The sequence below is a fragment of the Lautropia dentalis genome (assembly GCF_003892345.1).
GTDB lineage: Bacteria > Pseudomonadota > Gammaproteobacteria > Burkholderiales > Burkholderiaceae_E > Lautropia > Lautropia dentalis.
Genome location: NZ_RRUE01000002.1, coordinates 1,608,976 through 1,666,646, shown reverse-complemented (window position 1 = coordinate 1,666,646; position 57,671 = coordinate 1,608,976). Strand labels below are relative to the sequence as shown.

Sequence of the window (57,671 nt, the reverse complement as noted above, 5' to 3'; positions counted from 1 at the left end):
GCGCCGCCGCCCCCGACAGCCCCATCCCGGCTCCGGTCCGGGCAGCAGCACCAGCCATCCACCCCAGGCCAGTCCCGGTTCACCCCCTCGGCCCGGCCTGCCCCGCAGCCTTGCCAGACGAGTTTATCGTCGCCGGTATCGCCCCGCCCCACGCACCAGCCACGACCAGAACTTCAAGGACCTGATCCTCGACTACCCGCAGGCCGCCCTTGCCTTCTTCGCCGCCGAGGAAGGCATCACACTGTACGACGAAATCGACATCACCTTCATCCGGCAGGAGCCGCCCCGGCGCCGGCTGCGCGACCGCGCCCTGATCCTCGACACGCCGATGCGCGTACACTGGCGCAACGGCGAACGCGAAGATGCCATCTTCCTCTTCGAGGAAGAGTCCGTCACCCGGCACTTCAACATCGCACGCATGAACCGCTACACGGCCACGGTCATCCACACCCAGAAGACCTGCCATGTCTACCCTGTCGGAATCTTCCTGCGCCGTGGCACAATCGAAGAACGGCTCATCGTCGAAGGCCGGCACCGCCGCTACCAGGACTTCACCTTCCTGCCCTGCCGGCTGGCCGAGATGCAGGCAGCCGACTTCGCCGACAGCCCCAACATCGTGGCCCGCATCACCTCGGTCTGCATGGCCCGGCCGGCAGACAGCCCGTCCCGGGTCCGCGTCTACGGCCAGGCCGTGAAAGGGCTGCTGACGCTGGAGCGCAATCCCGACCTGCGGCAGAAATACCTGGACTTCATCGAAACCTACCTCACACTGACCGCCGAAGAGTGGCGGCTCTACGAACAGCTCTACCCCACGGAGAACAGAAAGATGGGCGCATTCACGCAACGCTGGCTGGAACAGGGCCGGCAGGAAGGCATTCGGCAAGGAGTCCAGCAGGGTATCCTGCAGGGCAGGGAGAGTGGTCTGAAAGAAGGCCGCGAGGAAGGTATTCAGCTGGGTGCCGAGCATACCCAACGCAGGGTGCTGACCAAGCTGCTGGTCAGCCGCTTCGGCCCTCTGGATACAGCCACTGAACGGCGACTGCAACAGGCCAGCCTGGAACAGATGGACCACTGGACCGATCAGGCGCTCACGGTGCAGACACTGAACGAGGTCTTCCGCCTGCAATAGCGCCCCACCTTCGCCACCGGCACGACAGGCGTTACCATCACGCCATCCCGAACCGGTGACCCGTGCCGGGCAAATCATGGCCGGGCCGTACAGACCCGCACCGGAGAACTTGCGCGCGCCATGCCCGGGCACGCCGGACATGATCCCGCGGCGTCCGTACAACGCACGAACCATGCCACCGGCCCCCTCCCTCAACGGGCATCCGCTTCGGGTGCCCTTTCTTTTTACGCAGGACTGCATCTCTCATGGCTGCTGAAGCTTCTTCGTCCGACCTGATCCAGGTCGTTTCCCTGCTGGGGGCCGCAGTGGTGGCCGTTCCGCTCTTCAAGCGGCTGGGGCTGGGCTCGGTACTGGGCTATCTGGCAGCCGGGCTGGCCATCGGGCCCTACGGGCTGGGGCTGGTCACGGACTCCCATTCGATCATCCACATAGCCGAGTTCGGGGTGGTGATGTTCCTGTTCGTGATCGGGCTGGAAATGAAGCCCTCGCACCTCTGGGGGCTGCGGCGGCAGATCTTCGGACTGGGCAGCATGCAGGTGGTGATCTGCTCGATCCTGCTGACCTTCGTGGGCATGGCCTTCGGGGCACCCTGGCAAGTGGCATTCGTCTGCGCCACGGGCTTCGTGCTGACCTCGACGGCCATCGTGATGCAGGTGCTGGGCGAGCGGCAGGAGCTGGCCTCGCGACGTGGGCAGCAGATCGTGTCGATCCTGCTGTTCGAGGATCTGCTGATCGTGCCGCTGCTGGCCATCGTGTCGTTCCTGGCGCCGACGGTGCCGGGGGCCGATGAGGCGGCGGCGCATGGGTCTTCGGTCTGGAAGAGCATCGGCGTGGCGCTGGGCAGCCTGGGTGCGCTGGTGGCGGCTGGTCTGTGGCTGCTGAACCCGCTTTTCCGGGTACTGGCAGCCAGCAAGGCCCGTGAGGTGATGACGGCCGCGGCGCTGCTGGTGGTACTGGGCGCGGGGCTGCTGATGGAGATGGGTGGGCTGTCGATGGCCATGGGTGCCTTCGTGGCCGGGGTGCTGCTGTCCGAATCCAGCTTCCGGCACCAGCTGGAAGCCGACATCGAGCCGTTCCGCGGACTGCTGCTGGGGCTCTTCTTCCTCGGCGTGGGCATGGCGCTGGACCTGAAGGTGGTGGCCGAAAGCTGGGGGGTGATCCTGGCCGGCGTGGTGGCGCTGATGGTGGTGAAGGCGCTGTGCGTCTACGGCGTGGCCCGTCTGGCCCGCAGCAGCCACGCCGATGCCATGGACCGTGCACTCCTGATGGCCCAGGGTGGCGAGTTTGCATTCGTGCTGTATTCGGCAGCGGCCAGTGCCGGTGTGATCGATGCCCGCACCAATGCCAACATGACGGCCATCGTGGTGCTGTCGATGGCCATCACACCACTGCTGCTGATCCTGTACCAGCGCTTCGGCAAACCGGCCGCAGCCGAACCACGCGAGGCCGATCCCATCGAGGAACAGCACCCCATTCTGGTGATCGGCATGGGCCGGATGGGGCAGATCATCAACACGATGCTGCAGATGTGCGGCCACACCTCCACCGTGATCGACCTGGACCCGGAGGCCGTGGAAGGCGTGACCCGCTACGGAACCAAGACCCACTTCGGCGACGCCACACGCCCGGAACTGCTGCTGACGGCCGGCATCGAAAAAGCCTGCCTGCTGGTGGTGGCGGTGGATGACAGAAAGGCAGCGCTCTCCATCGTGCGCTTCGCACGGGAGGTCAATCTCGACATCCAGATCGTGGCCCGTTCCTTCGACCGGCTGCACACCTTCGACATGTACAGTGCGGGAGCCGACGAGATCGTCCGCGAGACCTTCGATGCGGCGCTGCGGATGGGCAAGCGTTCGCTGGAGAAGCTGGGCATGCCGCATGAGACGGCCGAAGAGGTGGGCAAACTGTTCTACCGGCACGACCGTCACGGCATGATCGAACAGGCCCGGCTGTACGACCCGTCGCTGGGCACCTACCGCAACGACGCGATGGTGGAACGGGTGCTGGCCACGCGCGAGGAAACCCGCCAGGCCATCGAGGCGCTGCTGCGCGGCGAGAAGGAAGAATGGGCGTATGGAGACGACTGAGCCGACCCGCGCCAACCGGTCCGTCACACCCCGAAGGGTATGCAGGCCCCACCGGTTCATGAAATGCCGCCTCGGCATGGTCCCTGCCGCCTGAACCGCCATGTCCCGCACCGAACGCCTGCTGGCCCTGATGCAGCAGCTGCGAACCGGCCGGCGGCCCCGGCAGGCCCACGAGCTGGCGCAGGCGCTGGGCGTGAGCCTGCGCACGCTGTATCGCGACATCGATCTGCTGCGCGCCCAGGGGGCCGATATCCGCGGCGAGGCAGGCGTGGGCTATGTGCTGAAAAAGGGCGCCCCCACCCTGCCCCCACTGATGTTCGCCGAAGGCGAGATCGAGGCGCTGGTGCTCGGACTGCGCTGGGTGGTGCAGCAGCCGGACCCGGCACTGGTCGCCAGTGCCCGCTCGGTACTGGCCAAGGTGGAGGCCGTCCTGCCGGCACAGCTGGTGCCAATGATGGAAGATCAGGCACTGTATCCGGTCCGTGGCCGCGTGTCCGGCGAGCCCTCTGCCTCTGTCCCTGATGCTGCTTCTGCCTCTGACACTGCCCTGGCCCCTGACGCAGCCTCTGCGTCTGCTGCCGCATCCGTCCCTGTCCCTTGTTCTGCCCCTGCATCTGCCTCCACCCCTGCGCCTGATTCTGTCCCTGCACCTGCCTCTACTCTTGCGTCTGACTCTGTCCCTGCACCTGCATCCGTCCCCGTCCCGGCTTGTGCTCCGGTCTCCGTCGCTGCCTCTGTTTCGTGCGCTATCCCGGTCCCCGTCCCTGCTGCGCCCGCATCCGCTACCGTAGCCGATACGTCACCCGCGCCTTGCGGAAACGTACGGTCGCCAGCCCGCACAGCATGGGAAAGCCACGAGGAAATCATCCTGCCCCTGATACGGCAGGCGCTGCGCGAGAACCGCCAGCTGCAGATGGACTATGCCGATGCCCAGGGACAGGACACGCGACGCACGATCTGGCCGGTTGCACTGGGCTACCTCCAGTCAACACGCCTGCTGGCCGCCTGGTGCACCCTGCGGGCCGATTTCCGGCATTTCCGTACCGACCGGATCCGGCACGCATGGCTGGGGGATCCGTGTCCCAGGCCGCGCCGGCAGCTGGAGGCAGCGTGGCTGCAGGCCACCGGCATCCGTCTGGACCAGTTCCACGACCGGGACTGACACGGGGCATGGCCTGATCCATCTGTCTGTGCGGACCGCATGTCCGGGAAACCAGCATCGAGGAGCCGGGCGACACAATCAACTACCCTGTGCGGACCGCATGCACGGAGAACCGGCTTGCCCGACGGCCCATGAACAGCCAGTCAGGCTGTTCGCCCCATGCACACGGAAAACGGGTTAATGGTGACTTCGTACGACGTGGCGCGCACCTGTTCGCCCCGTGCACACGGAAAACGGTTGCGCATGACCCAGCATGCAGCCTGCGACGGCACAGCCTCCGCCCGGACACGCTGCTGACAGAAACTGTCAGTGGTGCAGCGTACAGTTCTCCGCATCCCGTTTCACGCAACCACCACAGGAGTGCTGCCATGTCTGCCCCGTACACGTTCTATACCAACCCCCAGTCCCGCGGCAAGTGGATCCGCTGGGTGCTGGAGGAATGCGGTGCCACCTATGACGTCGTGCCCGTTGCCTACGCCGACCCGCAGGTGCCAGCCGGAACGCTGACCACCCGTTCGGCAGAATTTCTGGCCATCAACCCGATGGGCAAGCTGCCGGCCCTGAAGGCAGGCGACACGGTACTGACCGAGACGCTGGCCATCGGCGTCTGGCTCGCCGAGCAGTTCCCGGAAAAACACCTGACTCCGGCCGCCGGTTCGCCGGAACGCGGCGAGTTCTACCGCTGGATGTGCTTCTCGCTGCATCTGGAGTACGCCATTTTTGACCGCGTAGCCGAGGTGCCATCCAGCGAGGCCCGCCGCAAGGGGATCGGCTACGGCGATTTCGACACGGCCTTCAACACACTGCGCGCGCACCTGAAAGACCGCGAATACATGGTGGGCAACCAGCTGACGATTCTGGACCTCTATTACGCCATGCTGCTGGCACGGTTCACGAAGTTTCAGCCGGTGCTGCCCGCCGATGATCCGGTGCTGGTGCCCTACATGGAGCGCTTCATGGCCCTGCCCTCGTTCGCCCGTGCGATGCAGCTCGACGAGGTGCTGGCGCAGCAGATGGGGGCATAATCCGCAGGATGAATACGTCCAGCGCCTCTGCCCCCAGCTTCTCCCTGCGCCCCCTCCTGTTTGCCTACATGTGCGGCACCATGGCAATGATGGCCTTCGTGGCCGTCATCGGCCCGCTGTCGCGGCATCTGGGGCTGCTGCCCTGGCAGGCCGGTCTGGCGGTGACGGCAGGGGGCCTTCTGTGGATGGTGGCTGCCCCCATCTGGGGGCGGCTCAGCGACCAGCACGGTCGCCGGCGCATCCTGGTGACCGGGTTTGCAGGCTTTTTCATCAGTTACCTGGGCATGGGTATCGGGCTGATCGCAGCCATGCACGTACCCATGGCCAGCTGGCTGGTCTTTGCCGGACTGGTGGCCACACGGGGCGCAGTGGGCGGTTTCTACGCCGCCGCCCCCACGGCCAGCCAGGCACTGATCGCCGACAACCTGCCGCCCGAGCGCCGCGTGAACGCCTTGGCCTCGCTCGGCATGGCCAACGGCGTGGGCCTGGTGCTGGGACCGGCACTGGCTGGCCAGCTGGCCTGGTTCGGACTGGAAGCCCCACTCTATCTCACCACGCTGCTGCCCCTGCTGGGGCTGGTCGCGCTGTGGAAGTACCTGCCCGATGCACCGCCGCCGGCCGGCGGACGCCGGGGAGGCCGCAGCCTGCTGACCGACCCACGTCTGCGCCGCCCCATGCTCACGGCCTTCACGGCCCTGTTCACCGTATCGGCCAGCCAGATCGCCGTGGGATTTTTCGTGATCGACCAGCTGGGCATGAGCCCGGAGGCTGGCGCCCGAACCGCCGGCAATGCGCTGGGCATGGTCGGCATTGCGCTGATCCTGAGCCAGCTGGTGGTGCGCAGGCTGACACTCAGGCCCATCCCCATGATCCGCATCGGCATGGGCGTGGCTGGTCTGGGCTTCGTGTCGGTCATGCTGGTCACACAGAGCTGGATGCTGATGGCCAGCTACTTCGTGGCGGCATCCGGCATGGGCTTCGTGTTCCCGGCCTTCTCGGCACTGGCCGCCAATTCGGTGCAGCCCAATGAACAGGGCGCCGCAGCAGGCGCGGTGGGAGCCGCACAGGGACTGGGCACGGTACTCGGACCGCTGGCCGGCGCGATGCTGCTGCAGCTCACGCCGGGCCTGCCCTATGCGGTCTCGGGCGTGCTGCTGGCGATGGTGGCGATCTGGGTGGGGCTGGGGCACCCGACGGACAACGGGCAGCGCCCGGACAGAGCGCCCGGCCCGGACAGCGCTTCGAACTGACGCCGCACCTGGCCGGAACATCAGGCCCCACTGGGCTGCAGGCTGCACCAGGCATACAGCCGAACCTGCAGGCCCTGTCCGCAATCACAGTACACCATAACTTGCACATTCACCGGCAAAGGCGAAGAATGAAGGGACAAAGCCTTGCAAAACCGAGAGGTCGGCGCCTCTCTTCCGGGAAGTTATGTGCAGGCATGCAGCCCCCTGTCCCGCCCTGCGCGTGAAGGCTGCGCTGTCTGCCCATGACAGCCATGTCTCCGGAGGGAGCGCCAAGCCCTCCTTCAGGAGACATCCATGCTCGCCTCCCTGCGCAACCGGGAAAGCTACCCGTTCTGGTTCGAGATCGCGCCGCTGATGCTGACCACCATCATCCTGATGGTGCAGTTCTTCATCTTCAGCGATTACACGCCCCACATCCCGCTGGTGATCGGCATCTGCATCACCGGGGCCTTCATGTCGCTCAAGGGCCGCAAATGGATCGACATGGAACACAACATGTACCGGGTGATGAAGGTGGCCCTGCCCACCATGATCATCATCATGTGCGTGGGCATGGTGATTGCCAGCTGGATTGCCTCCGGCACGGTGCCCACCATCCTGGATGCCGGCCTGGGCATCATGAGCCCGCGGATCTTCCTGCCCGCCGCCTGCATTCTGGCCACGGTGGTGTCGCTGGCCACCGGAACCTCCTGGGGAACGGTGGGGACGGTCGGTCTGGCCATCATGGGGATCGGCCAGGCCCTGGGCGTGCCGGAATACTGGACGGCCGGCGCCGTGGTGTCGGGGGCATTCTTCGGCGACAAGATGTCACCACTCTCGGACACCACCAACCTGACACCGGCCGTGGTGGAGACCGACCTGTGGAGCCACATCCGCTCGATGCTCTCCAACACCATTCCGGCCTACGCGCTGACGCTAATCATCTACACACTGGTGGGCTGGAACTACGCCGATGGTGACCCCGAAAGCCTGCAGCTGCGCGAGTCGCTGCAGAGCACCGTGCAGGCCAGCTTCCAGCTGGGCTGGATCACGCTGATTCCGCCGGTGGTGGTGATCTACATGGGCTTTCGCAACTACTCGGTGATGGGTACCCTGTGCACGGGCGTATTTCTGGGCGCGCTGATCGCCGTGTTCTACCAGGGCAACGCCCTCAGCCAGATGTCGGGCATCCTGATGAATGGCTACACCGCCCACACCGGCGTGGAATACGTGGACAAGCTGCTGACCAAGGGCGGCATCCTGAACATGGGCTGGGTGATCAGCATGATGTTCCTGTCGCTGGCCTTCGTGGGGGCGCTGGAAGCCTATGGCACCTTCCGGGCGCTGCTGCTCAAGATCAATACCATCGTCAGCTCGCGCTTCTCTCTGGTTGCAACCTCGGCCCTGTCGGTGCTGACGGTGGGCATGGTGGCCGGCGAGATCTACACCTCGCTGGTGCTGCCCGGCCGGCTGATGAAGGGCAAGTATGCCGAAATGGGCTATGACCGCTCGATCCTGTCGCGCACCATCGAGGACTGGGGCACGCTGGTCTCACCGCTCATTCCGTGGAACAACGGTGGCGCCTTCGTGACCAGCACGCTGGGCATCAGTACCTTCATCTACGCGCCCTTTGCGGTGTTCTGCTGGCTGTCGCCGCTGATCGGGCTGATCTATGCGGCGCTGGGCTGGTTCACCCCGCTGGACCCGAAAGGCCCGCAGAAGGTGCCCGACGAGGAGATGGAAGAGATCGCCGACGACGTGGGCGAATACATGGTCTGAGCCTCCCCACTCTGCCAGCGGCAACGCCCGGCCATGCCCCTTTTCCAGGTGGCGAGGCCGGGCGTCGTGCCGTTCCGGGGTGTGCTGCAGGCTGGCGTCATCACGGCCCGGGGAGCATGGCACCATGCATCCGGAACCGACCAGACATCCCGCAGCGGGCATGAGGGGCCCATCCGTACCCCTCATGCCCCGTCACCACCGGCGTCACTCGGTGAACGTCGGTGTGTAGAACACGCGGCCGTAGCGATGCCAGTTGCCGGAGGTGCCGAAACGGTTGCCGGTGGCATAGCCCAGGTACCAGCCGCCATTGATGCGGTAGAACTCGTTCACCGCCTGCGAGCGCCAGGTGGGATAGCGCAGCACGTGGAACACCACGTGTTCCCGTGTCCAGCCATTGCCCACTTGGGGGTTGATGCTGAACAGGTAGCGGGCCACGCCCTGGGCATCGCGGGCCCGGTAGCGATAGACCGGCACGGTATTGCGGCCCGCCTTCGCATAGGCGTAGAAAGCCAGCTCCTGCCTGGTCCACTCACCGCTGACCGAGGCGTCGGCGCTGTACACATAGCGCAGGTCGCCATCACCGCCGGGGGCCACATAGCGGTACACCCGCACCAGGCCAGCTGCCGCCAGTTTCGCATCACGCGCATCCTGCTCGTTCTGCAGCGTCACCTGCACACGGGCCGATACGGCCGAGGCGTTGCCGGCCCCATCGACGGCTTCCACCGTGTACGAGTAACTGCCCGGTTTCAGGCCCTTGTCGGTGAAGCTTTCGGTGGTCAGCAGGTTCGGCGTGATGTCCATGCCATCACGGCGCACGCGGTAACCGGCCAGGCCCGAGCCACCCGCATCGGACGACTTGCCCCACGACAGCTGCACGGTGTCCTGGCCCTGTGCCAGGGCGTTCACGCCGGCCGGCACGGTGGGCGTCTCGGTATCCCGCACGGCCCCGGGCTGGGCCTGGGCACGGCTGGTGGGCACGTAGAAGCTGGTGGCATCGGTGAATTCCCAGGCGCCGCCGGGGTTGTTGCCGGTGAGCGCGTAGTTCACGTACCAGCCACCCGCCACCTGCTTGTACTCCTGCACGCCAATGCGCCCTTCACCCTGCTGGTTGAAGGCATAGAAGGCAATGCCGTCCCGGGTCCAGCCCAGCGTGGGCAGGCGGCCCGAGCCATCGGTGGTGAACTTGTAGCGCACCTTGCCATCGCTGGTGGCCGAGTAGCGGTAGACCGGCACCGTGTTGTTCTTCTGGGTGGCGTAGGCATAGAAGGCCTCGCCCTTGAGCTGCCATTCGCCACCCAGCGTGCCGTCGGTGCTCAGGCGGACGCGCCGGCCGGTGCCGTCGTTGGCCACGTAGCGGTAGACGGGCACGATGTCCGGGTCCACCGTGACCTCGCCAGCCACGTTGACGCGCACGATCTTCGCGATCGACGGCGTGCCGGCCTCGTTCAGGATGAACACCATGTAGTAACCCGGCGGCGTGTCATGCACGTTGGCGGGCAGGCTGGCCACCAGCCGGTTGCCTTCACGATGGAAGGACAGTTCGATGAAGCGCTGGTTCATGTTGAACGAGTGCGTCACCGAGCCGGTGGCCACCAGGGTGATGCGGCGGATGCTGCTGGCCTGCTGCGATTCGAGCACCAGGCTGCCGGCCGGCTGTACCACCATCGGCACCCTGTCGATGGTCGGGCGGTCGGCCGGGGTGCCGTCGGCGTTGTACAGGTACGGCGGATAGTAGACCTCCGAGTTCAGGTTGGTCTCGGGGCCATAGGCACCCCCACCCCCGGTGAACAGCGAGCCATCGGGCAGCAGCGTGGCGGTGGAGTGGTAGAGGCGCATGCGCTTCTGCGACGGCCCCCTGGTGAAGGTGCCCGTTTTCGGGTTCCACAGGGTCACGTCGTAGATGGGGTTGCGGGCCGTGGCCTTCTGGAAGTCGAAGTATTCGGCGCCCCCGGTGATGGCGACGGTACCGTCGGCCAGCACGGTGCTGTTGTGCCACATGCGCGGCGTGTCGGCGAAGGTGCCGGCATCGGTCACCACCGGTTTGTCACCGCGGATGTCGATGATGGCCGCACGGTTGCCGGTGGCCTCGGTGAACAGGATGCGTCCCGGCTGGAACATGACGGCCGAGCCCTCCCAGTCGGACTTGTAGTCCAGCTTGCCGAGGTCGGTACGGCTGCCCTCGCCGTCCAGCTTCATGCGGTACATCTGCTGGCGCGAGAAGCCGAAGATGTTGCCGTCCGGTGCCACCCAGTTGCGCGGATAGTCCTCGCGCAGGTCGGACGTGGTGATGCCCGACAGCAGGGCGTTGCTGCCGTCGGTGCGGCGGATCTCGGGATGGTCGTTGCCGCCCTTGCCGCCCTGCACGAACACTTCACCATTGGGCAGCGTGGTGGCCGTGGCGTACCAGCGCTTGCGCTGCAGTTTGGGACCGCTCTCGAGCAGGTTGCTGCCCGGGCGGAACACGGTGGTGTCGTTGATGGGCTGGTTGATGCTGCGGCCGCGGGCATCGCTGTAGATATCACCACCGGCGATGAACACGTCACCGGTCAGCGGCAGCACGACCTGGGCCGAGCAGAAGATGTCGGTCTGCGTGGTGTTGGGCAGCGTCAGGTGGGAAGCATCGTCACCGCCCAGGGTCGGGTCCCAGACATCGTAGAAGAATTTGGCGCCCTGTTCGCCGCGGTCGGTGGAGCCGTAGGTCATCACGCGGCCATCGGGCAGCACGACGGCGTGGATGGGGATGAACGGCCACTTGAGCTGGCCGCCCCAGACGCCCTCGGTTGCCTTCACCGCCGTGGGCAGCGCCTTGCGGGCAACGATGGAGTCGTTGATCTCGGCGGTTTCATCGGCCACGGGAATGCCGCCGGTATTGCGCTCGGCGGAGAAGTCGATGCCCTTGTTGGGTTCGGCCACCACACCATCGGCCGGGCCGTCGATGTCGATGGAGCCGGTGACGGTGCTGCCTGGCGCAGTGGTCAGGGACGTGCCGGGCTGGCCGGCCGAAACGGCCGGCGCGACATCGGAACCGCCGCCGCCGCCACAGGCGGCCAGGGTGAGCAGGGCCGAAACGGAAGCGAGGGCCAGCGCACGGCGGCGCAGGTGTTCGGGCACGGCAACGGACGGGAAGGAGCGGATCACGGCGGGTTCCTGTGAAAGGGAGCGGGCGGGGCCGCAGGTCACGCGAACGGGGTGACGCAGACCGACCTCCGGCGCTGGGATGGTGACCCGGCGATGATGCGCCGTGGCGCCGGAAAGCGCCGTGAGATGCTTCACGGACTGGCGTTGCCATGCCGGGAAAGGTGAGAAGCTTCACGAACAGGCTTTGCCGGAAAGGAAAAGGTGCGAGGCTTCAAGGGTGGCCGTTGCCGGGCCGAACAGCGGCGTCCGGCACGCGAAGCGGCGCAGGAGCCGGCAAAGATGGGCAAATCTTGATCTGCGTCTAGGATTGCGAACGCGGGGAGACCGGCAGGCAGGCCGGTTGCCAGACAGGCGGGCAGCCATTTTTTAGAATCAGCGGCAGAAGATGCTGGCCAGACTTGGCCCATGGAAGCGCCGTGTCCCTGTTCACTTCACTGGAGTTAACAAATCCATGACACGTGCAGGGGTCGTTTATCCCAAAGCGTGCCCATGACACGCTCTAGAATCCGGCATCGACGCTGGGAAGCCCCTGGTCAGGCGCATTCGGCGCGCATGCTGGCCGTGGTGCGCGGTTGTGGTGGACGCGGTCCACACAGCCGGCTGCCGTCACCGGTCCTTCCCTGGATATCAACTTATTGACGCAGGCACGAACGAGATGCTCAGAATCAGGCGTGGCCTGGACATTCCCATTGCCGGGGCCCCCCGGCTGCTCATCGACACGGGAAAGCCAGTGCACAGCGTGGCCGTGATTGGGTTCGACTACCACGGGCTCAAGCCCACGATGGCGGTCCAGGTGGGAGACCGGGTGAAGAAGGGCCAGCCCCTTTTCTCCGACAAGAAGAATCCGGGTGTACAGGTCACGGCACCGGCGGCCGGGACGGTGAGCGCCATCAACCGCGGCGAGCGGCGGGTGCTGCAGTCGGTGGTCATCGAGGTGGGCGACGAATCGGTGCCGGACAGCGCCGTGCAGTTCGGGCACTGTACGCCGGCCGAACTGGCCACCCTCCCCCCGGAACGGATCCGCGAGACGCTGCAGGCCTCGGGCCTGTGGACGGCGCTGCGCACGCGGCCGTTCAGCAAGGTGCCGGCCGTGGACGCCACGCCGGCGCACATCTTCGTCACGGCCATCGACACCCGGCCGCTGGCGGCCACGCCGTTCCCCATCATCCAGGTGCAGGCCGATGACTTTCGCCATGGCCTGGCGGTGCTGAGCCGGCTGGCGCATGTGTATCTCTGCCGGGCCCCGGGTACCGAGCTGCCCGGCGAAGAGCTGCCCGACGTGACGGCCGAAATTTTCGAGGGGCCCCACCCGGCCGGTCTGGCGGGTACGCACATCCATTTCCTGTATCCGGTCGATGCCACGCGCACGGTCTGGACCATCGATTATCAGGACGTGATCGCCATCGGCCGCCTGTTCACCACGGGCGAGCTGTACACCGATCGGATCGTCGCCCTGGGCGGGCCGGTGGTGAAGAACCCGCGCCTCATTCGCACCCGGCTGGGCGCCGACCTGAACGAACTGACGGCCGGCGAGCTGGAAGACGGCGACAACCGCGTGATCTCCGGCTCCGTACTGGGCGGCCGCACGGCGCGCGGTGCCTGCGCGTATCTGGGCCGCTACGATCTGCAGGTGAGCTGCCTGGCCGAGGGGCACGACCGGCCGCTGCTGCACTTCCTGCGTCTGGGGCGGCGCAAGCATTCGGCCACCCGGGCGTTTCTGTCGGCGCTGTTCGGCGGGCCGGGGCTGCTGAAGCTCGACACCTCCACACAGGGCAGTCCGCGGGCCATGGTGCCGGTGGGCAGCTACGAGGCGGTGATGCCGATGGATCTGCTGCCCACACAGCTGCTGCGCTACCTGATCATCGGCGACACCGAGATGGCCCAGCAGCTGGGCTGTCTGGAACTGGACGAGGAAGACCTGGCACTGTGCAGCTATGTCTGCCCCGGCAAGTATGAATATGGCCCGATTCTGCGGGACAACCTGACCCGCATCGAGAAGGAGGGCTGAGCGGACATGAATTTCCAGAAAATCCGCGATCATCTGGAACAGAAGATCAAGCCGCACCTGCACAAGGGCGGCAAGTACGAGAAGTGGTATGCGCTGTACGAGGCGGTCGATACCTTCCTGTACCGCCCCGGCCTGGTGACGAAATCCACGGCCCACGTGCGCGATGCCATCGACATCAAGCGGATCATGATCCTGGTCTGGCTCTGCGCGTTCCCGCCGATGCTCTTCGGCCTCTGGAACGCCGGTCACCAGGCCAACCTGCTCTATGCCGCCAGTCCTGACCTGCTGGCGGCCCAGGGTGGCTGGCGTTTCGGGCTGGTGCAGTCGCTGGTGGGCTTCGACCCCAACAGCATCCTGGCCTGCTTCGTGCACGGGCTGGTGTGGTTCCTGCCGGTCTATGCCGTCACCTTCGCGGTGGGCGGCTTCTGGGAAATCCTCTTCGCCTCCATTCGCCGGCACGAGATCAACGAAGGCTTCTTCGTCACCTCCATCCTGTTTGCGCTGACCCTGCCGGTCACCATTCCGCTGTGGCAGGTGGCGCTGGGCATCAGCTTCGGCGTGGTGCTGGGCAAGGAAGTGTTCGGCGGCACCGGCAAGAACTTCATCAACCCGGCACTGGCCGGCCGGGCCTTCCTGTTCTTTGCCTATCCGGCCTCGATGTCGGGCGCGGCCATCTGGACGACGGTGGACGGCTACTCGGGCGCCACGGCGTTGGGCATGGCCAAGGACGGGGGTGTGGCCGCCCTCACCCAGCACGGGCTCTCCTGGACGGATGCCTTCCTCGGTTTCATGCCGGGCGCCGTGGGCGAGACCAGCACGCTGGCCATCCTGCTGGGCGGCGGCCTGCTGCTGCTGACGGGCATCGCCGCCTGGCGGATCGTGGCCGGCGTGATGCTCGGCATGATGGTGCTGTCGGGGCTCTTCAACCTGATGGGCAGCGCCACCAACCCGATGTTCGCCATGCCCTGGTACTGGCACATGGTACTGGGGGGCTTTGCCTTCGGCATGATGTACATGGCCACCGACCCGGTGTCGGCTGCCATGACCAACGCCGGCAAGTGGGCCTTCGGCATCATCATCGGCCTGATGGTGGTGATGATCCGGGTGATCAACCCGGCCTACCCGGAGGGCATGATGCTGGCCATCCTGTTCGGCAACCTGTTCGCCCCGCTGATCGATTATTTCGTGATGCAGGCCAACATCAAGCGGAGGGCCAGACGCCGTGTCCAATAAGCAGGAATCGATCGTTCGCACCGTCACGGTGGCCTTCGTGATGTGCCTGGTGTGCTCGATCATCGTGGCCAGCGCCGCCGTGCTGCTGCGCCCGACACAGATCGAGAACAAGCTGCTCGACAAGCAGCGCTACATTCTGGAAATTGCCGGCCTGTCCAGCGCGGATGCACCGGCCGGGCAGGTCCAGAAGGTCTTCGCGGAAAAGATCCAGGCCCGGGTGGTCGACCTGAAGACCGGCCAGTTCACCACGAAGCAGGATCCGGCCACCTTCGACCCGCTGGAGGCCGCCAAGGATCCGGCCCAATCGATCGGCCTTGCCGGTGCCGATGACATCGCCTCCATCCACCGCCGCGAGAACGAAACGGTGGTGTATCTGGTGGAAAACGACCAGCACCAGCTGCAGACGCTGATCCTGCCGGTGCGCGGCTACGGGCTGTGGTCCACACTGCACGGCTTCATTGCGCTGAAGGCCGACCTGAACACGGTGGTGGGCCTGGGCTTTTACCAGCACGCCGAGACGGCCGGCCTGGGGGGCGAGGTGGACAACCCGCGCTGGCGTGCCCTGTGGCCGGGCAAGCAGGTGTTTGCCGATGACGGCAGGCCCGACATCCAGATCATCAAGGGGTCGGTCGATCCATCGAACCCGAAGGCCGCCCACCAGGTGGACGGGCTGGCCGGTGCCAGCCTGACCAGCAAGGGCGTGGCCAACCTGCTGAAGTTCTGGCTGGGACCGCAGGGCTTCGGGCCGTTCATTGCGCACCTGAAGGACGGATCGGTGAAGGTGGCCGGCACGGCACACCCGGCAGGGACGCCGGCAACAGCCCGGGTAACCGCGGAACGCGCAGCCACACCGGCCGGGCGCCACGATGGTTCCACGTCTTCCGGGGTCGCCCTGCCCCATGACCTGATTGCCACTGCCGAGGGAGGACGCTAAGCATGGCTGCACAACCCACCATTCGCGAAGTCCTCTTCGACCCGATCATCAAGAACAACCCGATCGGGCTGCAGATCCTGGGGATCTGCTCGGCACTGGCGGTGACATCCAACCTGAAGACGGCGCTGGTGATGTCCATTGCGCTGACTCTGGTGACGGCCTTCTCCAGCATGTTCATCTCGATGGTCCGCCACCAGATTCCGGGCTCGATCCGGATGATCGTGCAGATGGTGATCATCGCCTCGCTGGTGATCATCGTCGACCAGCTGCTCAAGGCCTATGCCTTCTCGCTGTCCAAGCAGCTGTCGGTGTTCGTCGGCCTGATCATCACCAACTGCATCGTGATGGGCCGCGCCGAAGCCTTTGCCATGGCCAATCCGCCCATCCTGTCGTTCTGGGACGGCATCGGCAACGGGCTGGGCTACAGCACGATGCTGATGATCCTCGGCACGATCCGCGAGCTGCTGGGCGCCGGCAAGCTGTTCGGCGTTTCCATCCTGCCGGTCGTGAACGACGGCGGCTGGTACGTGCCCAATGGCCTGCTGCTGCTGCCGCCGTCGGCCTTCTTCCTGATCGGGCTGATCATCTGGGGTCTGCGCACCTGGAAGAAGAACCAGATGGAGGCCCCCGCCTACCGGCTGGCTCCGAACGTGCGCGAGACGCAGGACTACTGATCCCGCAAGGATGACGACATGGAACATTATCTGAGTCTGTTCTTTCGCTCCGTGTTCATCGAGAACATGGCGCTGGCGTTCTTCCTGGGGATGTGCACCTTCATCGCCATCTCGAAGAAGGTGCAGACGGCCATCGGCCTGGGCGTGGCGGTGGTGGTGGTGCAGGCCATCACGATTCCGGCCAACAATCTGCTCTTTCAGTGGCTGCTCAAGCCGGGCGCGCTGCGCTGGGCCGGGCTGCCGGACGTGGATCTGAGCTTTCTGGGGCTGCTGTCGTACATCGGCGTGATCGCCGCCATCGTGCAGATCCTGGAAATGCTGCTCGACAAGTATGTGCCCAGCCTCTACAACGCGCTGGGCGTGTACCTGCCGCTGATCACGGTGAACTGCGCCATCATGGGTGGCACGCTCTTCATGGTCGAGCGCGACTACACCTTCGGCGAGAGCTGCGTCTACGGCTTCGGCTCCGGCCTGTCGTGGGCGCTGGCCATCGTGCTGCTGGCCGGCATCCGCGAGAAGCTCAAGTACAGTGACGTGCCCGACGGGCTGCAGGGTCTGGGCATCACCTTCATCACCATCGGCCTGATGGCACTGGCCTTCATGTCGTTCTCGGGCGTGCAGCTGTGAGCGCCCGGCCGGATCAGGGAGAAAGCCTTTCATGAACTCTGAAATCCTGCTCGGCGTCGGCATGTTCACGGTGATCGTGCTGTCGCTGGTGGCACTGATTCTGGTGGCCCGGGCGTGGCTGGTGTCCAGCGGCGATGTCACCATCGAGATCAACGGCGAACGCAAGATCACCGTCCCGGCGGGCGGCAAGCTGCTGCAGACGCTGGCCGGCCAGGACATCTTCCTGTCGTCGGCCTGCGGTGGCGGCGGTTCGTGCGCGCAGTGCAAGTGCATCGTCGAATCGGGCGGTGGCGAGATGCTGGCCACCGAGGAGGCCCACTTCACCCGGCGCGATGCCGCCGAGGGCTGGCGCCTGTCCTGCCAGACCCCGGTCAAGCAGGACATGAAGATCCGCGTGCCGGAAGAAGTGTTCGGCGTGAAGAAGTGGGAATGCACGGTGGAGTCCAACCACAACGTGGCCACCTTCATCAAGGAGCTGACCCTGCGCCTGCCCGAGGGCGAGAACGTCGATTTCCGCGCCGGCGGCTATGTGCAGCTGGAATGCCCGCCGCACGAAGTGAACTACCGCGATTTCGACATCCACGAGGACTATCACGACGACTGGAACCGGTTCGACCTCTGGCGCTTCATCTCGAAGGTGGACGAGCCGGTGATCCGCGCCTATTCCATGGCCAACTATCCCGGCGAGAAGGGCATCGTCAAGTTCAACATCCGCGTGGCCTCGCCCCCGCCGAAGAGCAGCGACATCCCGCCGGGCAAGATGTCGTCGTGGGTGTTCAACCTGAAGCCCGGCGACAGGGTGACGGTGTACGGCCCGTTCGGCGAATTCTTCGCGAAGGAAACCGACAACGAGATGGTGTTCATCGGCGGTGGCGCCGGCATGGCCCCGATGCGCTCGCACATCTTCGACCAGCTCAAGCGCCTGCACAGCAAGCGCAAGATCAGCTTCTGGTACGGGGCGCGCTCGCTGCGCGAGGCCTTCTATGTGGACGAGTTCGACCAGCTGGCGAAGGACAACCCGAACTTCACCTGGCATCTGGCGCTGTCCGATCCGCTGCCGGAGGACAACTGGACCGGTCCGACCGGCTTCATCCACAATGTGCTGTACGAAAACTATCTGAAGGACCACCCGGCCCCCGAAGACTGCGAATACTACATGTGCGGCCCCCCGATGATGAACGCCGCGGTCATCAAGATGCTGACCGATCTCGGGGTGGAGCGCGACAGCATCTTCCTCGACGACTTTGGTGGTTAGCGCATGTCATGAACGCATTCGTCCACCGCTGGCATCTGCTGCGCCGGCTGCTGCCGCTGCTGGGCCTTGCCCCGATGGTGGCAGCCTGCCAGCCCGACACGGTGAAGCTGACCGGCCCGACCATGGGCAGCAGCTACCACATCAGCTACGTGCGCAACGAGGGCACACCCAGCCCCGAAGCCGTCCAGGCCAGCATCCGGCAGCTGCTGGACGAGCTGGACCGCTCGGTCTCGACCTACCGGGACGATTCCTCGCTGGCGAGCTTCAACGCCGCGCCTGCCGGTACCTGCCAGACCATGCCACCGATGGCCATCGACCTGGCCCGGGCCGCACGAAAACTGGCAGCCGACAGTGACGGTGCCTACGACGTAACCCTGCTGCCGGTGCTGGACTACTGGAAATTCGGCCCGAAGGCCGCGCGCGAGCGGGCCGCGGCTGCCCGGAGCGGCAACGGGGACGGGCTGACCGTGGCGCAGCTGGTGGATGCGGGAGGCAAGCCGGCCTCACCGGGCAACGATGCGGCAACATCCGGTACCGACACAAATCCAGCCACCACCGGTGACGATGCCCTGCAGGCCCTGCGCGCCCGGACCGGCATGCAGCATCTGCGCATCGATGGCGACCGGCTGTGCAAGGATGCGCCCATCACGGTGGAGTTCAACAGCATTGCGGCGGGCTACATCATCGACCGGATGGCGGCGCGCTTTGCCGCCCAGGGCATTCGCAATTATCTGATCGAGGTCACCGGCGAGATGCGGGCCGGCGGCCAGAAGCCGGATGGCCAGCCCTGGCGGATCGGGGTGGAAGCGCCGCTGGACGACGCCCGGGTGGCACAGCGGATCGTCAGCCTGCGTGACATGGCCATTTCCACCTCGGGTGACTATCGCATCTATCGCGAGGAAAACGGGCGCCGGCTGTCGCACCTGATCGACCCGCGCACCCTGTCGCCCATCACGCACAAACTGGCGGCGGCCACGGTCATCACGGACAGCGCCATGCAGGCTGATGGCCTGTCGACGCTATTGATGGTGCTCGGGCCTGAACAGGGGTACAACTACGCGGTGCGGCACCAGCTGGCCGCCCTGCTGGTCAGCCGGACACCCAGCGGGTTTGCCACGCGCACGACGCCGGCATTCGAGCAGCGTTTTCCGGTATCTTCGAACCAGCGTCTGGATGGGGAGTGACGGTGATGGTGGTATGGCTTCTGGTGTTTGGCATCATGCTGCTGGTGGTGGCGGGCATGGCCATAGGGGTAATGGCCGGCCGCAAGCCGATTGCAGGCTCATGCGGCGGCATTGCGAACCTGGGGATCGAAAAATCCTGCGGGATCTGCGGCAATGACTTCACGAAATGCCGCAGCAACGATCCAGCCGGCAAACGGCAGGCCGCAGGAAAGGCAGAGGCGCGCGGCGAGGTGCTTTAGATGCGTTAACGAGCCTCTGCAAAAGTCCTGCGGCACTTTAGTCTCCATGCCCGGACTATCGGAAGATGGCCGGATACCCCCGTTTTTGATTGGCATCAGAAACAGCGTGATCAGGCGCGCATGGCCTGCCGCCGCCTGGCCGTGATGCCGTCCGGTGCCATGTGTGGGTGTTCATGATGGCAGAACCACATCCATTCCGTGGCGGCCTCATGCGCTCAATGAAGTGCCGGTTCCTGTGTCACGGGTTCACTGGCACTGGCGGTCCGTCCAGGTCAGGCGGGAGAGTTCACCGCGGTGACATTTGAACTGGCGGCCGGCCGAGGCAGCCACCCAGCCAGCACCCCGGCGCACGAACTCGATGCGGATGCGCTCGCCGGCGATGATCTCGCCGGGCAGGTCGACCACGGTGACCAGATACACGGCACTGGTCACAGGCTGGTCGGCGTAGATGAAACTCTCGCGGCGGCTCTGGCTGGGCGGCAGGCTGGCAAGCACGCGGGCCTCTTCGGCAAACAGGCTCTCGAAGACCTGACGGCCGCAGGTGTCGATGGGCTGTTCGCAGGGGCGCGCGAGCTGGGTGGCGTTCTCGGTGGTGAGGGCCACCGGAATGAAGCCACTGGCCTTGTGCACGGTGGCGGGATGGGTGGCAGGCACGCGAACCTGGCCACCACGGCCTCCCCGCTCGGCCACATCGGGGACGCCATTGGGGGCCGGCACCATCAGGTCGGCCGGGATGTCGGCCACGGAAGCGCCCTGCGAGCCACCAGCGGCCGTGGCCGTACCGGCCAGACCGGGCATGGCCGTGTCACCGGCACCGCCGGATGCCGGTGCCGCCGTGGAGGAGGAACGGCTGCCCCCCTTGCCCGAAGCACCGAAGGCCGCGTTCCCCGGTACGGACAGGCCAGAGGCATCGGCAGCTGCCGTGTTCATGGGAACACCCGACGGGGTTCTGGTCGTGGCCTTGCCGGCCGTGACGGCACCGGCACGTGTCCCGGCATCGACCACACCAGGCGTCTGCGCAGCGGTGGCGCGGGCCAGCGAGGCCTCCGCTTCGTGCATCTGCTTGAGCTGGCTGGCCGACAGCGAGGGTTCGGCCGCCACGATGTCGGCTGGCCGCTCACGGGCTGCCAGCGGGGCAGCATCACGACCGCCGGCATGACGCCCAGGCGTGTTGTCTTCGCGGTCTTCACCCACCGGAACCGGCCGGTGATGCTGGCTGCCGGAACCGTAGGGGGAGCTGGCGGCGGCATCCCCGGTTTCGGTGGCATCCTGGCGCGGGCGCCAGCGTGCGTCCAGCGCAGGCACGCTGGCCGGCGTATCTGCCGACTGCAGCGTTTCGGTGGGTGTGGCCGGCGTGGTCGGCGCAGGCGTATCGTGCCGGTCGGCCGGCGGGTTGCCTGGCGTATTGCCGGTATCTGCAGTCCCGGGCATGCTGCTGACCGGCGGGCGATGGCCGGCCTCCTGTACAGGCGCGGGCTGAGTGGCAGCCCCCTGCCGTGCGGCTCCCTGCCCGGAGAGACCCGCGGGCGCAGCATCCTGTGCCGTGGCGCTCTGGCCCGCTCCGGACATCTGCCGTGCAGCGGCAGCCCCGGCCGCTGCAGCCCCCGTGCCCGAAGCGGCCCCTGCCGCCTGATGGCCGGCAGCAGGTGACGCCGAAGCAGCATCCCGCGATGCAGCCCCTGGCTGGGACGGCACATCGGCCTTCGGGACAGCGCCTGCCTGCGCGGACGCACCGGCTTTCGATGGCGCATCGGTCCGGGCGGACACACCGGCCTGCGCAGAAGCGCCAGCCTGGACGGAGCCGCCGGCAGGCGCCGGAGCGCCCGGCCGCCCGGCCGAAGCGGCAGCAGCACTACCCGCCTTGCCGGCCGCGCTCATGGAGCCGCAGGCGGCCTTCTGCCATTCGCCCCCCTGGCAGCGATACTGCACCCCCACCTGCACCAGCTGATAGCCCTCGGGCACCTTGCGGAAGGCCAGGCGCCGGCGCCAGTCGGGCTGACCGGCCTTGCGGGCGGCACTGACGGCCGTCTGCAGGAAAATGCCCACGCCACTGTCGAAGGTGAAGTCTTCTTCCACGAAGCGGTAGGCCGAGTGGGCCGCGCTGCCGCCGGGCATGCCGAGCTTGCCTGCCACCTGCCGGCCGCAGGTGAGCAGTTTGCCGGAACGGCAGATCACCGGGCCGTTGGTCACGGCAACCGCCGTGAAATCCGTCGGGCGGGCCACATCGCTGCGCGAGGTGGCTGCGTGGGCACCGAAAGTACAGGACAGGGCAGCGGCGAGCAGGGTCAGTCGGGAGAAGGCAGAAGTCATGTGGGCAGTGGCATCAGGGCGCAACAGGCACAATTCCCGGATGATCCCGGGGGCCATTAGTCTTGCAGCAGAACCCCGTTTCCGCAAGTCAAACCCCTGCCCCACAGCCGGAAAAGCGGCCAGCGACGCTATTTTTAAAATCCTGAAGCCTTCTTTAAAGCGATGAAGCGATCTTTAACCCGGCAGTGACCGACACCCCAGCCGTGGCCACCATCCGGGACAGTAACCGACACCCCAGCCGTGCCCGCCATCCCGACAGCAACCGGTACCCCCCGTCAACGCCAATCCTGCAGTGAGCAGCAAGCCGTGACCTCTGCCGCTACAGTCGCCTCAACACCTTCGGCGCCCTATCCCTGTTCCTGTTCTATTCCTATTCCTTCAGTGCCTGGGCGCCCAGCTGCACCCATTCCAGCGCCAGCTCACGCTCGGCGATGAAGGCGTTGTAGAGCGTGTCTTCGGTGAGGATGCCGCGTGGCAGGTCTGCTGGGATGCGTCCGGCCTCATCGGCCTCCATGTGTGCGCGCCAGTCACCGTCGAAGTAATAGGCACGCAGCGCCTGCAATCTGGTCCGGGCCTGCTGCCACTGCTGCTGGGCCGCTTCGAGCGCTGGCAGCATGGCTGCCCATTCGTTGTAGAGCGCCTCGAACTGGCGAATGCGGTCCAGTTCGGCCGCGGGAAGCATGTGCATGGGGGCTTCGCGGTCCCCTCCGGTACCAGCCTCCGGACGGGTTTCGTCACCAGCGGGCACGCTGGCGTCACCGGCAGTTCTATCGATCATGGGGAGGAGTACCAAGGGTTTTCGCTGATGTTCCGGCGCCCGGTGGGGCGGCTGCGCGCGAGTATACTGCCCCGAGACGTGTTGTGAACCCATTCGCCTGCGCAAGGGACCCTCTGCAAAAGTCCGCAAGCGCTTCAGGGCCAGGGCGGCATCCCGCAGCGCCATCAGGATCGCCAGTTGCCTGTGCAAGGCTGAATGTGCCTGTGGCCGATACGGCCGGTGGACGACCCGCTCGCCCGTGCAGGGACGAATGCATTCACGGCACGCTTCACACCCATTTCAAGGAGACTCTCACATGACCCGCCGTATCGAGAAATTCGGCCTTCAGGTGTCGGCCCCCCTTCATGACATGATCGAGCGGGAAGCGCTGCCCGGTACTGGTGTAGCCTCCGACGCCTTCTGGCAGGGGCTGTCGTCCCTGATTCACGATCTGGGCCCGAAAAACCGTGCCCTGCTGGCCAAACGGGACGAAATCCAGCAGCAGATCGACGCCTGGCACCGTGCCCACCCCGGTCCCATCACCGACATGGCCGCCTACCGGGCCTTTCTGACGGACATCGGCTATCTGGTGCCGCAGGGGCCGGATTTTGCCATCGACACCCCCAACGTGGACGATGCCATCGCGAAGGTACCCGGCCCGCAGCTGGTGGTGCCGGTGATGAACGCCCGCTATGCGCTCAACGCCGCCAATGCCCGCTGGGGCAGCCTGTACGACGCCCTCTACGGCACCGATGCGCTGGGCAGCCTGCCCGCCGGCAGGGGCTACGATCCGGCACGCGGTGCGCAGGTGATCGCCTGGGCCAAGCGCTTTCTGGATGAGGTGGCACCCCTGGCGCAGGGCAGCCATGCCGACGTGACCGCCTACGCGGTGGTCAATGGCCAGCTGCAGGCCACCACACCGGCCGGCACGACCGGGCTGAAGGATCCATCGCTGCTGGCCGGCTACCAGGGGGACGCCGCAGCGCCCTCTTCCGTGCTGCTCAGCCATCACCGGCTGCACATCGACCTGCGCATCGACCGCAACAGCCCGATCGGCAAGGCCGACCCGGCCGGTGTGGCCGATATCGTGCTGGAAGCCGCCGTGTCCACCATCATGGACTGCGAGGATTCCATTGCCGCCGTCGATGGCGAGGACAAGGCCGCCGTCTACCGCAACTGGCTGGGCCTGATGAAGGGTGATCTGACCGAGGAAGTGTCCAAGGGCGGCAAAACCTTCACCCGCCGGCTCAACCCGGACCGCGTCTACACCACGCCCGACGGCAAGGGCGAGCTGAGCCTGCAGGGTCGTTCGCTGATGCTGATCCGCAATGTGGGGCACCTGATGACCAGCCCGGCCATTCTGGACCGTGACGGCAACGAGGTGCCCGAGGGCATGATCGACGCCATGTGTACGGTGCTGATCGCCCTGCACGATCTGAAAAAGACCGGCGGTGCCCGCAACTCCACCCGTGGCTCGATCTACATCGTCAAGCCGAAGATGCACGGGCCGGAGGAAGTGGCCTTTGCCAACGAGATCTTCAACCACGTCGAGCAGGTGCTCGGCCTGCCGGCCAACACAGTGAAGCTGGGCATCATGGACGAGGAGCGGCGCACCACCGTGAACCTGAAGGAAGCCATCCGGGCGGCGAAGTCGCGCGTGGCCTTCATCAACACGGGCTTCCTGGACCGCACCGGCGACGAGATCCACACCTCGATGGAGGCCGGCCCGATGGTGCGCAAGGGCGACATGAAGACCCAGCCGTGGATTCTGGCCTACGAGGACAACAACGTCGATGTGGGGCTGGCCTGTGGCCTGTCGGGCATTGCACAGATCGGCAAGGGCATGTGGGCCATGCCGGACCTGATGCATGCCATGCTGGAGCAGAAGATCGGCCACCCCAAAGCCGGCGCCAACACCGCCTGGGTGCCCAGCCCGACGGCCGCCACACTGCATGCTACCCACTATCACCAGGTGGACGTGCTGGCCCGCCAGCAGGAGATTGCCGCAGGCGGCCCGCGCGCGAAGCTGGACGACATCCTGACCGTGCCCGTGGCCGCCAGTCCGGACTGGTCCGAAGCCGACAGGCAGGCCGAGCTGGACAACAACGCCCAGGGCATTCTGGGCTATGCGGTGCGCTGGGTGGACCAGGGCGTGGGCTGCTCGAAAGTACCGGACATCAACGACGTGGCCCTGATGGAAGACCGCGCCACCTGCCGGATCTCCTCCCAGCACATGGCCAACTGGCTGCGTCACGGCGTGGTCAGCCGCGAGCAGGTGGAAGAGACCTTCCGGCGCATGGCCGCCGTGGTGGACAAGCAGAATGCGGGCGACCCGGCCTATCGCAACATGGCACCCGGTTTCACCGGCATTGCCTTCCAGGCCGCCTGCGATCTGGTGTTCAAGGGCTGCGCACAGCCGGCCGGCTACACCGAGCCGGTGCTGCACGCCCGGCGGCAGGAGCTGAAGGCGTCGCTGCAGAAATAAGCCACACGGCCGGGCCAGATGGCCCATTCCTTTCCCTGACGAGTCCAGCCCGTCTGCGGACAATTCGACGATGGCATGATCCCGCGTCATGGCCACACAGACCGGGGCAACCTCTCACGGGGTTGCCCCGGTTCCTTTTTTCCGTGCGCCCAGCATTGAGGTAGCCTGACTTCCGTAGACACCCACATGCGGGAGAATGGCCATGGAGGGTCAACGGATGAAACAGAATCAGAGTTATACGGCCGAGTTCAGGACGGAGGCCGTCAGGATGGTCCTTGAACAAGGACTTTCGCAAGCCGAGGTCGCCGCCAGGCTGGGGGTTCCGAAGGGGTCACTGGCCAACTGGGTGGTCAAGGCCAAGGGGCCGAGCAAGCCATTCTCGGGTGTGGCCGAGGCCAGCCGCGAGGAGCTTCAGGCCGAGGTGGTGCGACTGCGCCGGGAGCTGGCCCGTGCCGAGATGGAGCGAGAGATCGTAAAAAAGGCCGCCGCGTACTTTGCGAAGGAGTCCCTGCAAGGTACGCGTTCCTGAAGGACAGGGTTCACGGCAAGGGGTACCCGTTGACCGTGGCCTGTCGGGCACTGGAGGTCTCTCGCAGCGGCTATCTGGCCTGGCTCAAGCGCCAGCCCAGCCAACGGGCCAGAGACGACGAGCGCCTGCGTGTTCACATCAGGGCGGCTCACGAGGCGGGGCGCCAGACCTATGGGGTGCTGCGCGTACATGCGCTGTTGCGGCACCAGGGACAGAAGGTCGGACGGGATCGTGTCGGACGTCTACGGCGCGAGATGGGCCTGCGCTGCCGGCAGAAACGCTGCTTTCGCACGACCACGGACTCGGCACACACCTTGCCTGTAGCGCCCAATCTGCTGGCCCAGGACTTCAGTGCCGACGCACCGGGCAAGGTCTGGCTGACAGACATCACCTATGTGCGTACGGATGAAGGCTGGCTGTATCTGGCTGGCGTGAAGGACGTGTTCACTCAGGAGATCGTCGGCTACGCCATGTCGAGGCGCATGACACACGAGCTGACACTGGAGGCTCTGAATCGGGCTGTCCGGTATACCCGCCCCAAACCCGGGCTACTGCATCATTCCGATCGGGGAAGCCAGTACTGCGCAAGTCGCTACCGTGAAAGACTTGATGCCCTGGGCATGCGGGTGTCGATGTCACGCGGGGAAACTGCTACGACAACGCGCCGATGGAGAGTTTCTGGGGATCGCTCAAGAACGAGTTGCTGTACCAGCGGCGTTTTGCCACACGTGCGCAGGCACGAGCGGCGATCACCGAGTGGATCGAGGTGTTCTACAACCGTCAGCGACTGCACAGTGCACTTGGCTACCAGTCGCCAGTGGCCTTCAGGCAATGCCTTCTTTGAACGGACTTCACATTAAAAGCAACTGTCTGCGGTTGACAGTACACCTCACTGCCATAAACACCTAACCCAACCTCTAAAAATTCAGTAAACAAAAATAATAGCAAGCACATAAAACTTGCTTCTGCATTGACTCCATACCCCTCTCTACCGAAAACAGGAAATTTACAGAGAGTTTACATGAAAATATCCAGAAAACACCCGTCCCGCCATACAAAATCCGCACCAGACATCTGCCACAAAATTTGCCAGTATCAACAAAAAATGTGTTTTTGTAGTATCTCTGAAAACGTAACCCGCCTGATTTTGATAAACATGAATACTGTTTCCAGGCGAACCACCTAACCGAACCGGCTAGCTCCAGAGACACAGCATCTCCGGAGCAAAGGCCAGAAAACCCAGCAACGGAGTCATGACAGACATACAGCCACGCTACCCCACTATTACCGCCGCACTCGCTCATCACGCCCTTCACCGCCCTGATGCGGTCGCGTTCGAATTCATGTCCCCCCACAGCGAACGCGTCATCCAGACATTCGGCGAGCTGTTTGACCAGTCACAGCGCGTGGCCACCTGGCTGCGACGCACGGTTAAACCGGGATCACGCATCCTGCTTCCCTCCAACAATGACCGCACCTTCCACCCGGCCTTCATGGGCTGCCTGATGGCAGGCTGCATCGCCATCCCCATCCAAATCCCCATTCCCAAAGCCAAACCGAAAGACAAGGGGCTGGGACGTTTCAACGCCATCCTCCAGGACTCTGACGCCGCCCTGATGCTGCTCGATGAGCGCAACCTCAACGCACTGGTCAGGCATCTCTCGGGAACGGCAGCGCATTTCAGCCAGAACCTGCCGATGCAGGGCATCGAGGAAATCCTGCAGAACACGACATCCGATGGCGCAGAGGACGTGGCACATCCCGACGGAGTAGCCTTTTTGCAGTACACCTCGGGTTCAACCGCGGCACCGCGCGGCGTCGTCATTCGCAACCATGCCATCGTCTGCAACCAGCGCGACATCCAGTACCGGTACGGGCTCACCGAATATACCGACACCGTTTCGTGGTTGCCCCTTTATCACGACATGGGGCTGTGTACGGGACTTCTGCAGCCCATCTACCTGGGGCAGACCGGCGTACTCACCACACCGCAGGATTTCATCACCCGCCCCTACATCTGGCTGCGTGAAATCAGCACCCATCACCACGTCTTCAGCGCGGCGCCGAACTTTGCGTTTTCGCACTGCGCGCGGCGCATTCCCGATGAAGACCTGGCCACCCTGGATCTCTCTTCATGGCACGCAGCCGTCTGCGGTGCAGAACCCATCATTGCAGACGATATCGAAGCGTTCTTCCAGAGATTCTCATCCGTCGGTTTCAGGCCCACCGCCTTTTGTCCCAGCTATGGTATGGCCGAATGCACCCTTATGATAACAGGTCTTCATCCGGGCAATACCACCAACTTTGGCCGGTTCGCTGCCCCGGCACTGGGCGAACACCGTGTGGAAACCACCACGGACACCACGGATAGCATCCGGTTGGTAGGCTGTGGCGTCACCGGAGTCGGCACACGCGTACGCATCGTCGATCCGGCCACCCACGAGGACACCCCGCAGGGCGAAGTGGGTGAAATCGCCGTGGCCAGCGAAAGCGAAGGCGACGGCTACTGGAACAACACAAAAGCAACCGAAGCCACCTTCGGCTACGACCTGGAGCACAACGGACACTCCCGCTATGTCCTTTCCGGCGACCTGGGCTTCATCCATGAAGGAGAACTCTTCATCTGCGGACGACGCAAGGATCTGATCATCGTCAACGGGGTCAATCATTACCCGCAGGACATCGAGCGCACCGCACAGCTTCAACACCCGGACCTTCCGCTCTACCGGGCCACGGCCTTTCATAGCCAGTTCGGAGAAAGCGACGTGGTACTGGTGGTTGAAGCCCCCAGGCGGGTCGTTCTCGATGAAGCCGACACACTACGCCGGGACATCATCCAGGCCGTGCGTCTCGAACACCAGCTGACACTGTCCGACGTGGTCATCGTCAACGTGGGCAGTGTTCCCAAGACATCATCCGGCAAGGTCCAACGCCAGCAGTCTGCACAACTATACCGGGAGGGACAGTTCCAGCCGCCTCGACGCCGCCTTCGGCCACAGACACAAGCCCAGGCCGGCAGCCCTGCCTGAATCACCGGAGCAACCACATCATGAATACCACTTCCATCGATTACCGCAGCGTCAACGGGCGCATCCGTTCGTGCCTGGCCAAGACGCTGGAAATACCTTTCGAAGAAATCCGGAACGACGTGGACATCGGCGAGTATGGCGCCGACTCACTGGTCATGGCCCTAGTGGCCGGGGACATGAACGCCCACTTCGGCATCCCCGTTCCTTACGCCGAAGACATGGCCCACATTTCCACGGTCGAGGATCTGAGTGAATTCTTTCTGCAATCGGCCCAGAACCTTCCACAGCAGCCACATGGCTGAGGAGCTTTCCCATGCATACCCCTGCCCGTTCAACGACGCAGAACATTCACCCGCGAAACGCCCCGTCCATCCTTGACGGAGGCGACCCGACACTCCATATCTTGACGCAGACCCTGGAGAACCTCCTGATCGAGGTTCCCTACACGAGCATCAGCCAGTTCTACAAGGTATTCGAGAACCAGACTCCACCAGAGCGTTTTGGTGTGTCCTGCGTGTGGCAGAGCTATCTGCTGGGCGACAGGCTTCGCGAGGCGGGTCTGGACTGCGAACAGACCTATTTGAATGACCGTCGCCATATCGCCCTGCTCTGCACCCAGGGCCGCCGACGATTCCTGTTGGACCCTTACCTGCTGCACCGGGTTCCGATCGAACTATCCCCAGACGGAGAGGAACATGAACGCAGACGCTTCGAGGTGCCTGCCTATCCCAACCGGTGCGATGACGTGGGCACCACACGCAGTGCAAAACTGGTAGTCGATGCCCATGGTACGAACATCAACCTGCTCTATACCCGCTACAGCCCCGAGCGGCGACATGCCGTCATTGCACGCGCCTTCAACCTGAACACCGAAAATCAGGCCGGCAACAAGCCACCCGAGGGTGACTTTCTGAAGCCCCTGCTCTATCACGGCGAACAGAACAACCTGTCCATCCGGGTAATCCTGCGGGATACGCTGGAGATGTCCGAACTGATCTACCCCATCGCACTGCTGCACGGCCAACCGGTCCAGCGTGATCACCTGCTGGTCAGAAACAATCAGGGGCAGTTCATCCGGGCCGATGAAGCGGGGTTTCCCGAGGCCATGGTCCGGATGGGAGACTCCCTCGGTTGTACAGCCGACGATCTGGAAACCTTCGTGCTCGATGGCGTGAACATCTATGAGCGCCATGCACCCGTGCACATCGACTACGCCCCCTACCGAATACGAAACGACTAAACGCCCGCACCACAGCAATGGCAAGGCCAGTAATCGCAGCGACCGCAAACCAGGCCTCCGCAGTGACGAACCTTGACACAACCACACGCATGAGGAGAAGGATGGCGGATAAACACTTTTTCATCGCCGGCACCATGCAGGGATCCCGCCGGGACAACATCGACGTCGACCAGACATACCGGAGGGAGATCGAAAGCATTATCCACGAATGCTTTCCCGATGCCACCGTGCACTGTCCGGGCCGACTGATGAAGCAGAAACTCGCCTCGCAGGAAGCCGGCATCCGGGATGTTCTGCATACACTGACGGACCAGCCCACGGTCAACCCACTAGCGCTGCCTGCATCGATTCAGGCCCTGACCGCCTGTTTTCATGAGCTGACGGATCTGGCCGGCCAATGCGATGTATGCATCGCCTGTCTGCCCAACCACCAGGCAAGCATGGGCACAGCAATAGAAATATACAGTGCCTGGCAACAGGGCAGGACGGTTATCGCCGTCACGGACATGGTGCGCAACCTTGCCATGCTGTCCTGCTGCACGCATATCGTCCGAAATTTCGGAGATCTGCGCACCCTGCTGCTCGACATGCGGGATCAGCCCTTCGGATAAGCACATTCCATCCCGCCAACGCCGGTTTGTCCGGTATCAAGGAGATACTTGCACGCATGAGATTCGACACTCCCGCTCCTTCCTGGAGCCCATTACTGCGCATTGCCTCGTGGATTACCAAACGCCAGTACGGCAAGACCATCGCTCCGATGCGCGTGATCTACTCACGAAAGCCATCTCTGCTGAAAATAGCCGGCAGCATCGACAAGTTCCAGCGCAGTCGTATGCGCATCCCTGACGACCTGCGACTGCTGATCAAGGCCAGCGCCTCGATGTACAACGGATGCGCCTTCTGTCAGGATCTGGCCCTTGCCCAGGCCCTTCAACAGCGTATCGGTCCGGAACGCTTCAAGCACCTTTCGGAGATCGACAACGAGGCGGCACCATTTTCTGCCGCAGAAAGGGCTGCCCTGCGTCTGGTTAGAGAATACGCCACAGAACGTGCCGTGTCGCAGCGCACGTTCGAGAATCTCGAACAGTATTTCACGGAAGAGCAGATCGTGGACATCGTCATTGCCAATGGCTTCGAGCAGATGTTCAACGCGTGGAACATTCCATTCGAGATCGAATCAGACCACCTGGCCAGTCTTCAGCAACAAAAGGGCTGATATGACGGATAGCGAACATAACAACTCCATCATTCAAGAGGACATCCAACATGAATATTCTGGGAATCATCGGCATCCTGCTACTTGCCTATCTGGCCTTCGTCATGCACAGAATGGGGTTCTACCGTCGCCTTTTTCTGGCACTGCGCCCCATCGCGCTGGAGCGCATTCCTGTCGAGTCCGCCCGACGCCACGGTGATATCAGAATTTTCGAAACGGATGACCCCGTCCTGTGGCACGTCCCGCAGCACACCGGACGTTACACCGACGATTTCACATGGACCGCTCGGCAGATCGACGAAACTGCCGGCTATCTGGGTGCCATGTTCATGCAGCAAATGGGGCTGCATTACGGAGACCGGGTCGCCGTCGTCAAGAAAAACCACTTCGACATGCATGTCATCATGCTGGGTGCCATTCGTGGCGGCGGCGTGGCCTGCCCGCTCAACTCCGATTTTGCGGCCGACAAACTCGACCCCTATCTGGTCAACATCGGTGCAAGGATCATGGTCACCGATACGCCCACCATCACTCGCCTGATTGAGGAAAAAGCCAGGTTTGGCGGCATCTCCCATGTAGTGATGGCCGAAAGCACGGTCACGGAAGCCAGCGCCCGTGAGGACCTGGAAGCCCGCATCTCTACAGCCATACCGTCGTTCAAATCGGTCTCGTGGATCGAGGAAGCACTGGCGAAGGTAGCACAACCGATGGCCCCTGTTCCCCGCAAGCCCCAGGACCCCATCTACCTGACCCATTCCTCGGGTACCACCGGATTTCCAAAGGCCGTCATTCTCTCCAACGAGGGTCAGAGCCACGCCGCACGCGGCATGGTGATCTACAGTGCCGTCACACCCAGGGACCGTGTCTACGTACTCGTTCCTTTCAATCACCAAGCCTGCGTCACGACCCTGAACTCGGCCCTGATCTTCGGCATGAATACCTACTGGGCCTCCGACATCCGTTTCCAGTTCGACCCGAAACGCGCGCTGGAGCGACTCTCCCAGGGCCGTTTTGCCGCCTTCTTCAGCTTTCCATATGCCTACATCCAGATGGCAGGCGAAGACATGGATCGCCATGACCTCAGTTCCATGAAAATCTGGGGCTGCACAGCCGATGCGGCACATGAGGCCTTTCAACGCAAGTTTGTTCAGGTCGGCTGCTTCTTTCGCAACATCGGCCTGCCTATTCCGGGCTCCATGTTCGTGGACTCACAAGGATCGAGCGAGGTAGGAACCCCCACGGTCATGCGCTACATCACCACGCTGACCAGGAAATTCGACCGTCGTGTCGGCCGCTATGGCTCCGTACCCTTCGGGCCGAATTTCATGGTGCTTCGCGAAGACGGGAAACGGGCACGCCGCGGAGAGATCGGTCGGCTCTACGTGCGAGGCAAAACCGTTTCGCCTGGCTACTGGAACAACCACGAAAAAACCTATGCCGAGCACACGGGTGACTGGTTCTTCACGGGTGATGTGGTCAAGCAGCTGCCTGACGGAAACCTGGTGCAGCTTGACCGCGAAGTGGACGTGATCCATGGCCGTGATGGCGACATCTATAGCCTGCCCATGGAAGAGATCATTCACAAGCACCCGGCCATCTACGACTGCTGCGTCTACGGCGCCCGCCAGGAAGACGGCAGTCAGTCACCGGCTGTGGCCGTTGCGCTTCGCGAGGGTTTCCAGATCACCGGCACCACCCTGATGCAGGAACTCAATGCCATGCTGCCACACGACAGCCAGCTCGTTCATCTGGATGTCATTGCCTATGACGAGTTTCCGCTCGGCTTTACCGGCAAGACCCTCAAGCGTACCTTCCGTGACCGCACCGAATCCGGTGAAGTCATCGAGGCCAACCGCCCCATCTTCGTCCATTGATGCAGGGAAAGTAACACCGGAGGTTTTCATCCCACTGCATTTTTCCCCTGTTTCCCACCCTTTTGCGCTGGCAGCTGTCCTCCCTTCGGCTGCCAGCGTTTCTTTTGATTCTGCACAGGGCATTCACACGCTGGAGAATGCCCTGACTGACAGGACGGCGCGTCTCAGTTGCCCCGCACCAGCCCGGCAATGGCGGCAAAGGCGCGGCGATCCTGCACATGCGTGGCAAACGGATCGGGGGTACCGTAGGACGAAAGCTTGACGATCACCAGCTCGGCAGCCGGATTGACATGGATGTGCTGGCCACTGAAACCCTTGGCCTCGAAAGTACCATCCTCGTCATGCGACACCCACCAGAAGTCATGGTATGAATACCCCGTCCACCGGCTGCCATCGGGACTGGCCTGCAGCGCCTCGCGGCTGCCACCCTGTCGGATGTTTTCTACCGTACCTGGCTGCAGGATCTGTTGCCCATTGTAACGTCCCTCCAGCCGAAGAACCTCACCCAGACGTCCCAGGTCCCGCAGGATGCTGCCTGCTCCCATGCCAGCCAGCTGCGCCCCCGATCCATCCTGCAGCACATAGCCATTCGTCTCGGCCCCCATGGGCTGCCAGATCCGTTCGGACAGCAGCTCGGCATAAGACTTGCCGGTCACCTTCTCCATCACGCGAATGATCACATCAGTATCGACGGACTTGTAACGGAAAACCTGCCCATGCTCGCCGGCCTTCGACAGGGTTTTCAAAAAATCCCCGACATTTTTTTCCCCTGTGTAGCCTTCTGGTGCAGGAATCATGCCGGCCGCAATCAAATAATGTATGACGCCCGGCGTCTCGACCGTCACGCCCTCTTCATAGCCAATGGCCGTCGTCATGTCCAGAGTTTCCTGCACGGTGGCATCTTCCCAGGCACTGCCCTGCATGTCCGGCAGATAATGGGAGATGGGAGCCGAAGCATCCAGCGTTCCTTCCTGGACAAGATCGGCTGCCACCAGTCCGGCCAGGGACTTTCCTACGGACCAGAGCGCATGCGGCTGCTGCTCACCCATCGCTCTGTCACGGAACTCATAGACGATCTGCCCTCGGTGTAGCACCAGGAGGCCATCGGTCGCCGTGTCGTTCATCCAGTCCTTCACACTGATAGAGCCGGAATCTCCTGTGGAAATGCGTACGGCCTCCATGTTTCTGAGGGCCCGCGGCAGTTCTGAAACAGCATGTCCACCCCGGGGAACGACGGTATGCGGGAAAAGCTTCTCCAGCGCCAGATTGACGTGGCGGTCATTGTCGAGCTGCAGGATATCGGCCAGCGATGGCGACGGAGTCTGTCCTGACTGGGCCCCTCCCTTCTGGGCCTGGCGCTGCGCTGCGCGCTGTGCGGCAGCCTTGATGATCTGCTGGACAGCCTGTTGCTGTGCCTGGTCCAGTTTTGGCAGAGGAGTCTGCGTGTCATTCGTTTTGGGCAGCAGCGCTCTGGAGGACCGGGGTAACAATACCGATGGCGGCACCTGATGAAATGCCTGCCGCGCAGCCTCCAGGCTGTCTCGCGCAGAAACCTGCGCTGCAATCTCAGAAGCGGCCTGAACGGTTCCCGCCAGGGTGCTGCCGGCCAGCAGCAATGCCAGAATCAGCCGGGGTGATTTGTGAGCAAATATCACGCAATACCTCCCGCGCACAACGCGCGTCTCAGTGCTGCATGATGCCGTGCGCGGCAGGCATGATCATGTTGGCAGAGCCGTTCCTGGACACGCCGGCCCATGAACGGGTTCCACTACGTTTTCCCTGCAGGTCCAGCGGATATTTCGCGGGGGTTTTTGCAGAATTGAACAGATCTACGACATACGGGTATCGCAGCACCTTCGCAGCCCCCCTGCAACGGCACGGCGTCATGCCGGGTTGTAGGAGCGGCACAGCCTAACATGCTCGTCCGGATGACAATACTATGAAAAATGGCTGACACCCTTGCCCTCCGGCACAGCTTGTCAGCCAGGGAACCTCCGCACCAGACAGGCTGGCGCAGAATCAAAGCGACCCCCTGATCATAAAAGTAGCACCTCCCGTTTTTATATATCCAGTATTTTTCAATTCCGAGAAGGGATTTTCATACGGCAGGATTTACCACAGTTGCATACATCACCGCCCCCCGTCCTCGTCCTGCAGCAGGTTGTGATGCGCCGCATCGCACTGGGCCAGCACATCGTTGACCAGGGTGGCGGCGCTGACGGGCGACGGATCCATGAACGGCTGGTCCAGGGCCGAGCCGTCCGTGTCGGTCGCATCCGGCGAGCCGACCGGCCCGTTGCCTGGCAGCACGTCCACGAACTCCAGCCAGTGCGGCAGCTTGTAGTGCGCCAGGTTGTCGCCCAGATAGTCCATCAGGCGCCGGTGCATCTTCTCGTCCGGCACCTCGCCATGCTTGAGCACCACCAGCGCCTTCGGCCGGATCAGCCCCTCCTCTTCGGGGGCACCGATCACCTTCACTTCGGCCACGGCGTCGTGGGCCGCCAGCACGCCGGCAATCTCGGCCGGTGACACGAACTGCCCGGAAATCTTCAGCAGATCGTCCGAACGGCCCGCATAGTGATAGAAACCGTCGGCATCCCGCCAGAAACGGTCGCCGGTCTTGACCCACGGCCCCAGAAACACGTCACGGGTCTGCTGGCGCTGGTTCCAGTAGCCCAGCGCCGCCGTCGGTCCGTTGACCAGCAGCGTGCCCACCTGGCCATCGGGCACGTCGACGTTCTGTTCGTCCACCAGCCGCATGCGAAAACCCGGCACCGGCTTGCCTACCGTGCCGTTCTCGTTTTCCTGCGGCGTGTTGGACAGGTAGATGTGCAGCATCTCGGTGGCACTGAAACCGTTGAGCACCTGCACGCCCAGCCGCTGCTCGAAGCGCCGCTGCAGGCTGGCCGACAGGGCATCGCCAGCCGAGACGCACAGGCGCAGCGACACATCGCTGGCCTGCGGGCATTCGGCATCGGCCAGCAGCGCGGAGAACGCCGCCGGCACCCCGAACAGCACCGTGGGCCGCGCGCCCACCACCTTGGCCGGCGCCACGCCGGTCAGGTAGCGGATCAGGTCCTTGATGGTGCGGCGGCCGGACTTGAGCACCGCCATGGCCCCGGCCACCATCGGGAAGATCAGCGAGTTGCACAGCCCGTAGGCACTGTAGAGCGGCGCCACCGACAGGATGCGGTCGCGCGTGCTGATGCCCAGCACGCCCTGCGCATACAGCTCGCCCATCTGCACCAGGCTGGCGTGACAATGGATGGTGGCCCGCGGGTGGCCGTCGATGCCGGACGAATACAGCCAGAAGCAGGGTTCGTCGCTGAGGGTATCGATGGTGTCGCGGTAGTCGTCCTCGGCACCGGCTTCCAGAATGGCGCCGATGTCGCCGCCATCGGCCAGCGGCGCTTCCGAGATCAGCAGCCGCGACAGCGTGGGGATGGAATTGTGCAGCCCGTCGAAGGCGGCATAGGCCGAGCGCGACACGAAGAGCGCCTTGGCACGCGAGTCGCGCAGCATGTAGTCGTAATCGTGCTTGGACAGGCCCGTATTGACGCAGACCGGCACCACCCCGGCCTTGATGGCCCCCAGGAAGATGGTGGGCCAGTCGATGTTGTCGTTCAGGCAGAGCATGATGCGGTCTTCGCGCCCCACCCCGATGGAGTGCAGGCCACGCGCAAAATGGTCCACCCGCCGGGCCAGCTCGCCATAGGTGATGGCCACCCGCTCGTCGACGAACACCACCTGGTCGGCCCGGCCCGCCTGCAGGTTGCGCTGCAGCAGGTCGTGGGCAGCGTTGTAGTCGCGCGGAATACTCGAGAGCACCACCTCGGCGGTGTCTTCGGGGCGTGGGGTCTTGTCGTCCATCACAGGGCTCCCGGTTCCTGAAGGTCAATGCGTATTATGAACGCTCCTCCGGCTCCTGCCCGGCCCGTTTCAGATACACGCCATCCAGCCCCTTGCTGATCATGTTCCCGGTGAACACGGCCGGCACGAAGCCAAAGATGGCCAGCAGCCATTCGATTTTCTCGTTGTAATCCTCAAAAACCTGCTCCTTCATGCCCGCAGGCGCATCCGCATGATAGTGGCGCACATACAGCGCAACGAGAATGACGAGCGAGACCACCAGGAAGAACAGGCCGACCCCGAGGATGTGACGCCCCCCCTTCCTGTGGCTGTAGAACAGCAGCCAGAGAAAAAAGGCATTGGTGACGACGGAAAGGAAGATGATGGTGTACATGACAGTTTCGTGAATCGGCAACGTGGGAGCGCATGCGCCCATGACACACGCCAGGCCCGCCGCTGCCGCCCTCCGACAGGCATCTGCCCGTCAGGCCGCCGCCCGTGTGAGCCGGTCTCGCACGGCCCGCCATTCGGGCGTATCGGGTGGCATCTCCACCAGAATGGCCTGCACGCCGAGCGCGTCGAGCTGGTGCAGCGTGTCGTACAGATGGCGGGCGGCCGTTGCGGCATCGGCCGGCTGACGGCGCCAGAAGGCACCCGCTCTTTCCGGCGGGGGCTGGAGCGTCCAGAGTGCAACGGGCTGTCCGGGCTGCAGGCTAACCGGCAATGCGGGCGGTGTACCAAACCCGGCCGGCTCTCCGGCCAGGGCCTGCATGCCTGCTTCCGACCAGAACGAGCGTCCGGGCGAACCCTCTTCCGCCCCGACGCCCTGCGCATCCGCCTCGCGTGCCCATTCCCGGTACAGCGCCTGCACGGCCGAGGCCGGCAGCAGACGTACGGGCACCGATGGCGCATAGTGTGACGGCAGCGCCCCCGGCACGCGCGGGGCATCGGCCTCGGCCGTGGCCTGGGTATCGGCCGCCCGCACCGGCACACCCAGACAGTCGGACAGCGCCTGCAGGCTGATGCCCCCGGGGCGCAGCAGCACCGGCTGCCCACGCGACAGGTCGACGATGGTCGATTCGACCCCCACCGCCGATGGCCCACCATCGAGCACCAGCGGCACGGCCTCACCCAACCCGCTGCGCACGTGCGCGGCCCGGCTGGGACTGATCCGCCCGAAGCGGTTGGCCGACGGCGCCGCCAGCCCGGTGATGCCCACTGGGGCCAGTGCCTGCATCAGCTGCGCAAACACCGGATGCGACGACACCCGCAGCGCAATGGTGTCCTGTCCGGCACTGGCAAAGGGCGGCGCCTCCGGCCGGCGCGGCAGCACCAGCGTCAGCGGCCCGGGCCAGAAGGCCCCGGCCAGCTGCTGGGCCTGCGGCGACCAGACCGCCCAGCGCGCAGCAGCCTCGGCACTGGCCACATGCACGATCAGCGGGTGATCGGCGGGCCGGCCCTTGATGCGGTAGATGCTGGCCACGGCGCCGGCATCGGCCGCATTGGCCGCCAGCCCGTAGACCGTCTCGGTGGGCAGGCCGATGACACCACCCGCCTGCAGCATGCGTACCGCCCGGGCCAGGTCGGCCTCGCCCACATGGGCAGCCCCGGCGACAGGCGCAGACGCTGCGGCGGGCGAAGAAGCCGTGCCCGATTGCCCTTCCTGTGCCGCAGACCGCGTTTCCATCATCCCCACACCTCCGGAACCCGCCTATCCCTTCAGCGGCTGGGCCACCAGCGCGCCTACCGTTTCGGCCTTGCCGTGTACCGCGGCCACCGTCGTGGCCGTGATGTTCACATGCCCCATCTTGCGGCCACGCCGGGCATCATCCTTGCCATACAGGTGCAGGTGCGCACCGGGCACCGCCAGCACAGCGGGCCAGTCGGGTTCGATCTTCGCGGACGGATCCGGCATGGCGCCCCCGGCCGCGGCGGCCGACCTGTGGGCCTGCGGCGGGCGCCGGTACCAGGCATCACCCAGAATGTTCAGCATGATCACCGGCCGCGTATGCCGGGTATCGCCCAGCGGCAGCCCGGCCATCACCCGCGCCTGCTGCTCGAACTGGCTGCAGCCGGCCGCATCCAGCGTCCAGTGGCCGGAATTGTGCGGGCGCGGTGCCATCTCGTTGGCCAGCAGCCGACCATCCTTCAGGATAAAGAACTCCACGCACAGCACACCGTGATAATCGAGCCGGGAGGCAATGGCCGTGGCCAGCTCGCTGGCCCTGCGGGCCAGGGCGGGCGTGACCGGCTCGGGCGCCGGCACCGTCGTCACCGCCAGAATGCCGTTGCGGTGCTCGTTGGCCGCCACCGGATAGACCGCCACCTTGCCATCGGAACCCCGCGCCAGCAGCACCGACACCTCGGCCGCCAGATCCACCTGCTCTTCCAGCACGCAGACGGGCGGGCGCCCACCGGCAGCCTCCGTGAAGCGCTGGAAGGCTGCCCGTGCCTCCTGCAGGCTGGCCACACGGGCCTGACCCTTGCCGTCATAGCCCAGACGCGCCACCTTCAGGATGCCCGGAAACAGATGCCCGGGCAGGCCCTCCACGTCCTCGTGCGTCATCACCACACGATAGTCGGCCACCGGCACACCGGCCTCGACGAAGAACGCCTTCTCGACCACCCGGTCCTGCGCCGTGGCCACCGAACGTGCCGCAGGTGCCACCCGCGTCAGGGCGGCCAGCCGCTCCAGCGCCGCCGCCGGCACGTTCTCGAACTCGGTGGTCACGGCCTGGCACAGCTCGCCCAGCTCCTGCAGCGCAGCCTCGTCCAGATAGGCGGCACAGATGTGACGGTCGGCCACCCGGGAGGCAATGCCGTCCAGCTCCGGATCGAGCACGCACACCCGGTAGCCCAGCCGCTGCGCGGCCTGGCAGAACATCCGGCCCAGCTGGCCGCCCCCCAGCACACCCAGCCAGCTGCCCGGCGGCAGGGGCTCCCAGCCAGGCTGCGGCGCCGCCACGGCCTGTTCGGGCTCGTGGAAAAGCCCCTTGAAGGCCGGCCCGCGGCCCCTTTTCTTTTCAGTGTCCATCAGAAATTCCAGTATCCCCGGCACCCGCCGGTTTCAGCCCCTGCCATGGGGAAGGACGATCCACACGCGAAACACCAGCGGCGACGGCGCGCACGTCCCGGCCCCAGCGAGGGCGTGCCCGCTGCAGGGCCGGACACGGGCTGCCGCGACTCAGGGCAGCTCCATCTGCCGGGCGGCCTTGGTCTGGCTGCGGCGATAGGCATTGAGCGCCGTGGCCAGATCGGCATCGCCCAGCGCCAGCTGCGCCACGGCAAACAGCGCCGCATTGACCGCCCCCGATTCACCGATGGCGAAAGTAGCCACCGGCACCCCGCGCGGCATCTGCACGATGGACAGCAGCGAATCCTGTCCGTGCAGGTGACGGCTGGGCACGGGCACTCCCAGCACCGGCACCGTGGTCTTGGCCGCCAGCATGCCCGGCAGATGGGCGGCCCCACCAGCCCCGGCGATGATCGCCTGCAGCCCGCGCGGGCCTGCCTCCTCGGCATAGGCAAACATGTCGTCGGGCATGCGGTGCGCCGACACCACCCGGTATTCATGCGGAATGCCGAACTGCTTGAGCACATGCACCGCGTGCTGCATCACATCCCAGTCGGAACTGCTGCCCATCACCACGCCCACCACGGGCGGCACCTGGGTATTCGGAGGCTGAATGATCGAGTTGGGGTTCATTTCGGACAGAACATTGAACAGCGCGCAAGGACGACGCTGGCTGGCCCCTGCGCCATAGCATCACCGACGGCAAGCTGGCGCGTGCACGGACGCATGCGTCCACGCGCCGGTCCCGGTACGCTTACAGCGACTGGCCGGTCAGCCGTTCATAGGCTTCGCGATAGCGGTTGCTGGTGGCCTCGATGACCGTCATCGGCAGCGGCGGCGGCGGCGGTTCGCGGTTCCAGGTCTTGACCGTGTCGAGGTAGTCGCGCACGAACTGCTTGTCGAAGCTGGGCGGCGAGATGCCCGGACGGTACTGGTCCACCGGCCAGAAGCGGGAGGAATCGGGCGTGAGGATCTCGTCCATCAGCACCAGCTGGTCATTGTCGTCCAGGCCGAACTCGAACTTGGTGTCGGCAATGATGATGCCGCGCGTAGCCGCATACTCGCTGGCCTCGCGGTAGAGCTGCAGACTGACGGCCCGGATCTGCTCGGCCAGGTCGGGGCCGATGCGGGTGACCATCTCGTCAAACGAAATGTTCTCGTCGTGCTGGCCCAGATCGGCCTTGGCAGCCGGCGTGAAGATGGGGGCATCGAGCTGCTCGGCCTGCGCAATGCCCGGCGGCAGCGCAATGCCCGAGACGCTGCCCTGGGCCAGATACTCCTTGTAGCCCGACCCCACCAGATAGCCGCGTACCACGGCCTCGATCAGGACGGGCTTCAGACGCCTGACCAGCATGGAGCGTCCGGCCACCAGTGGCACTTCGTCGGGCTGCACCACCGATTCGGGCGCCTCGCCGGTGAGGTGGTTGGGCACCACGTGCTTCAGGCGGTCGAACCAGAAGAGCGCCAGCGTGTTGAGCACCCGGCCCTTGTCGGGGATGGGTTCGGCCATGATCACGTCGAAGGCCGAGAGCCGGTCGGAGGTCACCATCAGCAGGCGATCGTCGCCCACCGCGTAGTTGTCCCGTACCTTGCCGCTGCCCAGCAGGGGGAGCGAATGCAGGCGCGGGGAGTTGGAGGCAGAACTCATGGGTACGGAAGCTCCTTCGTGCGGACGGGATTCGGACGGCACCGGCACACGGGACCGGCTGGCCAGCAGGCGCATCAACACCCGCCGACCCGACAACCCAGAAGAATAACAGCCCGCGATCCGGTACAGTAACCCCAAACCCGAAAACATCCCCTGCACCCGCAGGGAAGCATTCCGATATTTGCCCACGACATGAAGACCATCGCGCCCGGACACATACCCACCCGCCCTGCCCTTGCCACCCTCGCCTGCGCCCTGCTGCTGGCCACTCCGGCGCTGACCCAGGCCCAGATCAAGACCCAGCCCGACGGCCGCTGGCGGCAGATCCTGGGCGCCGGCGCCTCCTTTGCGGACGGCAACAGCAACCTGAGCAGCATGAATGCGCACTACGAGGCCGCCCGCCAGACACGGCACCACACGGTGGGCCTGCGCGCCCAGGCGCTCTACAACACCAGCGACCACAAGACCAGTGCGCACAACACCAATCTGGAGATCAATGGCAAGCGAAACCTGAACGAGCGCCACTACATCTTTGCCAATGGCACGTGGTTTCGTGACCGCATCGCCAATCTGGAACACCGGCTGTCGGCAGCCACGGGCTGGGGTTATCAGGTGACGACGACACCGCACGACGACTGGAGCCTGTTTGCCGGTATTGGTTATTCGGAAGACCGCTACGCGGTGCCGACCATCGTGGCGGACCAGCTGCGCAAGCGTTATGGCCGTGCCGAGCTGACGCTGGGGACGGAGTCGCATCATCAGCTGACGTCGACGACGACGGCGCACCAGCGGCTGGTGTTCTATCCGGCGCTGAACCGCAATCATGACCGGCGGGCGGAGTTTGCGGCGGACCTGAGTGTGTCGATCACGGAGCGTCTGGCGCTGACGGTAGCCACCGAGTTCCGTTACAACAGCGATCCGGGGACGAACATTCACAAGCTGGACCGGCGGCTGATCACGGGGGTGACCTGGAAGCTGACGGATTGAGGGTGCCTGGTCTTTCGAAGGACTGCCCCGTCCTGCGAAAGACGCCCCCGGGACGGGGTACCTTCATGGAAGACGACGCTGGGTGGGAATCTCCATTCATGGAAGACGGCTCCGGGTGGAGATCTCCACTCATTAAAGACGACTTCGGGCGGGGCGGCACGGGGAGCGGGGGGCTCCTGCGGCTCATACGCTCACTGAAGCTTTGTTGCCCACGACCTGCGTCGTGGTCAACAAACCTTCAGCGCCAGGAGTGTGTCATGGACTTGTTCGTCCCCGCGCTGGCCTCAAATCCGTGTGCTGACAAGGCGCACTGCGCAGGCAAGGCTGGACGCCTTGCCAAGCAGGGCAACGCCGGCAGCGCACGGATTTGGGGCCAGCCCGGAGGGAAACCCCCTTTGGGCGCGCATGACTGCGTTGGCAGTGCCTTGAAGCCATCCAGGATTCTGCGGCCCTGCCGCCTTGTCCTGCACGCCCAAAGGGGGTTTCGCGGGGACGAACAAGTCCATGACACACTCCAGACACTTTCCGACAATCGGGCTTCGCCCGACCGTCAGAAAGTCGTTCACGCGTACCGCGAAATCGCCGCAGGAGCCCCCCGCTCCCCGCACCGCTTCTCAAGCTCGCCATACCGCGGCTTCGGCCACGTGCTGAGCGAGCCTTGGCAAGGCCGTCTGTGCCGGCTGGCGTTTCTCCCCCGGAATGGAGCTGCAACCCCTTTGAGACAAGCGCCCCGGAGCGGGATGTCACTGCGGCGATTTCGCGGTCGGCGTGAAAACTTTGCAACGGGCGGGCGCAGCCCGGTTGTTGCAAAGTTTTATAGCCATCCAGGTTTGTTGACCACGACGCAGGTCGTGGGCAACAAAACTGGATTGAGCGTATGAGCCGCAGGGGCATACCGGTCCGGGGCGCGTGCCACAACGAAGTCGTCTTCCGCAACCAACGCCGCCCCACCACCCGGCAGCCCCCAGCGCCCGCCCGGAACATCCCCCTCAAGTCCGGCCCTCACCCTGCGCACAATCGGCGCCAGCAAAGCCCTGCACCCCGCGTGCAGCCCCCATCTGACGCCAACGGCGCCCAACGTGCGCACAACGCAGCCCATGGCCATCCTCTCCCCCGCCCTCGACAGCCTCGCCGTCATCCGCCAGGACACCGGCCTGTACCGCGAACTCGACGTGCTGGAGCGCCTGCAGGAGAGCCTGCCCGCCGGCTACGACATCTTTCACAGCGTCGCCTGGCACTCCATCGAGAACGGCCAGGACCGCCACGGCGAAATCGACATCGTCGTGCTCGGCCCCACCGGCCATCTGCTGCTCATGGAGATCAAATCCGGCGGCATCCAGCTGCGCGACGGCGAACTCTTCAAGCTCTACGCCAGCCGCGAACACGACGTGCGCCGCCAGCTGGCCGTCCAGCGCGCCGCCCTGCTGCACCGCCTGAAGGAAGCCGGCCTGCACGCCTTCGTCAGCCACTGCCTGGTGCTGCCCGACTATCGGCTGCAGGACGACGACATCGTCGCCCTGTCCCGCGACCGCATCATCGACGCCGCCGATTTCCCCTTCCTCGGCGCCCGCGTGCAGGAACTGATGCGCCATGGCGACTCGCAGAGCGACGCGGAATCGCTGCGGCGCTTCCTGTCCAACGAATTCCGCGTCTCGGTCGATCTCTCGGCGCTGGACGAACAGCTGCAGCGCACCACCCAGCGCCTGGCCGAAGGACTGGCCACCTGGGTGCCCCGCATCCATGCACCCAACGGCCTGATCCGCGTGCAGGCCACCGCCGGCTCGGGCAAGACCCAGCTGGCCCTGCGACTGCTGGGCGATTCGGTCAACAGCGGCGGCCGGGCGCTCTACGTATGCTTCAACCGGTCACTGGCCGACCACATCAGCCGGCTGGCCCCGACCTCGGCCGACGTGACCAGCTTCTCCGAGCTGTGCGTGACCTACTACCGGCGCAACTACGGCGAACCGGATTTTGCCGCCCCCGACAACTTCGACCTGCTGGCCCGCGTCTACTGCGAAGCCGCCGACGAGTGGAAACCCACCTACGACCTGATCGTCATCGACGAGGGTCAGGACTTCCAGCCCGCCTGGGTGGAGAGCCTGCTGCCGCAGCTCAAGGGTTCCGGCCAGCTCTACCTGCTCGAAGACGACGCCCAGCGCCTCTACGAACGCGCCCGCTTCGACCTGGCCGACGCCGTCACACTGACCTGCAACGACAACTTCCGCAGCCCCCGCATGGTCTGCGAAGTGATCAACGCCCTGCGCCTGTCCGACCAGGCCATCACCCCACGCAGCCCCTACGCCGGCGAACTGCCGGCATTTCGCGTCTACCAGAACGAAAAGGGCCTGATCCGCGAAACCGCCGAGGCCGTGCGCAGCCTGCTGCAGCGCGGTATCGCCATGAAGGACATCGTAGTGCTGAGCGGGCGTGACCGCTTCGAATCGACCATCCTGCACACCCGCTGGCTGGGCCCCTTTGAAACCCGGCGCTTCAGCGGCGACTACACCCCCGATGGCGACCCGATCTGGACCCACGGCGATGTCCTGGTCGAGACCATCCACCGCTTCAAGGGCCGCAGTGCCGCCGGCGTGGTGATCACCGAACTGGACTTCGAGACCCTGACCGAGCGCGAGCGCCGTGCCCTGTTCGTTGGCATGACCCGCTCGAACCTGGCCGTGGAACTGGTGCTGACCCCGGCCGCCGAACACTGCCTGGCCTCGCAGCTGGCGGAGCAGTAACGGCGCCTTCAGACACCGACAGGGCTGAACCGGCGGCGTCCGTCACCGGCAGTGCTGACTTCCGGGGGCTTCCATGCGCATCACCTGCACCGGACAGGCGCCCACCCACCGTTCCGGCCTGTACGGCAAAACCCGAAAAGATCAGCCATGGTCCGTGGTATCCGGCGTAGCGCCCCCTGCCCGGGGCAGCGGCCGCGTGCCCACATAGGCCGCTCCAACCACGAAAACCAGCGCCACGCCCAGCGCCAGCGTCCATGACGGCCGCACGGCCACCCAGAAGATCACATAGCCCAGCGCCATGCCGCCAAAGGCCATCCTGCGGCCCTTGCGGCTGATGGCCCCCTCCTCCCGCCACTGGCGCAGCGGCGTGCCGAACTGCGGGTGCGACAGCAGCCAGTGCTCGAAGCGCGGCGAACTGCGGGCGAAGCAGGCCACCGCCATCATCAGGAAGATGGTCGTGGGCATGACCGGCAGCAGCGCCCCGATGAAGCCCAGGGCAACCATCAGCCAGCCGGCAGTGAACCAGAGCCAGCGCATGGAAACAGGAAGGATCGTGGAGCGGGTCGGCGCCCCGGAAACGTGTCAGGGAACCAGGAACGCACCGGGAACGGAAACATATCGGAGCGTCGTTCGTTCGTGCGCAGCCTCCAGACTGCTTACCGGCGGGAGCAGGGCACGAACGGACCGGTCATGATGCTACTGCACTGTCTTCCCGGCCGACAGGGGTCGCGGCTCCTTCATCATGCCCCCTCCGCCTGCAGGAAGGAGCTGCCCATGGCCATGCTGGCCGGAATCGGCCACATCGCACCTGCCTGCCACACCACCATGACATCGGCCGCATGAAACTTTCTGGCGTTGTCCGGCCAGCCGACGCCGTCTGCGCCCGGATTCAGGCAGAATCGCGCCTGCGCCGGACACCGCCGTATGCTCCGATCAGATCCCGGGGGTCATGTTCCCCACATGGGGCGCGCGTTGTTCTATAGTTACGGTAGTCACCACGAGAACTCTCCTGCATGTCCTCGCCCAACGCGCCTTCGCCCCAGGGGTCCGACGCTGGTCAGCCCCCGGCTGTTCAACCCACCTCCGGAGCATCTGCTCCCGGCGGCACGGCGGCCCCTTCCGCCTCCGGTCAAGCGGCACTTGCCTCCTCCCCTGCAGCAGCACAGGCCTCCGTGACACAACCTGCAGCCACGCAGACCGGGCCGTCATCTGCTCCGCAGCCCCCGACCTCCCCCCCTGCCACCGCGGCACCGGGTGCCCAGGCCGCCGCCGAAGCGGCCACACGGAACACCGCAGCAACGGGTTCCGGTACCAGCGGTGCCACACAGACAGGTGCCTCTGCCCAGGCAGACGCCGCCAGCCCCGCGGCCGGCTCAGAAACCGTCGTGGCACGGGCCACTTCCTCCGCGCCCAAGGGCCCCGCCCGCTGGAAGGCGCTGGACAAAGATCTCAAACGCATCAGCCTGCTGGAGCAGGCCACCACCTTCGTTGCGCGTCCGCTGGTGGCGCCGGGCATCGCCCTGGCCTTCATGGTGCTGGTGGGGGCGGCGGCACTGGGCTTCACCGGCATCCAGGCCGGCACCTTCGTGGTCGTCGTGGCCACCGTGGTGGGCGCCTACATGGCGCTGAACATCGGCGCCAACGACGTGGCCAACAACATGGGCCCGGCCGTGGGAGCCAATGCGCTGTCACTGGGCAGCGCCCTCATCATCGCCGCCGTGTTCGAAACCGCCGGCGCCATGCTGGCCGGCGGTGATGTGGTCAACACCATCGCCTCGGGCATCGTCTCGCCCGAGCTGGTCCAGAACAGCAACATCTTCGTGCTGCTGATGATGGCCGCCCTGCTGGCCGCCGCCCTGTGGCTCAATCTGGCCACCTACATCGGTGCGCCCGTCTCCACCACCCATGCCGTGGTGGGGGGCGTGGTGGGAGCCGGCGTCATGGCGGCCGGCGCCAGTTCGGTGCACTGGTCCAGCATGCTGGGCATCACCGCCAGCTGGGTGATCTCGCCGGTCATGGGCGGGGTCATCGCCGCGGCGCTGCTGGCCTTCATCAAGGCCCGCATCCTGTATACCGACGACAAGCTGGCCGCCGCCCGCCACTGGCTGCCCATCCTCATCGGCTTCATGGCCGGTACCTTTGCCACCTACCTGGCGCTCAAGGGGCTGTCCAGCGTGACCAGCATCGGCCCGTTCACCTCGCTGCTGGCAGGCATCGTCGTGGGTCTGGCCTCCTGGAAGCTGTCCGTCCCCGTGGTGCGCCGCCAGTCCACCGGGCTGGAAAACCGCAAGAAATCGGTCCGCAAGCTGTTTGCCGTGCCGCTGGTGTGCTCGGCCGCCCTGCTCTCCTTCGCCCATGGCGCCAACGACGTGGCCAACGCCGTGGGCCCGCTGGCCGCCATCGTGCACGCCGTGGAATCCGGCTCGGTGGGAGGCGAGGTGGGCATCCCGTTCTGGGTGATGGCCATTGGTGCGCTGGGCATCAGCTTTGGCCTGATGCTGTTCGGGCCCAAGCTCATCCGCCTGGTGGGCAGCGAAATCACCAAACTCAACCCCATGCGCGCCTACTGCGTGGCGCTCTCGGCGGCGCTGACCGTCATCATCGCCTCGTGGCTGGGGCTGCCGGTGAGTTCCACACACATTGCCGTGGGCGCCATCTTCGGCGTGGGCTTTTACCGCGAATGGTATGCCGAGCGCCAGTCCCGCGCACTGGGCGAGCTGCAGAACCGCAAGGTCCGACCGCCCGAAGAGCGCAAACGGCGCCGGCTGGTGCGGCGCTCGCATTTCATCACCATGGCGGCCGCCTGGGTGGTGACAGTGCCCATTGCCGGGGCGCTGGCGGCGCTGCTGTTCCTCATTCTGCAGCAGTTCATGGCGTGAGGGGGCGGCTGAACCACACCAGCAACGTTGAACTGGGATACCCAGGATCAGGCAGGTACACTCAAACCTGCGGAGGGATCAAGCCATGCACGATGATGACGATCTGATCGATGAGCAGGCGTTCAGCTTCGAGAGCGACGAAGCTGAAGCGCAGTTCTATGAGTCAGTGGAGCGGGAGATTGAACAGACCCTGGCCGAAGGTCTCCCTCCCATCGAAGAAGACGAGGCAGAACGCCGAATCAGGGCTGTCATTGCCAGGTTCGCCAAGGCGAACGTCGGAGAAAGCAGATGAAGCGGCTCCGCCCGACATGGCAGGATCGTGCATTACAGCAATATGAACACCAGATCGCCTGGATTGCGGCGGATTCGATCCAGAATGCTGAACGGATGGAACAACGGGTCCGCGCCTCGCTATCGCTTCTGCAGACCAATCCGCGATTCGCCCCAGTCAGCCTCCGCCGAACAGGCACAAGACAGTTAAGAGTTGCCAGATTACTGTTTTTCTACAAGATTCACGACGACCGAATTGAGATCGTCAGCGTAAAACACGGTGCACAGAACATCTGATCTCCCCGGCCACGCCCCAAGCGCCCCGGTAGTCGAAATGTTTCGCCATGACTACCCAAGACACAACAAACGCCAATATAGCCCCCGGTAAGGCATGATCAACATACCCAAAAGGAGGACCACATGAGCAGCATCTTCACCAGAATCATCAACGGCGAAATCCCCGGCCGCTTCGTCTGGCGCGACAGCGAATGCGTGGCCTTCATGGACATCCAGCCGATATCCAGGGGACATCTGCTGGTCGTACCGCGCCAGGAAACCGACCGCTGGCATGACCTGCCCCCCCAGACGGCCGCCCATCTCTTTGCCGTGGCGCACAAGATCGCCGCCGCCCTCGATCAGTTGTCCGAACGCAGCCGTGTCGGCCTGATGATTGCAGGTTTTGACGTACCGCACACCCACATCCACCTGATGCCGGCCGACAGCATGGCGCAGTTCGATCCCAAAAATGCCGACAAAAACGCCCGGCCCGAGGATCTGGACGCCATGGCCAGGAAGATCCGCGATGCCCTGCGTGCGCTTGGCCATGGGGCGAATGTGCCCGAAGACTGAAGTTGCAAGGGGGCCGGTCGAGATCACGGAAGGACAGGGCGCTGGCATAACACCGGTTTCAGGCTGCCCTCATGATGACCTGCCCTTCTGCAGGTCTCGCTTTCTGCCCCACCAGACTCCGGCAACAACAAGACTCCCACAAAACAATGAATAGATCAGGGAGACAGCGGAAAATCACGCAAACCACCCCCACCAGCCGTTTTTATTGGCAACACCAAGAAAATACACAAACAGAACGAAGCAAAAACCAGTAGCACAACAAACAGCGCAGGCAACAATTCTGGACTGGGAAAAGCGCTTCCATGAAAACCAGCAAAAGGCAGAACAAACAACAAAAACAATATAACAACAAAAAACATAATCCCTATATTCGACATCAACATGCTCCGACACCCTCATGCCCACAAAAATTATTACCGCCCCCAGAAAACATTCCAATTTTTCATATCCTGAACTCAATCTCTCGAAAACAACCCCCACCTCAGCCAGCCACCTTCTGCACGCGAGCATATTTTTAGCTTTTTAAATACAAAACTGATGGCAAGCGAAACACCAAGAACAGCGAAGAAAATACAGGAAGCATGCCATCTATTTTCAATCTCCCCAACCAGGATTACAAACCGGAGGAGAACGAACGAGTTGATGGTGCTGACGATCCAATACAAAGCGCCACCATCAACCTCCCTGTGAACATACGAGGAAAACCCGAACCACAAGGTAAACAAAGTCATCGTGAGTATCATTACACTCATAAAAACACAAACAAATCCGGCGCAACAAAAACCCCCATGACTGTCATCGTGAGCAAACCGGCTTCACGCGGCAAATGCGGTGGCGCTGATCGGCGCCGCTTTCAGTCATTCAGCAAGCACTTACCGATCTGCATGAACAGACCAGCCAGGAATTTGGTTGGCCTCCCATTTCGTTGCCCCCTCTCCTGAATCAGCGCTCAGACGACCCCACCTCGCCTCAACCCACCTCGCGCGTCTCCCCTACCCCAGCAGAACTACACCTGCCCCCCACCCCGATAACGCAGATACTTCACCATCAGCGCTGCCGACACGGCAAAAGCCGGCACGGTCAGCGCCATGGCCACCTGTGAGAAGTTCCAGCCAGCGTTGAGCATCCAGGCGCCGGCAAAGGCCGAAATGATCGCCCCGGTGCGGCCAATGCCGTGCATCCAGCTGTTGCCGGTGGCCCGGGCCGGCAGCGGGAAGAAGTTGGTCGACAGCGCGTTCATCCCCGTGCCACCCCCGTTGAAGCCCACGCCGATCAGAAACGCCGCGACGCACATCAGCACATAATGGCCCGCGACGCTGCTCATCAGCAGCAGCATCACGGCACCGGTGGCGTAGGCCAGCGCCAGCATCCGGTGCGGGCTGTAGCGGTCCATCAGCCAGCCCAGCATCACCGAGCCCAGCGGCCCGCCCAGCTGAAACATCGCGCTGATGATGGACGCCTCGTCGGTCTGCATGCCGGAGTCGCGGATCATGGTCGGCATCCAGCTACCCAGCAGAAACACCAGGAACAGGTGCAGGAAATATGCCAGCCACAGCATCAGACTGCCCAGCCGGTAATGGGCGTTGAGCACGATCCGCACGGGGTTGGTGGCCCCTTCCACCTTCGGCGGCTCGGGCACCACATAGGTGGTCTGCTCATCCGTGCAGCCGGGCGCGCAGTGCTCGACGATGCGGCGTATCTGCGCGCGGCTGCCGCCCCGGTGCACCAGAAAGGTCAGCGATTCCGGCAGAAAGAACGCCATGACCACACTCAGCAGCAGGGGCACGGCGCCCCCCAGCACGAACACGCTCTCCCAGCCATGGTGGGGCACCAGCCACGCCGACAGGAAGCCTCCGCCCGCTGCCCCCACCGTGAACCCGGAAAACACGATGGTCACCAGCAGCGAGCTGCGCGAGGCCGGTGAGACCTCCCGGGCAAAGGTGGCCACCATCGGCATGATGCCGCCCATGGCAAAACCCGCGATGAAACGGCAGACGATGAACTGCCACCGGCTGTCGGCACAGGCCACCAGCAGTGTGAACAGCCCGAACAGCATCACGCTGCTGCACAGCACCCGGCGCCGCCCGAAGCGGTCTCCCAGCGGCCCGGCCGTCAGGGCGCCCAGCGTAAGACCCACCAGCGCCGCACTCAGTACCGGCGCCAGGTCATCGTTGGTCCAGCCCCAGGCTTCCTTGAGCGCCGGCCCCACGAAGCCCATGATCACCACATCGAAGCCGTCCATCACCACCACCAGGAAGCACAGCAGAATCATCCATTTCTGCCACCGCCCCACGGGCCGGCTGTCGAGCAGTGCGCGCACGTCGATGGTGTCGTTCGAAGGCATGTGTGCGTTCCTCCCTGCCCGTTCAGTACGCAATCCGCGCCAGCCGGCGCAGCGTGGCGGCATCCGTCGTGGGCAGCTCGAACCAGGACAGGTAGGCCGGAATCTGCTCGAACAGCATGTCGGTGCCCACCTGATACCGGCAGCCCCGCGCCTTCACCGCCGCCAGAAACGGCGTGATCTCGGCCTTCAGCACCACCTCGCCCACGAAGGCGTCCGGCGAGATGCGGTTCACGTCCATGGGCATGGGGTCACCGGCCTTCATGCCGAGCGCTGTGGCATTGACCACCACGTCGAACCCGGCCGGATCGTTCTGTCCCGGCTCCACCCGGAGCGCCGGATAATGGTGTGCCAGCCGCGCCGCCAGCCGCTGGCAGGCAGCCAGGTCGATGTCGTACAGGGCCAGCCGGTCCACGCCCGCAGCCGCCAGCGAAGCCGCAATGGCCGACCCCACGCCGCCACACCCCACCACCAGCGCCGAATGACCCGCCGGATCGATTCCCCGGGTGCGCAGGCTGCGCACGAAGCCCTCCCCATCGAACATGTCCCCCTCCAGCCGGCCGTCGGCCCCGCGTCGCACCGCATTGCAGGCCCCGGCAATCTGCGCCGTGGCCGACACCCGGTCCAGCAGCCCGCAGGTGCTCACCTTGTGCGGCATGGTGATCAGCGCCCCCACCACATTCTCTGCCGTGAAGAGCGCCCGCAGCAGCGCCGGATAGCCGTCTGGCTGCGAGGCAAAGGGTACCACCACCACATCGAGGCCCGCCGACTGAAAGTAAGGGTTGTAGATCAGCGGTGCCTTGAAGGTTTGGGTGGGATAACCGATATGCGCGATGAGCCGGGTGTTGCCGCTGATGTCCATCGATGTCCACGATAGGGATGGATGAGGGGGCCGAAAGATGGCCCGTACCGGCATGCCACCCCCTCGACCTGTCATGCCTGTCTCCGGTACGGGCAAGACACGGTATTTTGCATCAAGCGGCGGCAAGAGAAATGGGGGGCTGGACCCGGGTACATTGTGGAGGCTACGCGGAATCGCCCTTCTGACGGTCGGGTTTCAGGGTAAACCATGCCACGGTACCGGCAAGCCCGCCAGTGAACAATCCAGACACCAGCGCCCTGATCTTTCCTCACTCCCGCTTCAGAATCCGGTACCCCAGGCCCGGCGCGATCCGCATCACCAGCCGCAACAGCCGGGATTTGCCCACGCAGCACTCATCGGTACCCCGCTCGATGGCCGTCACCAGCGCTTCGGCCACCGCCGACGGCGACATCTTGCCTGTGCCCCGCCCCGCCGTCATGCGGGTATCGACCAGCGGCGGGATCACTTCCTGTACCCGCACATGGGGTGCAGACACTTCCACCTGATAGCGCAGCGACCGCGTAAAGGAGCGCAGCGCTGCCTTGGTGGCACAGTAGACCGGCGCCGACTGCTTGGGCGCCAGGGCCAGCCCCGTGGTCACATTGACGATGGCCGCCTCGGGCTGGCGCGCCAGCAGGGGCAACAACCCGGCCGACAGCATGATGGGGGCTTCCAGATTCAGTGCCAGCTCCAGTGAGGCTGCGGCCTGAATCTGCGTCAATCCGGCCTGCATGAAGTCCAGCGCATGCTGGACGGCCGCATTGTTGACCAGTACGGCAAGATCGGGATGCGTCGACACAAGCCAGGCAATCAGGGCCTCGCGGTCGGCCGCCGACGCCAGATCACAGCGCCGGAACGACACCCTCGGCCCCGGCAGCTGCCCGGGTTCATGACGGGCACAGGTCACGACCTCAGCGCCACGCGCCACCAGCTGCGTCACGATGGCCGCACCAATACCCTCGGTACCGCCAGTGACGAATGCCTTTTTGCCTTTCAGATGCATGGGGTGCGTCTCCTTTGCAGAATCCGCTGCAGGGGCGCTGGTTCTGCGTCCTTGCTGCAGCGGGCATGTCAGCCCCTCTCTCGCAGGTAGCGGGCATGCAGATCACGCAGCGCCTGACTGGGTTCCGGCAGATCGGTCAGGGCATCGATGAAAACATTCATGTGGGATCAGCCTGCCGGCGACGGTTGCGTCTGGTTTCCAGCACCATGACCGTACCGAAAGCCGCGGCATAGACCAGCGAAAGCCAAAACGCCCGCATGGCGGTGTGTTCGAGATCCAGGTCAGGACGAAACACCAGTTGACAACCCAGGCTGACCGCAAGAAACGTCACAAAGGACGTGACATAAATACGCAGGGCGCGGGATGGCCTGCGCATGAAATACCAGCCGAGGCAGCTGCCGACGGCACCTCCCTGAATCGCCCCAGCCACGACATTGTTCATATCAAAAGAAGCCATGTCTCCTCCCGGTTATTGCCCGACATGAACGACACATGCCTGGCTCATGAAAACTGCGCCTCCGCCTCGATCCACGCCCGAACCTTCTGCATGGCGGGTGTACCCGCACGCCGAACTGGGGCACACACATGGTAGCAGTACCCTTCCAGCACTGGCCCCGGCAGCACCTCCAGCAACCCCGTCTCCAGTTCCCGCGTCAGCAGCGGCAATCCCAGCAGCGCCACCCCCTGCCCCGCCACCGCGGCCTGCACGGCCAGCGTCCCGTCCGAATAGCGGTTCCCCGGCGTCAGTGCATCCGCTGGAAGTCCCGCCGCTTCGGCCCAGGCCGGCCAGTCGAATACCCGATGGGCCGGCCGGTACCACGTCAGCCAGATCAGCGGCCAGGTCCGCGGGTCGGGTCCAAGCTGCCGGCACAGCACCGGTGAAGCCACGGGGCCAAAGCGCTCCCGGAACAGCGGGATCGCCTCCACCCCGGCCAGCGGCTCCTGGCCATAACGGATGGCCAGATCGGCCACACCCGCATCCAGATCGGCCGTTTCGTAGGACGCGTGCACGTGCAACGCAATATCTGGATGCTGCCCCTGAAAACGGGCCAGCCGGGGCACCAGCCACTGCGCGGCAAACTCGGGCGTCATCGACACGGTCACGGTCTGCCGCAGCGGATGACGGATACGGTCCACACAGGCGGCGATCTCCTGCAGGCCACGGCTGACACCAGCCTGCAGCTGCTCACCTTCGGGCGTCAGCGTGATGGCACGCACCTGCCGGTGAAACAGCGCACAGCCCAGCGCCTCTTCCAGCGCACGGATGCGGTGACTGACTGCCGTCGGGGTGACCGACAGCTCGGCCGCCGCCGCCTTGAAGCTGCCCAGTCGGGCAGCGGACTCGAACACCTGCAGGGCATTGAGGGAAAAGCGGAAGGGGTCGGGCATGGCGTGGTGGTTCAGAGTATCGACATTCCACAAGTGCGGGCTTGCGGCCAGGGTTTCGGGTTTCAGATTCCGGACCCCAGACTCCGAGCCTGGCGTTCCGGGCTTCGGGCTTCGGGCTTCGGGCTTCGGGCTTCGGGCTTCGAAAGCAGATGATGCCATCTCATCCATGGGATGAAAAACCATCGTTTGTCACGCGGCAGGTCTTTTCAAACAATACCAGCACATGAACGATGCTCATCTGCCGTGATCGGCGAATAGCTGATGGGCACCTTGCGTATTCCGCCAATCGTGACCGACGCTTCCGGCATCGTGACCGCACAGTCCGTTCATCGTGACCTGTCCGGCTCCGGATTTTCTGGGTCCGGGAAGCTCCGAACAGGCCATTCCTTCCACAACCCGTCCAAATCCTGCTGAATCCGTTTCTCCCGATATGACCACCCTCCTTCACCTCGACGCCAGCGCCCGCGCTGGTCTCTCCGGTACCGACCCTTTCGGCTCCCATACCCGGCGCCTGTCCCGCCGCTTCGTGGACCAGTGGCTGCAGCACGAACCCGATGCCCGCGTCATCTATCGGGACGTGGGCCAGAATCCGCCACCGCCCGTCACCGGCCGGTGGATTCACGCCGCCTTCACCCCCGAGGCCCAGCGCGAGCCGTGGATGCGCGAGGTGCTGCGCACCAGCGATGAACTGGTGGACGAGCTGCTGGCCGCCGACATCATCGTGGCCGGCGTCCCCATGTACAACTTCGGGCCGCCGGCGCAGTTCAAGGCATGGATCGACAACATCGTGCGCGTGGGCCGTACCTTTGGCTTCGACCGCAACCGGGAAGGCGCCCCCTACTGGCCGATGCTGACCGACATGAACAAGCGCGTGGTGGTGCTCAGCTCACGGGGCGACTACGGCTACGACGGCGGCCAGATGGCCGGCTGGAACCATGTGGAACCGGCCGTGTTCACGGCACTGCGCTATCTGGGCATCACCGACGCGCACAGTGTGGCCGTGGAATACGACGAGTTCGGTGACGAGCGGCTGCAGCAGTCGCTGCGGGAGGCCGAGGCTGGGGTGGACGAAGTGGCAGCAAGCATAGCGGCTACCAAAGACAACCAATAACCTCCGTCGCCTTGCCCGGTGCCATTGATCCGCCGACTGTTCATGGCGCCAACCGATTTCTCGCACCAGCAATGCGAGTTTCCCACCCTTCGGCAGAACCCAAGGCGGCGTGTCCCACGCCGCATAACAGCCCGGTCATATGCCCGGTCAATAATCACGGGCACCATGTCTGAAATCGACGATACGGATAAAATCTTCTTCAACTGTATAAAATATCAGATAACTCCGTACGACCGCCTGTCGTGACCCACGGGCCGCAGAGACGGGCGCCGAACGGGGGAAAGCCGCCAGATACTTCAATCGTTCACGCACCTCATTGCGCAGATGCTTTGCACCAGCTGGAGAACGCTCCGCCACCCATTGCATGGCCTGCTCGTAATCCATGCGTGCCCCCGGACGCCAGCGCACCCTGTAACGCTTCATGCGCCTCCTGCCTTTCGGTTGTAGCGTGCCTCGGCGCTCCGGATGATGCTGTCGATACTGGCCTGCACTTCCTCGTCGTCGACATCCGGCGAAGGGTCATCCAGATTTTCCTCGATACGAGCATTCACGGCCGCGTAGAAACGCGCCTCAGCTTCTGCATCCACCAGCCTGGGAAACAGCTGTGCCTTCTTCATTGCCATCGCAAAGCCCTCCATCACCGTAACGAGTGTACCTGCAGTGCCCTTGCACTCACAACCACAGCAAGAAACCGGCCACCCCACCCCCACACGGGAGCAGAACTGACCGGTTTCCGTCCAGCCTCTTCCACCGGGCCACACGAGGCGGCCCGGCAGGTTCAGCTGACCTTCATCAGGCGATCGAGGCTTCGTAGATCGACTGGATGGCGGCGTCCAGCGCCTTGTTGAACTCGGCGTCGGACTGCTTGGCGCTCAGGCCCTCGGACAGCGCACGGCTGAACGAGGCGATGATGCCCTTGTTGCGGGCCAGGCGGCGGTTGGCTTCTTCACGGTTGAAGCCGCCGGACAGGGCCACGACCTTCAGGACTTTCGGGTGGGCGACCAGGGCGTCGAAGGCGCCATCCACTTCGGGGATGGTCAGCTTCAGGATGACGGGGGCCGACACCTTGTCCAGACGGGCCAGGATGCCTTTTTTCAGCGTTTCTTCGATGGCGGCACGGTTGGGCGAGTTGATGTCCACTTCCGGCTCGATGATGGGCACCAGACCTGCGGCCAGCACTTCCTCACCCAGCGCGAACTGCTGGTCCAGCACCTCGTTGATGCCTTTCTCGTTGTTCTCGTACACGACCGAGCGCTCTTTCGTACCGAACACGCCCTTGGCCTTGGCACGGGCCAGCAGCTCTTTCAGGCCCGGGATCGGCTTCATCAGCTGAACGCCGTCGGCCTTGTCGGCCAGGCCCTTGTCGATCTTCAGGAAGGGAACGACTTTCTTCTCTTCCCACAGGTACTGGGCAGCGTCCTTGCCGTTGAACTTGCCGTCCAGCGTCACTTCGAACAGGATGGCGCCCACCACGCGGTCACCGGTGAAGGCCGGGCTGGAAACGATGCGCTCGCGCATCTTGTGCA

48 protein-coding genes and 1 pseudogene (2 of these 49 only partly in view) are annotated in these 57,671 nt (G+C 64.5%); 29 read left to right on the top strand and 20 right to left on the bottom strand.

All coding sequences use genetic code 11. From position 1 onward, the window contains the following. The 6 genes from EHV23_RS14795 to nhaC form a co-directional block, all read left to right on the top strand. Positions 1-1,129, top strand: partial view of an RpnC/YadD family protein gene (locus tag EHV23_RS14795; protein ID WP_125096738.1) — the 3' portion only. 20 nt of this gene lie to the left of the window's left edge; the window shows 1,129 of its 1,149 coding nt (coding positions 21-1,149); its start codon lies off the left edge, out of view; its stop codon occupies positions 1,127-1,129. Between the two features lie 245 nt (positions 1,130-1,374). After that, positions 1,375-3,216: a monovalent cation:proton antiporter-2 (CPA2) family protein gene (locus EHV23_RS14790; RefSeq protein WP_125096737.1), complete on the top strand. Its 1,842-nt coding sequence runs from the start codon at positions 1,375-1,377 to the stop codon at positions 3,214-3,216. A 100-nt stretch (positions 3,217-3,316) separates the two neighbouring features. After that, positions 3,317-4,378, top strand: a complete 1,062-nt coding sequence (locus EHV23_RS16440; protein ID WP_125096736.1) for a helix-turn-helix transcriptional regulator — start codon at positions 3,317-3,319, stop codon at positions 4,376-4,378. Positions 4,379-4,746: 368 nt separating this feature from the next. Beyond that, complete coding sequence (locus EHV23_RS14780; RefSeq protein WP_203229022.1) at positions 4,747-5,403, top strand: glutathione S-transferase family protein; 657 nt, start codon at positions 4,747-4,749, stop codon at positions 5,401-5,403. 8 nt (positions 5,404-5,411) lie between these two features. Continuing rightward, the gene (locus EHV23_RS14775) at positions 5,412-6,653 is read left to right on the top strand and encodes an MFS transporter (protein WP_125096734.1); all 1,242 of its coding nucleotides are present in this window, start codon (positions 5,412-5,414) and stop codon (positions 6,651-6,653) included. A gap of 294 nt (positions 6,654-6,947) precedes the next feature. After that, the gene (nhaC, locus tag EHV23_RS14770) at positions 6,948-8,411 is read left to right on the top strand and encodes a Na+/H+ antiporter NhaC (RefSeq protein ID WP_125096733.1); all 1,464 of its coding nucleotides are present in this window, start codon (positions 6,948-6,950) and stop codon (positions 8,409-8,411) included. Positions 8,412-8,615: 204 nt separating this feature from the next. Here the strand turns inward: nhaC and EHV23_RS14765 are convergent, their stop codons facing one another. Next, positions 8,616-11,684, bottom strand: a complete 3,069-nt coding sequence (locus tag EHV23_RS14765) for a glyoxal oxidase (protein ID WP_125096732.1) — start codon at positions 11,682-11,684, stop codon at positions 8,616-8,618. 520 nt (positions 11,685-12,204) lie between these two features. On the opposite strand from EHV23_RS14765, the gene EHV23_RS14760 reads away from it, so the two are divergent. From EHV23_RS14760 to nqrM, 8 genes are read left to right on the top strand one after another with little or no spacing between them, the layout of a single operon-like run. Then, on the top strand, positions 12,205-13,557 hold the full coding sequence (locus EHV23_RS14760) for a Na(+)-translocating NADH-quinone reductase subunit A (RefSeq protein WP_125096731.1): 1,353 nt from the start codon (positions 12,205-12,207) through the stop codon (positions 13,555-13,557). Positions 13,558-13,563: 6 nt separating this feature from the next. Then, positions 13,564-14,790: an NADH:ubiquinone reductase (Na(+)-transporting) subunit B gene (locus tag EHV23_RS14755; RefSeq protein ID WP_125096730.1), complete on the top strand. Its 1,227-nt coding sequence runs from the start codon at positions 13,564-13,566 to the stop codon at positions 14,788-14,790. Next, positions 14,780-15,724, top strand: a complete 945-nt coding sequence (locus EHV23_RS14750; protein WP_125096729.1) for a Na(+)-translocating NADH-quinone reductase subunit C — start codon at positions 14,780-14,782, stop codon at positions 15,722-15,724. The genes EHV23_RS14755 and EHV23_RS14750 overlap by 11 nt, the downstream gene beginning before the upstream one ends. A gap of 2 nt (positions 15,725-15,726) precedes the next feature. After that, entirely contained in the window at positions 15,727-16,398 is a 672-nt protein-coding gene (locus EHV23_RS14745) for an NADH:ubiquinone reductase (Na(+)-transporting) subunit D (RefSeq protein WP_125096728.1), read from the top strand. 18 nt (positions 16,399-16,416) lie between these two features. Continuing rightward, positions 16,417-17,025, top strand: a complete 609-nt coding sequence (gene nqrE / locus EHV23_RS14740) for an NADH:ubiquinone reductase (Na(+)-transporting) subunit E (protein ID WP_125096727.1) — start codon at positions 16,417-16,419, stop codon at positions 17,023-17,025. A gap of 31 nt (positions 17,026-17,056) precedes the next feature. Beyond that, positions 17,057-18,280 carry an NADH:ubiquinone reductase (Na(+)-transporting) subunit F gene (gene nqrF / locus EHV23_RS14735; RefSeq protein WP_125096726.1) on the top strand — a complete coding sequence of 408 codons (1,224 nt, stop codon included), beginning with the start codon at positions 17,057-17,059 and terminating at the stop codon, positions 18,278-18,280. Positions 18,281-18,288: 8 nt separating this feature from the next. After that, on the top strand, positions 18,289-19,464 hold the full coding sequence (locus EHV23_RS14730) for an FAD:protein FMN transferase (protein WP_125096725.1): 1,176 nt from the start codon (positions 18,289-18,291) through the stop codon (positions 19,462-19,464). Positions 19,465-19,469: 5 nt separating this feature from the next. Next, positions 19,470-19,703, top strand: a complete 234-nt coding sequence (gene nqrM / locus EHV23_RS14725) for a (Na+)-NQR maturation NqrM (RefSeq protein WP_238990509.1) — start codon at positions 19,470-19,472, stop codon at positions 19,701-19,703. A 246-nt stretch (positions 19,704-19,949) separates the two neighbouring features. On the opposite strand, the gene EHV23_RS15385 is transcribed toward nqrM, so the two are convergent. Continuing rightward, the gene (locus EHV23_RS15385) at positions 19,950-22,013 is read right to left on the bottom strand and encodes a hypothetical protein (RefSeq protein ID WP_158616005.1); all 2,064 of its coding nucleotides are present in this window, start codon (positions 22,011-22,013) and stop codon (positions 19,950-19,952) included. Positions 22,014-22,383: 370 nt separating this feature from the next. Then, positions 22,384-22,791 carry a DUF4298 domain-containing protein gene (locus EHV23_RS14715; protein ID WP_158616004.1) on the bottom strand — a complete coding sequence of 136 codons (408 nt, stop codon included), beginning with the start codon at positions 22,789-22,791 and terminating at the stop codon, positions 22,384-22,386. Between the two features lie 295 nt (positions 22,792-23,086). Here EHV23_RS14715 and EHV23_RS14710 point away from each other — a divergent pair, with 295 nt between their 5' ends. From EHV23_RS14710 to EHV23_RS14680, 8 genes and pseudogenes are all read left to right on the top strand, one after another. Continuing rightward, on the top strand, positions 23,087-25,255 hold the full coding sequence (locus EHV23_RS14710; RefSeq protein ID WP_125096722.1) for a malate synthase G: 2,169 nt from the start codon (positions 23,087-23,089) through the stop codon (positions 25,253-25,255). A gap of 217 nt (positions 25,256-25,472) precedes the next feature. Continuing rightward, a pseudogene (locus EHV23_RS14705) lies at positions 25,473-26,628 on the top strand (IS3 family transposase). A gap of 409 nt (positions 26,629-27,037) precedes the next feature. Then, positions 27,038-28,813 (top strand): fatty acyl-AMP ligase, encoded by a 1,776-nt coding sequence (locus tag EHV23_RS14700; protein WP_125096721.1) that lies wholly within the window; start codon positions 27,038-27,040, stop codon positions 28,811-28,813. Between the two features lie 20 nt (positions 28,814-28,833). After that, on the top strand, positions 28,834-29,115 hold the full coding sequence (locus EHV23_RS14695; protein WP_125096720.1) for an acyl carrier protein: 282 nt from the start codon (positions 28,834-28,836) through the stop codon (positions 29,113-29,115). Between the two features lie 101 nt (positions 29,116-29,216). Next, positions 29,217-30,053: a hypothetical protein gene (locus EHV23_RS14690; protein ID WP_125096719.1), complete on the top strand. Its 837-nt coding sequence runs from the start codon at positions 29,217-29,219 to the stop codon at positions 30,051-30,053. A 101-nt stretch (positions 30,054-30,154) separates the two neighbouring features. After that, entirely contained in the window at positions 30,155-30,664 is a 510-nt protein-coding gene (locus EHV23_RS15380; protein ID WP_158616003.1) for a TIR domain-containing protein, read from the top strand. Between the two features lie 56 nt (positions 30,665-30,720). Next, a complete protein-coding gene (locus EHV23_RS14685; protein ID WP_158616002.1) occupies positions 30,721-31,272 on the top strand; it encodes a carboxymuconolactone decarboxylase family protein in 552 nt (183 codons plus the stop codon). A 50-nt stretch (positions 31,273-31,322) separates the two neighbouring features. Continuing rightward, positions 31,323-33,146 carry a class I adenylate-forming enzyme family protein gene (locus EHV23_RS14680; RefSeq protein ID WP_125096717.1) on the top strand — a complete coding sequence of 608 codons (1,824 nt, stop codon included), beginning with the start codon at positions 31,323-31,325 and terminating at the stop codon, positions 33,144-33,146. A gap of 164 nt (positions 33,147-33,310) precedes the next feature. Here EHV23_RS14680 and EHV23_RS14675 read toward each other — a convergent pair whose 3' ends face one another. From EHV23_RS14675 to EHV23_RS14645, 7 genes are all read right to left on the bottom strand, one after another. Continuing rightward, positions 33,311-34,801 (bottom strand): serine hydrolase domain-containing protein, encoded by a 1,491-nt coding sequence (locus EHV23_RS14675; RefSeq protein WP_125096716.1) that lies wholly within the window; start codon positions 34,799-34,801, stop codon positions 33,311-33,313. Positions 34,802-35,276: 475 nt separating this feature from the next. Further along, positions 35,277-37,016 carry a benzoate-CoA ligase family protein gene (locus EHV23_RS14670; RefSeq protein ID WP_125096715.1) on the bottom strand — a complete coding sequence of 580 codons (1,740 nt, stop codon included), beginning with the start codon at positions 37,014-37,016 and terminating at the stop codon, positions 35,277-35,279. A 34-nt stretch (positions 37,017-37,050) separates the two neighbouring features. Then, complete coding sequence (locus EHV23_RS14665) at positions 37,051-37,389, bottom strand: hypothetical protein (RefSeq protein ID WP_125096714.1); 339 nt, start codon at positions 37,387-37,389, stop codon at positions 37,051-37,053. 90 nt (positions 37,390-37,479) lie between these two features. Then, positions 37,480-38,685, bottom strand: coding sequence for an L-threonylcarbamoyladenylate synthase (locus EHV23_RS14660; RefSeq protein WP_238990478.1), 1,206 nt, complete (start codon positions 38,683-38,685; stop codon positions 37,480-37,482). A 21-nt stretch (positions 38,686-38,706) separates the two neighbouring features. Then, positions 38,707-40,032 (bottom strand): 5-(carboxyamino)imidazole ribonucleotide synthase, encoded by a 1,326-nt coding sequence (locus EHV23_RS14655; RefSeq protein ID WP_420813073.1) that lies wholly within the window; start codon positions 40,030-40,032, stop codon positions 38,707-38,709. A 147-nt stretch (positions 40,033-40,179) separates the two neighbouring features. Then, positions 40,180-40,701, bottom strand: coding sequence for a 5-(carboxyamino)imidazole ribonucleotide mutase (gene purE / locus EHV23_RS14650; protein ID WP_125096712.1), 522 nt, complete (start codon positions 40,699-40,701; stop codon positions 40,180-40,182). Between the two features lie 121 nt (positions 40,702-40,822). Next, positions 40,823-41,716, bottom strand: a complete 894-nt coding sequence (locus EHV23_RS14645) for a phosphoribosylaminoimidazolesuccinocarboxamide synthase (RefSeq protein ID WP_125096711.1) — start codon at positions 41,714-41,716, stop codon at positions 40,823-40,825. A 192-nt stretch (positions 41,717-41,908) separates the two neighbouring features. Between EHV23_RS14645 and EHV23_RS14640 the strand changes: the two genes are divergently transcribed. Then, complete coding sequence (locus tag EHV23_RS14640) at positions 41,909-42,703, top strand: DUF481 domain-containing protein (RefSeq protein ID WP_125096710.1); 795 nt, start codon at positions 41,909-41,911, stop codon at positions 42,701-42,703. A 1,097-nt stretch (positions 42,704-43,800) separates the two neighbouring features. Beyond that, entirely contained in the window at positions 43,801-45,441 is a 1,641-nt protein-coding gene (locus EHV23_RS14635) for an ATP-binding domain-containing protein (protein WP_125096709.1), read from the top strand. A 141-nt stretch (positions 45,442-45,582) separates the two neighbouring features. Here the strand turns inward: EHV23_RS14635 and EHV23_RS14630 are convergent, their stop codons facing one another. Continuing rightward, complete coding sequence (locus EHV23_RS14630; protein ID WP_125096708.1) at positions 45,583-45,978, bottom strand: YbaN family protein; 396 nt, start codon at positions 45,976-45,978, stop codon at positions 45,583-45,585. A gap of 635 nt (positions 45,979-46,613) precedes the next feature. Here EHV23_RS14630 and EHV23_RS14625 point away from each other — a divergent pair. The 4 genes from EHV23_RS14625 (at position 46,614) to EHV23_RS14610 (ending at position 49,439) form a co-directional block, all read left to right on the top strand. Then, a complete protein-coding gene (locus EHV23_RS14625; RefSeq protein ID WP_238990477.1) occupies positions 46,614-48,320 on the top strand; it encodes an inorganic phosphate transporter in 1,707 nt (568 codons plus the stop codon). Positions 48,321-48,405: 85 nt separating this feature from the next. Further along, positions 48,406-48,612, top strand: coding sequence for a hypothetical protein (locus EHV23_RS14620; protein WP_125096707.1), 207 nt, complete (start codon positions 48,406-48,408; stop codon positions 48,610-48,612). Then, complete coding sequence (locus EHV23_RS14615; protein WP_125096706.1) at positions 48,609-48,887, top strand: type II toxin-antitoxin system RelE/ParE family toxin; 279 nt, start codon at positions 48,609-48,611, stop codon at positions 48,885-48,887. Before EHV23_RS14620 ends, EHV23_RS14615 begins: the two co-directional genes overlap by 4 nt. A 123-nt stretch (positions 48,888-49,010) precedes the next feature. Next, on the top strand, positions 49,011-49,439 hold the full coding sequence (locus EHV23_RS14610) for an HIT family protein (protein ID WP_125096705.1): 429 nt from the start codon (positions 49,011-49,013) through the stop codon (positions 49,437-49,439). Between the two features lie 155 nt (positions 49,440-49,594). Here EHV23_RS14610 and EHV23_RS14605 read toward each other — a convergent pair whose 3' ends face one another. The 6 genes from EHV23_RS14605 to EHV23_RS14580 form a co-directional block, all read right to left on the bottom strand. Further along, entirely contained in the window at positions 49,595-49,822 is a 228-nt protein-coding gene (locus EHV23_RS14605) for a hypothetical protein (RefSeq protein WP_125096704.1), read from the bottom strand. Positions 49,823-50,445: 623 nt separating this feature from the next. Beyond that, positions 50,446-51,783: an MFS transporter gene (locus EHV23_RS14600; protein WP_125096703.1), complete on the bottom strand. Its 1,338-nt coding sequence runs from the start codon at positions 51,781-51,783 to the stop codon at positions 50,446-50,448. 22 nt (positions 51,784-51,805) lie between these two features. Next, positions 51,806-52,642 carry a shikimate dehydrogenase family protein gene (locus tag EHV23_RS14595; RefSeq protein WP_125096702.1) on the bottom strand — a complete coding sequence of 279 codons (837 nt, stop codon included), beginning with the start codon at positions 52,640-52,642 and terminating at the stop codon, positions 51,806-51,808. 268 nt (positions 52,643-52,910) lie between these two features. Further along, a complete protein-coding gene (locus EHV23_RS14590) occupies positions 52,911-53,645 on the bottom strand; it encodes an SDR family oxidoreductase (protein ID WP_125096701.1) in 735 nt (244 codons plus the stop codon). Positions 53,646-53,802: 157 nt separating this feature from the next. After that, on the bottom strand, positions 53,803-54,102 hold the full coding sequence (locus EHV23_RS14585; RefSeq protein WP_125096700.1) for a hypothetical protein: 300 nt from the start codon (positions 54,100-54,102) through the stop codon (positions 53,803-53,805). Positions 54,103-54,146: 44 nt separating this feature from the next. Next, positions 54,147-55,034 (bottom strand): LysR substrate-binding domain-containing protein, encoded by an 888-nt coding sequence (locus EHV23_RS14580; protein WP_125096699.1) that lies wholly within the window; start codon positions 55,032-55,034, stop codon positions 54,147-54,149. A 430-nt stretch (positions 55,035-55,464) separates the two neighbouring features. Between EHV23_RS14580 and EHV23_RS14575 the strand changes: the two genes are divergently transcribed. After that, positions 55,465-56,145, top strand: coding sequence for an FMN-dependent NADH-azoreductase (locus EHV23_RS14575; RefSeq protein ID WP_125096698.1), 681 nt, complete (start codon positions 55,465-55,467; stop codon positions 56,143-56,145). A 147-nt stretch (positions 56,146-56,292) separates the two neighbouring features. Here EHV23_RS14575 and EHV23_RS14570 read toward each other — a convergent pair whose 3' ends face one another. The 3 genes from EHV23_RS14570 to EHV23_RS14560 all read right to left on the bottom strand — a co-directional run. Further along, entirely contained in the window at positions 56,293-56,568 is a 276-nt protein-coding gene (locus EHV23_RS14570; protein WP_125096697.1) for a type II toxin-antitoxin system RelE/ParE family toxin, read from the bottom strand. Then, entirely contained in the window at positions 56,565-56,768 is a 204-nt protein-coding gene (locus tag EHV23_RS14565) for a hypothetical protein (protein ID WP_125096696.1), read from the bottom strand. Before EHV23_RS14565 ends, EHV23_RS14570 begins: the two co-directional genes overlap by 4 nt. A gap of 169 nt (positions 56,769-56,937) precedes the next feature. Continuing rightward, positions 56,938-57,671 carry the 3' portion of a fructose bisphosphate aldolase gene (locus EHV23_RS14560; protein ID WP_125096695.1) on the bottom strand. The gene runs 154 nt beyond the window's last position, so the window shows 734 of its 888 coding nt (coding positions 155-888); the start codon falls outside the window, past its right edge; its stop codon occupies positions 56,938-56,940.

What these genes read in the sequence shown, in the direction of transcription:
- EHV23_RS14685 (WP_158616002.1), top strand. Translation starts at nt 30,721, where the DNA reads ATGAGATTCGACACTCCCGCTCCTTCCTGGAGCCCATTACTGCGCATT.
- EHV23_RS14760 (WP_125096731.1), top strand. Translation starts at nt 12,205, where the DNA reads ATGCTCAGAATCAGGCGTGGCCTGGACATTCCCATTGCCGGGGCCCCC.
- EHV23_RS14585 (WP_125096700.1), bottom strand. Translation starts at nt 54,102, where the DNA reads ATGGCTTCTTTTGATATGAACAATGTCGTGGCTGGGGCGATTCAGGGA.
- EHV23_RS14595 (WP_125096702.1), bottom strand. Translation starts at nt 52,642, where the DNA reads ATGGACATCAGCGGCAACACCCGGCTCATCGCGCATATCGGTTATCCC.
- EHV23_RS14570 (WP_125096697.1), bottom strand. Translation starts at nt 56,568, where the DNA reads ATGAAGCGTTACAGGGTGCGCTGGCGTCCGGGGGCACGCATGGATTAC.
- EHV23_RS14695 (WP_125096720.1), top strand. Translation starts at nt 28,834, where the DNA reads ATGAATACCACTTCCATCGATTACCGCAGCGTCAACGGGCGCATCCGT.
- EHV23_RS14755 (WP_125096730.1), top strand. Translation starts at nt 13,564, where the DNA reads ATGAATTTCCAGAAAATCCGCGATCATCTGGAACAGAAGATCAAGCCG.
- EHV23_RS14575 (WP_125096698.1), top strand. Translation starts at nt 55,465, where the DNA reads ATGACCACCCTCCTTCACCTCGACGCCAGCGCCCGCGCTGGTCTCTCC.
- EHV23_RS14665 (WP_125096714.1), bottom strand. Translation starts at nt 37,389, where the DNA reads ATGTACACCATCATCTTCCTTTCCGTCGTCACCAATGCCTTTTTTCTC.
- nhaC (WP_125096733.1), top strand. Translation starts at nt 6,948, where the DNA reads ATGCTCGCCTCCCTGCGCAACCGGGAAAGCTACCCGTTCTGGTTCGAG.
- EHV23_RS14610 (WP_125096705.1), top strand. Translation starts at nt 49,011, where the DNA reads ATGAGCAGCATCTTCACCAGAATCATCAACGGCGAAATCCCCGGCCGC.
- EHV23_RS14605 (WP_125096704.1), bottom strand. Translation starts at nt 49,822, where the DNA reads ATGTTGATGTCGAATATAGGGATTATGTTTTTTGTTGTTATATTGTTT.
- EHV23_RS15380 (WP_158616003.1), top strand. Translation starts at nt 30,155, where the DNA reads ATGGCGGATAAACACTTTTTCATCGCCGGCACCATGCAGGGATCCCGC.
- nqrE (WP_125096727.1), top strand. Translation starts at nt 16,417, where the DNA reads ATGGAACATTATCTGAGTCTGTTCTTTCGCTCCGTGTTCATCGAGAAC.
- EHV23_RS15385 (WP_158616005.1), bottom strand. Translation starts at nt 22,013, where the DNA reads ATGACTTCTGCCTTCTCCCGACTGACCCTGCTCGCCGCTGCCCTGTCC.
- EHV23_RS14710 (WP_125096722.1), top strand. Translation starts at nt 23,087, where the DNA reads ATGACCCGCCGTATCGAGAAATTCGGCCTTCAGGTGTCGGCCCCCCTT.
- EHV23_RS14780 (WP_203229022.1), top strand. Translation starts at nt 4,747, where the DNA reads ATGTCTGCCCCGTACACGTTCTATACCAACCCCCAGTCCCGCGGCAAG.
- EHV23_RS14730 (WP_125096725.1), top strand. Translation starts at nt 18,289, where the DNA reads ATGAACGCATTCGTCCACCGCTGGCATCTGCTGCGCCGGCTGCTGCCG.
- EHV23_RS14680 (WP_125096717.1), top strand. Translation starts at nt 31,323, where the DNA reads ATGAATATTCTGGGAATCATCGGCATCCTGCTACTTGCCTATCTGGCC.
- EHV23_RS14790 (WP_125096737.1), top strand. Translation starts at nt 1,375, where the DNA reads ATGGCTGCTGAAGCTTCTTCGTCCGACCTGATCCAGGTCGTTTCCCTG.
- EHV23_RS14640 (WP_125096710.1), top strand. Translation starts at nt 41,909, where the DNA reads ATGAAGACCATCGCGCCCGGACACATACCCACCCGCCCTGCCCTTGCC.
- nqrF (WP_125096726.1), top strand. Translation starts at nt 17,057, where the DNA reads ATGAACTCTGAAATCCTGCTCGGCGTCGGCATGTTCACGGTGATCGTG.
- EHV23_RS14715 (WP_158616004.1), bottom strand. Translation starts at nt 22,791, where the DNA reads ATGATCGATAGAACTGCCGGTGACGCCAGCGTGCCCGCTGGTGACGAA.
- nqrM (WP_238990509.1), top strand. Translation starts at nt 19,470, where the DNA reads ATGGTGGTATGGCTTCTGGTGTTTGGCATCATGCTGCTGGTGGTGGCG.
- purE (WP_125096712.1), bottom strand. Translation starts at nt 40,701, where the DNA reads ATGAACCCCAACTCGATCATTCAGCCTCCGAATACCCAGGTGCCGCCC.
- EHV23_RS14635 (WP_125096709.1), top strand. Translation starts at nt 43,801, where the DNA reads ATGGCCATCCTCTCCCCCGCCCTCGACAGCCTCGCCGTCATCCGCCAG.
- EHV23_RS14700 (WP_125096721.1), top strand. Translation starts at nt 27,038, where the DNA reads ATGACAGACATACAGCCACGCTACCCCACTATTACCGCCGCACTCGCT.
- EHV23_RS14775 (WP_125096734.1), top strand. Translation starts at nt 5,412, where the DNA reads ATGAATACGTCCAGCGCCTCTGCCCCCAGCTTCTCCCTGCGCCCCCTC.
- EHV23_RS14580 (WP_125096699.1), bottom strand. Translation starts at nt 55,034, where the DNA reads ATGCCCGACCCCTTCCGCTTTTCCCTCAATGCCCTGCAGGTGTTCGAG.
- EHV23_RS14645 (WP_125096711.1), bottom strand. Translation starts at nt 41,716, where the DNA reads ATGAGTTCTGCCTCCAACTCCCCGCGCCTGCATTCGCTCCCCCTGCTG.
- EHV23_RS14660 (WP_238990478.1), bottom strand. Translation starts at nt 38,685, where the DNA reads ATGATGGAAACGCGGTCTGCGGCACAGGAAGGGCAATCGGGCACGGCT.
- EHV23_RS14620 (WP_125096707.1), top strand. Translation starts at nt 48,406, where the DNA reads ATGCACGATGATGACGATCTGATCGATGAGCAGGCGTTCAGCTTCGAG.
- EHV23_RS14565 (WP_125096696.1), bottom strand. Translation starts at nt 56,768, where the DNA reads ATGGCAATGAAGAAGGCACAGCTGTTTCCCAGGCTGGTGGATGCAGAA.
- EHV23_RS16440 (WP_125096736.1), top strand. Translation starts at nt 3,317, where the DNA reads ATGTCCCGCACCGAACGCCTGCTGGCCCTGATGCAGCAGCTGCGAACC.
- EHV23_RS14600 (WP_125096703.1), bottom strand. Translation starts at nt 51,783, where the DNA reads ATGCCTTCGAACGACACCATCGACGTGCGCGCACTGCTCGACAGCCGG.
- EHV23_RS14670 (WP_125096715.1), bottom strand. Translation starts at nt 37,016, where the DNA reads ATGGACGACAAGACCCCACGCCCCGAAGACACCGCCGAGGTGGTGCTC.
- EHV23_RS14590 (WP_125096701.1), bottom strand. Translation starts at nt 53,645, where the DNA reads ATGCATCTGAAAGGCAAAAAGGCATTCGTCACTGGCGGTACCGAGGGT.
- EHV23_RS14615 (WP_125096706.1), top strand. Translation starts at nt 48,609, where the DNA reads ATGAAGCGGCTCCGCCCGACATGGCAGGATCGTGCATTACAGCAATAT.
- EHV23_RS14745 (WP_125096728.1), top strand. Translation starts at nt 15,727, where the DNA reads ATGGCTGCACAACCCACCATTCGCGAAGTCCTCTTCGACCCGATCATC.
- EHV23_RS14630 (WP_125096708.1), bottom strand. Translation starts at nt 45,978, where the DNA reads ATGCGCTGGCTCTGGTTCACTGCCGGCTGGCTGATGGTTGCCCTGGGC.